Annotated in this window: 42 protein-coding genes and 1 tRNA gene (1 of these 43 running past the window's edge); 24 read left to right on the forward strand and 19 right to left on the reverse strand. The window is 64.5% G+C overall.

Going from position 1 to position 57,671, the window contains the following annotated elements:
* Positions 1-115: 115 nt before the first annotated feature.
* Positions 116-913, reverse strand: coding sequence for an RDD family protein (locus J7E82_RS10960; RefSeq protein WP_214862644.1), 798 nt, complete (start codon positions 911-913; stop codon positions 116-118).
* 126 nt (positions 914-1,039) lie between these two features.
* Between J7E82_RS10960 and J7E82_RS10965 the strand changes: the two genes are divergently transcribed.
* Both J7E82_RS10965 and J7E82_RS10970 read left to right on the forward strand, forming a co-directional pair.
* Positions 1,040-2,032: a stage II sporulation protein M gene (locus J7E82_RS10965; protein WP_214862645.1), complete on the forward strand. Its 993-nt coding sequence runs from the start codon at positions 1,040-1,042 to the stop codon at positions 2,030-2,032.
* A gap of 146 nt (positions 2,033-2,178) precedes the next feature.
* A complete protein-coding gene (locus tag J7E82_RS10970) occupies positions 2,179-3,294 on the forward strand; it encodes a TIGR01906 family membrane protein (RefSeq protein WP_308113761.1) in 1,116 nt (371 codons plus the stop codon).
* Here the strand turns inward: J7E82_RS10970 and J7E82_RS10975 are convergent.
* Both J7E82_RS10975 and J7E82_RS10980 read right to left on the reverse strand, forming a co-directional pair.
* Entirely contained in the window at positions 3,270-5,114 is a 1,845-nt protein-coding gene (locus J7E82_RS10975) for a long-chain fatty acid--CoA ligase (protein ID WP_214862646.1), read from the reverse strand. The genes J7E82_RS10970 and J7E82_RS10975 overlap by 25 nt on opposite strands.
* 19 nt (positions 5,115-5,133) lie before the next feature.
* On the reverse strand, positions 5,134-6,813 hold the full coding sequence (locus tag J7E82_RS10980; RefSeq protein WP_308113766.1) for a phospholipid carrier-dependent glycosyltransferase: 1,680 nt from the start codon (positions 6,811-6,813) through the stop codon (positions 5,134-5,136).
* 178 nt (positions 6,814-6,991) lie between these two features.
* Here J7E82_RS10980 and rsmI point away from each other — a divergent pair, with 178 nt between their 5' ends.
* Together rsmI and J7E82_RS10990 are read left to right on the forward strand one after the other, a co-directional pair.
* Entirely contained in the window at positions 6,992-7,879 is an 888-nt protein-coding gene (gene rsmI / locus J7E82_RS10985) for a 16S rRNA (cytidine(1402)-2'-O)-methyltransferase (RefSeq protein WP_308113767.1), read from the forward strand.
* A 151-nt stretch (positions 7,880-8,030) separates the two neighbouring features.
* Complete coding sequence (locus J7E82_RS10990; RefSeq protein WP_214862648.1) at positions 8,031-9,512, forward strand: NAD-dependent succinate-semialdehyde dehydrogenase; 1,482 nt, start codon at positions 8,031-8,033, stop codon at positions 9,510-9,512.
* 97 nt (positions 9,513-9,609) lie between these two features.
* Here J7E82_RS10990 and J7E82_RS10995 read toward each other — a convergent pair whose 3' ends face one another.
* Genes J7E82_RS10995 through J7E82_RS11005 form a run of 3 tightly spaced genes read right to left on the reverse strand, consistent with a single transcriptional unit; the run spans position 9,610 to position 14,660 of the window.
* Positions 9,610-12,099 carry a DUF3488 and transglutaminase-like domain-containing protein gene (locus J7E82_RS10995; protein ID WP_214862649.1) on the reverse strand — a complete coding sequence of 830 codons (2,490 nt, stop codon included), beginning with the start codon at positions 12,097-12,099 and terminating at the stop codon, positions 9,610-9,612.
* A complete protein-coding gene (locus tag J7E82_RS11000) occupies positions 12,096-13,550 on the reverse strand; it encodes a DUF58 domain-containing protein (protein ID WP_214862650.1) in 1,455 nt (484 codons plus the stop codon). Before J7E82_RS11000 ends, J7E82_RS10995 begins: the two co-directional genes overlap by 4 nt.
* A gap of 12 nt (positions 13,551-13,562) precedes the next feature.
* Positions 13,563-14,660: a MoxR family ATPase gene (locus J7E82_RS11005; RefSeq protein ID WP_214862651.1), complete on the reverse strand. Its 1,098-nt coding sequence runs from the start codon at positions 14,658-14,660 to the stop codon at positions 13,563-13,565.
* Between the two features lie 143 nt (positions 14,661-14,803).
* Here J7E82_RS11005 and J7E82_RS11010 point away from each other — a divergent pair, with 143 nt between their 5' ends.
* The 16 genes from J7E82_RS11010 (at position 14,804) to sufU (ending at position 34,579) form a co-directional block, all read left to right on the forward strand.
* Positions 14,804-15,688 carry a TatD family hydrolase gene (locus J7E82_RS11010; protein WP_214862652.1) on the forward strand — a complete coding sequence of 295 codons (885 nt, stop codon included), beginning with the start codon at positions 14,804-14,806 and terminating at the stop codon, positions 15,686-15,688.
* A gap of 260 nt (positions 15,689-15,948) precedes the next feature.
* Positions 15,949-17,091: a resuscitation-promoting factor gene (locus J7E82_RS11015; RefSeq protein ID WP_214862653.1), complete on the forward strand. Its 1,143-nt coding sequence runs from the start codon at positions 15,949-15,951 to the stop codon at positions 17,089-17,091.
* A 21-nt stretch (positions 17,092-17,112) separates the two neighbouring features.
* On the forward strand, positions 17,113-17,994 hold the full coding sequence (gene rsmA, locus J7E82_RS11020) for a 16S rRNA (adenine(1518)-N(6)/adenine(1519)-N(6))-dimethyltransferase RsmA (protein WP_214862654.1): 882 nt from the start codon (positions 17,113-17,115) through the stop codon (positions 17,992-17,994).
* Positions 17,994-18,956, forward strand: coding sequence for a 4-(cytidine 5'-diphospho)-2-C-methyl-D-erythritol kinase (locus tag J7E82_RS11025; protein ID WP_214862655.1), 963 nt, complete (start codon positions 17,994-17,996; stop codon positions 18,954-18,956). Before rsmA ends, J7E82_RS11025 begins: the two co-directional genes overlap by 1 nt.
* Before the next feature lie 37 nt (positions 18,957-18,993).
* Positions 18,994-20,826: an ABC-F family ATP-binding cassette domain-containing protein gene (locus J7E82_RS11030; protein ID WP_214862656.1), complete on the forward strand. Its 1,833-nt coding sequence runs from the start codon at positions 18,994-18,996 to the stop codon at positions 20,824-20,826.
* A gap of 146 nt (positions 20,827-20,972) precedes the next feature.
* On the forward strand, positions 20,973-21,572 hold the full coding sequence (locus J7E82_RS11035) for a TetR/AcrR family transcriptional regulator (RefSeq protein WP_214862657.1): 600 nt from the start codon (positions 20,973-20,975) through the stop codon (positions 21,570-21,572).
* A gap of 144 nt (positions 21,573-21,716) precedes the next feature.
* A tRNA-Gln gene (locus J7E82_RS11040) sits at positions 21,717-21,788 on the forward strand.
* A 136-nt stretch (positions 21,789-21,924) separates the two neighbouring features.
* Positions 21,925-23,433, forward strand: a complete 1,509-nt coding sequence (glmU, locus tag J7E82_RS11045) for a bifunctional UDP-N-acetylglucosamine diphosphorylase/glucosamine-1-phosphate N-acetyltransferase GlmU (protein ID WP_214862658.1) — start codon at positions 21,925-21,927, stop codon at positions 23,431-23,433.
* A 2-nt stretch (positions 23,434-23,435) separates the two neighbouring features.
* Complete coding sequence (locus J7E82_RS11050; RefSeq protein WP_214862659.1) at positions 23,436-24,416, forward strand: ribose-phosphate diphosphokinase; 981 nt, start codon at positions 23,436-23,438, stop codon at positions 24,414-24,416.
* A gap of 274 nt (positions 24,417-24,690) precedes the next feature.
* Positions 24,691-25,290 (forward strand): 50S ribosomal protein L25/general stress protein Ctc, encoded by a 600-nt coding sequence (locus J7E82_RS11055; protein WP_214862660.1) that lies wholly within the window; start codon positions 24,691-24,693, stop codon positions 25,288-25,290.
* Between the two features lie 108 nt (positions 25,291-25,398).
* Positions 25,399-25,983 (forward strand): aminoacyl-tRNA hydrolase, encoded by a 585-nt coding sequence (gene pth, locus J7E82_RS11060; protein ID WP_214862661.1) that lies wholly within the window; start codon positions 25,399-25,401, stop codon positions 25,981-25,983.
* Between the two features lie 169 nt (positions 25,984-26,152).
* On the forward strand, positions 26,153-28,888 hold the full coding sequence (locus J7E82_RS11065; RefSeq protein WP_214862662.1) for a LuxR family transcriptional regulator: 2,736 nt from the start codon (positions 26,153-26,155) through the stop codon (positions 28,886-28,888).
* A gap of 4 nt (positions 28,889-28,892) precedes the next feature.
* Positions 28,893-31,571 (forward strand): LuxR C-terminal-related transcriptional regulator, encoded by a 2,679-nt coding sequence (locus J7E82_RS11070; protein WP_214862663.1) that lies wholly within the window; start codon positions 28,893-28,895, stop codon positions 31,569-31,571.
* Between the two features lie 620 nt (positions 31,572-32,191).
* Positions 32,192-32,653: an adenylyltransferase/cytidyltransferase family protein gene (locus tag J7E82_RS11075; RefSeq protein ID WP_214862664.1), complete on the forward strand. Its 462-nt coding sequence runs from the start codon at positions 32,192-32,194 to the stop codon at positions 32,651-32,653.
* A 129-nt stretch (positions 32,654-32,782) separates the two neighbouring features.
* The gene (locus J7E82_RS11080) at positions 32,783-34,105 is read left to right on the forward strand and encodes a cysteine desulfurase (RefSeq protein WP_214862665.1); all 1,323 of its coding nucleotides are present in this window, start codon (positions 32,783-32,785) and stop codon (positions 34,103-34,105) included.
* A 9-nt stretch (positions 34,106-34,114) separates the two neighbouring features.
* On the forward strand, positions 34,115-34,579 hold the full coding sequence (gene sufU, locus J7E82_RS11085; protein WP_214862666.1) for a Fe-S cluster assembly sulfur transfer protein SufU: 465 nt from the start codon (positions 34,115-34,117) through the stop codon (positions 34,577-34,579).
* A 68-nt stretch (positions 34,580-34,647) separates the two neighbouring features.
* Here the strand turns inward: sufU and J7E82_RS11090 are convergent, their stop codons facing one another.
* Together J7E82_RS11090 and J7E82_RS11095 are read right to left on the reverse strand one after the other, a co-directional pair.
* Positions 34,648-34,869 carry an SCO4848 family membrane protein gene (locus J7E82_RS11090; RefSeq protein ID WP_214862667.1) on the reverse strand — a complete coding sequence of 74 codons (222 nt, stop codon included), beginning with the start codon at positions 34,867-34,869 and terminating at the stop codon, positions 34,648-34,650.
* A gap of 6 nt (positions 34,870-34,875) precedes the next feature.
* Positions 34,876-35,373, reverse strand: a complete 498-nt coding sequence (locus tag J7E82_RS11095; RefSeq protein ID WP_214862668.1) for a DUF2505 domain-containing protein — start codon at positions 35,371-35,373, stop codon at positions 34,876-34,878.
* 205 nt (positions 35,374-35,578) lie between these two features.
* Here J7E82_RS11095 and mfd point away from each other — a divergent pair, with 205 nt between their 5' ends.
* Both mfd and J7E82_RS11105 read left to right on the forward strand, forming a co-directional pair.
* On the forward strand, positions 35,579-39,235 hold the full coding sequence (gene mfd, locus J7E82_RS11100; protein ID WP_214862669.1) for a transcription-repair coupling factor: 3,657 nt from the start codon (positions 35,579-35,581) through the stop codon (positions 39,233-39,235).
* Between the two features lie 6 nt (positions 39,236-39,241).
* Positions 39,242-40,051, forward strand: coding sequence for a metal-dependent hydrolase (locus J7E82_RS11105; protein WP_214862711.1), 810 nt, complete (start codon positions 39,242-39,244; stop codon positions 40,049-40,051).
* A gap of 92 nt (positions 40,052-40,143) precedes the next feature.
* On the opposite strand, the gene J7E82_RS11110 is transcribed toward J7E82_RS11105, so the two are convergent.
* The 6 genes from J7E82_RS11110 to nirB all read right to left on the reverse strand — a co-directional run bounded on the left by J7E82_RS11110 (position 40,144) and on the right by nirB (position 47,239).
* Positions 40,144-40,407, reverse strand: a complete 264-nt coding sequence (locus tag J7E82_RS11110) for a hypothetical protein (protein WP_214862670.1) — start codon at positions 40,405-40,407, stop codon at positions 40,144-40,146.
* A gap of 52 nt (positions 40,408-40,459) precedes the next feature.
* Positions 40,460-41,155, reverse strand: a complete 696-nt coding sequence (gene deoC / locus J7E82_RS11115; RefSeq protein ID WP_214862671.1) for a deoxyribose-phosphate aldolase — start codon at positions 41,153-41,155, stop codon at positions 40,460-40,462.
* Positions 41,156-41,258: 103 nt separating this feature from the next.
* Positions 41,259-42,119, reverse strand: coding sequence for an FAD-dependent oxidoreductase (locus tag J7E82_RS11120; protein WP_214862672.1), 861 nt, complete (start codon positions 42,117-42,119; stop codon positions 41,259-41,261).
* Positions 42,120-42,378: 259 nt separating this feature from the next.
* Complete coding sequence (locus J7E82_RS11125) at positions 42,379-43,566, reverse strand: uroporphyrinogen-III synthase (RefSeq protein ID WP_251041763.1); 1,188 nt, start codon at positions 43,564-43,566, stop codon at positions 42,379-42,381.
* 11 nt (positions 43,567-43,577) lie between these two features.
* Complete coding sequence (gene cobA, locus J7E82_RS11130; protein WP_214862673.1) at positions 43,578-44,612, reverse strand: uroporphyrinogen-III C-methyltransferase; 1,035 nt, start codon at positions 44,610-44,612, stop codon at positions 43,578-43,580.
* Between the two features lie 8 nt (positions 44,613-44,620).
* Entirely contained in the window at positions 44,621-47,239 is a 2,619-nt protein-coding gene (gene nirB, locus J7E82_RS11135) for a nitrite reductase large subunit NirB (protein WP_214862674.1), read from the reverse strand.
* 280 nt (positions 47,240-47,519) lie between these two features.
* Here nirB and nirD point away from each other — a divergent pair, with 280 nt between their 5' ends.
* On the forward strand, positions 47,520-47,891 hold the full coding sequence (gene nirD, locus J7E82_RS11140; protein WP_214862675.1) for a nitrite reductase small subunit NirD: 372 nt from the start codon (positions 47,520-47,522) through the stop codon (positions 47,889-47,891).
* A 166-nt stretch (positions 47,892-48,057) separates the two neighbouring features.
* Here nirD and J7E82_RS11145 read toward each other — a convergent pair whose 3' ends face one another.
* The 3 genes from J7E82_RS11145 to J7E82_RS11155 form a co-directional block, all read right to left on the reverse strand.
* Positions 48,058-49,815, reverse strand: coding sequence for a phospho-sugar mutase (locus J7E82_RS11145; protein ID WP_214862676.1), 1,758 nt, complete (start codon positions 49,813-49,815; stop codon positions 48,058-48,060).
* Positions 49,816-49,998: 183 nt separating this feature from the next.
* Complete coding sequence (locus J7E82_RS11150; protein WP_214862677.1) at positions 49,999-51,603, reverse strand: glycoside hydrolase family 68 protein; 1,605 nt, start codon at positions 51,601-51,603, stop codon at positions 49,999-50,001.
* Positions 51,604-52,110: 507 nt separating this feature from the next.
* Positions 52,111-52,911 (reverse strand): purine-nucleoside phosphorylase, encoded by an 801-nt coding sequence (locus J7E82_RS11155; RefSeq protein ID WP_214862678.1) that lies wholly within the window; start codon positions 52,909-52,911, stop codon positions 52,111-52,113.
* A gap of 131 nt (positions 52,912-53,042) precedes the next feature.
* Here J7E82_RS11155 and J7E82_RS11160 point away from each other — a divergent pair, with 131 nt between their 5' ends.
* Positions 53,043-54,458, forward strand: coding sequence for an NAD(P)H-quinone dehydrogenase (locus tag J7E82_RS11160; protein ID WP_214862679.1), 1,416 nt, complete (start codon positions 53,043-53,045; stop codon positions 54,456-54,458).
* A 93-nt stretch (positions 54,459-54,551) separates the two neighbouring features.
* On the opposite strand, the gene J7E82_RS11165 is transcribed toward J7E82_RS11160, so the two are convergent.
* Positions 54,552-56,120: an FAD-dependent oxidoreductase gene (locus J7E82_RS11165; protein ID WP_214862680.1), complete on the reverse strand. Its 1,569-nt coding sequence runs from the start codon at positions 56,118-56,120 to the stop codon at positions 54,552-54,554.
* Positions 56,117-57,671, reverse strand: the 3' portion of a protein-coding gene (locus J7E82_RS11170) for a molybdopterin oxidoreductase family protein (RefSeq protein WP_214862681.1). 626 nt of this gene lie beyond the right edge of the window; the window shows 1,555 of its 2,181 coding nt (coding positions 627-2,181); its start codon lies off the right edge, out of view; the stop codon is at positions 56,117-56,119. The genes J7E82_RS11165 and J7E82_RS11170 overlap by 4 nt, the downstream gene beginning before the upstream one ends.

A 57,671-nucleotide genomic window follows, 5' to 3' on the forward strand; every position in this document is an offset into this window, starting at 1 on the left:
AACCCCAGCCAACCGGCTCAACGAACTGCTGCTGGCAGCCTAAACCCCAGCGTTGCCCCGACTACTTGACTCCGCCCGCCCATAGCGACAACTACTGCCAGCCAGTTGGGTGAGATTAGGAAAACGGCAGCCGGTTGAGTCTTTCGCCGAGGCGGGCATTGCGCGCCTCGGCCTGCTTGAGCCGCTCGAAATCACGACGCCGCCGCTCTCCCAGTACCGCCCACAGGTAATCCTCAGGCGTTGTCCCGGGCGGGGGCGGAGGAGCCACGTAGGCGGAAAGTTCGGAGGCAAGGGTCGCTGCCATGCCGGCACGGGACACCGGTGCCATTCGGCTGGACTGCTGGATGAACTGCGTCGCACGCCTTGCCACCCCGTCCGGAATACGGCCGAAATCTGCCAGTGAGACCCAGGGTTGCAGGTATGGCGGAACAACCGCCAGCACCAGGGGCCGGGACGGCACACGTTGCCGCAATGAGTAGGTTCCTGCGGCGATGTCCCCTAGTCGCTTGCACTTGTCATTGAAAAGCGCGACGGCGATGGCGAGGCCGCCAAACGTCAAATAGATCTCAACGAAGCCGATCAGGCCTCGGATCACGGCATGACGGAAGCGGATGGAACCGCCGTCGTCCCTCACAATGCGCAGGCCCGTAGCCAGCTTGCCCAAAGAACGGCCGCGGCTCAGGGTCTCTACCGCAACGGGCAGGACCACGAACGAGAACACGACGCTGACCAGTACCAGCGCCCTGAGCGCCGCCTCGTCGAGGCTGCCGGATGCCGAGTCAATCAGGATCAGCAAGCCGATCAGGACTGCCACACTCGTGAGGACATCCAGGATGAGGCCCAGTGCACGGGAGCCGAACGACGCTGGTCGAAGCTCGAGGACCACGGCCTCGCCGGTGATGATCGAACTCAAGCGACCTCCCTCTCCTGGGCTTCTTCCGGGCTGGTTCTGCGCGCTCCGCGTGTCGGTTGGCTGCTCCTGCCGCCGCCTGAAGTCTAACCCCGGGAGTTGGCGACCGGCAGGGGCTAGGGTAGTGCCGTGGATATCGATGCGTTCTCCGCGGTCAACGGGGACAAGTGGGCACGGCTGCACGAACTGGCGCACAAGGGCAGGCTCGACGGCGCAGAGACGGACGAGCTGCTGCGCCTGTACCAGGCGGCGTCCTCCCATCTGTCCTTGCTACGCTCCGTGGCCCCCGAGGGCTACCTCTCAGCCACCTTGTCCGCAACCCTCGCCCAGGCGCGGACGCGATTCACCGGCGCACGGTCCAACTTCATGGAGGACGTGGCGCGCTTCTTTGCCGCCTCGCTGCCGGCAGCGTTCTACCGCCTGCGTTGGATGACATTGTGGTGCGGACTCGCCTTCTGCCTTGTGGCGACGGCGTACGCGCTGTGGATCGGAACCTCACCCGACGCCCTCCGGGCGCTGGCCAGCGACGCCACGATCCGCCGCTACGTTGAGGAAGACTTCATCGATTACTACTCGGAAAATCCCGCAGCATCATTCGCCGGAGCGGTGTGGACCAACAACGCGTGGATTGCGGCGCAGGCGGTGGCCCTGGGGATCACCGGATTCTGGGTACCCATGGTGCTGTTGATGAACGCCCAGGGAGTGGGGATTGCTGCCGGCATTTTCACCGCGACGGACAAGCTGGATGTCTTCTTCAGCTACATCCTTCCCCACGGCCTCATGGAGCTGACAGCCGTATTTATCGCCTCGGCGGCAGGGCTGCGGATCTTCTGGGCCATGGTGTCCCCGGGCCCGCGTCGCCGCAGCCGCGCCGTCGCCGATGAGGGCCGGTCCCTCATTACAGTCGCGCTGGGCCTGGTGCTGGTCCTGTTTGTTTCCGGACTGGTGGAGGCCTTCGTCACTCCGTCTCCCTTGCCTGTCTGGGCAAAACTCGCCATCGGCGCAGCCGTGCTGGCGGCGTACTGGGTCTACACGCTGGCCTTGGGCGGCAAGGCCTACAGGTCCGGGGAGCGCGGCGACCTGGATGCCAACGATGCCGGCTACGGCGAAATCGCCGCGTAACGCAGCTTACGGATCGGTTGCAATGTGGCCACGGGCGGGGTGGCTCCTCGAATCCGCCGGACCCCGGACGGTAGGCTCGAAACAGAGACATTGCGCCGGTTGACCGATGACAGGCCGCGCACGACGCCGACGGAAGTGAAGCCGAAGTGAGTGAGAGAAACCCAAGACCGAAGGACCCGGAACAGGATCTCCACGCCGATGGAGATGAGCCGGCCTTCGAATGGATGACGCCCTCAAGAAAGGGAAGCCGCCCGACGGGCAGCGACCCAGAGCCGTCGAACACCTCTCCGGCGAACGCCTCTCCGGCGAACACCAAGGCAAAAGAAGCTTCTCCCGCCCCGCGGACCGCGCCGGCCACTGAGGCCTATCCTTCCCAGCCGGAAACCCGTGCAGACCGCAAGGCGGCCGAGGCCACGGGCGCTGCAAATGGCGGCTCCTACTTCGAGCCGCTGCCTACTTCCGCCCTCCACGTTCGTCCGCCGGACGCCGAAGTGCAACGCAGGCAGGCCGAACGCGACTCCGCCCTCAGGGCGAAACCCGTGCTTCCGAGGGTCTTCCAGGTCCTCCTGGCGGTGTTCTTTCCCGTCGTGCTCCTCGTGCTGGCCGTGCGCGCGGTAACCAGCCCACTGTTCCTGTGGGTGGAATACAACCGTCCGGGCTTCCCGGGCGACGGCTACGGCTTCAGCACCGATGACCGGATGACCTACGGCTCCTATGCAGTGGATTACCTGAGCAACTGGGCCGGTCCGCGTTACCTTGGCGACCTCATGAATCGCAACGGCGATCCGCTGTTCAAGGACGGGGAGGTCGCGCACATGGCTGACGTGAAGCTGGTCATCCTCTCGTCCTTTGGCGCCGGGGCCTTGCTGCTCCTGCTGGGACTTGTCGCGATCCTGTACCTGCGGAAGCGGAGCCGCGGAGGCGTCCGCCGCGGCCTGTTTGCCGGCTCGATCGTGACGCTAGTGATCATCGTCGCCCTGGCCACCCTCGCACTCCTTGGCTGGCAGCAGTTCTTCACTGAGTTTCACCGGATCTTCTTTGCCAGTGGCACCTGGACGTTCGCCCTGGAAGATACCCTGATCCGCCTGTTCCCGGGCCAATTCTGGGTCGACGCCGGCATCGCCATCGCGGCCCTTGTCCTGATCGCCGCCGTGGTGACTCTCGTCCTGACCTGGCCTACCCGCCGTCGTCGGGGAATCCTGCCTGACGAAGCTGCCGGCAAAGACGGTGCCACCCGTCAGGCAGCGGGGGAAACGGCGTAGAGCTTTTCGATTTCCTCCGCGAACGACTCGACGACCGCCGCGCGCTTGACCTTGAGCGACGGGGTAAGGTGTCCCGACTCGACGCTGAAGCCTGCGTCGAGCAGCGCGAAGCTCCGGATCGATTCCGCCGCGGAGACGTGCCGGTTGGCCTGATCCACGGCTGACTGCACAGCCTCCCTGACGGCGGGATGGTCCTTCGCGTCAGTGGGCGTGAGCATCGGAACTCCGCGCTCGGCGCACCACAGCTCGAGTCCTTCCGGGTCCAGGTCGACGAGGGCGGCCACGAAAGGCCTGTCTTCTCCGACTACGACGACGTTCGCCACCAGGGGGTGCTCCCGCACCGCCTCTTCGAGCGGGGCCGGCGCAACGTTCTTGCCCCCGGCCGTGACCAGGATGTCCTTCTTGCGGCCCGTGATGGTGAGGAAGCCATGCTCATCAAGTTCGCCGAGGTCGCCGGTGCGGAAGAATCCGTCGGTGAACGCTTCCGCCGTCGCCGCCTCATTCGCGTGATAGCCCTTGAAGACACCTATGCCCTTGACCAGGACTTCACCGTCGTCGGCCACGCGGATGGTGGTTCCGGGCAGGGGAATTCCCACGCTGCCCACCCGTGTCATGGCCGGCGTGTTGACCGTGCACGGAGCTGTCGTTTCCGTCAGGCCGTAGCCTTCCAGGACGGGTATGCCGGCCCCGGCGAAGAAGTGCGCTTCACGGGGGCCCAGGCGGCTTGCTCCGGAGACCGCGAAGCCCAGGACGCCGCCGAAGACGGCGTGGAGCCGGGGGTACACCAGCTTCCCGAAGACGGCGTGCCGGGCGGCGGCCAGCCATCCCGGGCCGTGTCCTTCCCCGCGCCGGGCACGGTCGCTGGCCTTGGAATATTCGATGGCGGCTCCGGCCGCGGCCGCGAACAGGCGGGTTTTTCCGGCCAACAAGGCCTTGTGGGCTGCCCCGGCATAGACCTTCTCGAAAATCCGGGGCACCGCCAGGAGGAAGGTTGGCTTGAAGGTGCGGAGGTCTGCCAGCAGGCCGTCGGCACCGGCAGTGTGCCCAACCGTGGCTCCAGCAGTCAGGCACACTACCTGTACGGCCCGGGCCAGCACATGGGCGAGCGGGAGGAACATCAGGGTCCGTGCCCCTGGCTGCAGCAGCAGCTCTGGCAGGAACGGAATGACGTTCCTGGCGATCAGGACGAAATTTCCGTGCGTGATTTCGCAGCCCTTGGGCTTGCCGGTTGTTCCGGACGTGTAGACGATCGAGGCGACCTCGGCCAGGCCTGCACTGGTGCGCTGGCGTTCAAGTTCGGCGTCGGAGATTCCGCGTCCTGCGGCGGCCAGGCTTGCCAGGTTCGGCGCGGCGCCGTGATTGTCCATGCGGACGACGGGCATGGGACCTTTCCCCAGCACTTGCGAGTGGGCAAGGACGTCCCGGACGAGCCGTTCCTTGTCGGAGCCCTCGACGAAGACCCTGCGCGCCCCGGAGTCGAGCAGGATCCATTCGATCTGGCTGGCGGACGACGTCTCATAGACAGGGACCGTGACCCCGCCGGCAAACCAGATGGCGAAGTCAACCAAAGTCCATTCGTAGCTCGTCGGCGACAAGACGGCCACGGCGTCCCCCGGGGAAAGTCCGCCCGCGATCAGTCCCTTTGCCAGGGCCGTCACTTCGGCAACAAAGCGGTACGTGCTGACATTGCTCCAGCCGTTGACGGTCCGGCGGGCGTAGAGCACATGATGGGGATCCTTGGCGCATCGTTCCATCAGTAGCTCTGTCACGTTGCTGTTGTTGTCGGCGTCGACCAGGAGCTCTGTGCTTGCTTCCCTCACGAAATTTACAGTCCTTTCATCAAATCCAGGAGGGCATCCACATCCTGATCCGCCAGTCCTGGTAGCTAATGACTTCGGCGGTCCAGATGGGGTAGAAGAAGGCGGATGCCAGAATCACTGCCATCGTGAACACCGCCACGACATAGAGGCCCGAGCGCCGCCTCCACGGCGGGTCCGTCCGTTTCCCAAGGACCAGGCCAAGGCCGTAGACCAGGGCCAGGATGAGGAACGGTTCGAAGGCGATGGCATAGAAATAGAACATGGTGCGATCCGGGAACAGGAACCACGGCAGGTAGCCTGCAGCGATGCCTGAGAGGATGGCGCCGGCCCGCCAGTCGCGGCGCCCGACCCACCAGAACAGCAGGACCGCGAGGGCCGCCGTCGCGCCCCACCAAATCAGCGGGTTGCCAACGGACAGGATGGCTGTGGTGCAGTTGCTCAGCTCGCAGCCGGGCGATCCCTGCTTGGGAGATTCATAGAAGAACGACGTCGGACGGCCCAGTACCAGCCAGCTCCAGGCACTGGCCTCGTAGGGGTGGTCCGAAGTGAGGCCCTGGTGGAACTTGTAGGCCTCAAGGTGATAGTGGGCGAGGGACCTGACGGAGTCCGGCAGCCAGTCCCACATGCCGGAGGGATTGCTCGCTGCCCACTGGCGATAGTAGGCATCCTTGGACAGGAACCACCCGGTCCAGCTTGCGCCATAGACCAGCACCGCGACTGGCACCACGCTCAGGAACGCGGGAATTCCATCCTTGATGATCCCGGCAGTGCGCCAGGAGCGGATTCCCGCTATCCGGCGCGCGCTGAGGTCCCACAATACGGTCATCAGGCCGAAGGCTGCGAGGAAGAACAAGCCGGACCACTTGGTGCCGATCGCGAGTCCCATGCATACCCCGGCTGCGATCCGCCACCACCGGACGCCCAGCCAGGGACCGGATACCAAGCTGCCGGCAGGGGGACGGCCGTCCGGTGAAGCACCGGCGATCGTTGCCAGCCGGAGCGCGAGGCGCCGCCGTCCGTCGTCGCGGTCCAGGAGTAGGGCGCCGAACGCTGCCAGCAGCCAAAACATGAGGAAGATGTCCAGCAGGGACGTCCGGGACATCACCAGGTGGTGCCCGTCCACTGCCAGCAAAAGCCCGGCGAGGGCGCCGAGGATATGGGACCGGAAGAGCTTCTGGGCAAAGAGGGCGAGCAGGAAGATGGAGAGCGTGCCAGCCAGCGCGGCACCGAACCTCCAGCCGAAGGGGTTGTCCGGGCCGAAAAGCCACATCCCGAAAGCAATCATCCATTTGCCCACCGGAGGATGGACGACGTATTCGGGGCTGTCCAGCAGGACCGTGGGATTGCCCGCGTTGAAGGATTCGTTAGCCTTCTCCGGCCAGCTCCGCTCGTAGCCGCTCACCAGGTACGAGTAGGCGTCCTTGACGTAATATGTTTCGTCGAACACGAGGCTGCGCGGAGTGTCCAGCCGCACGAAGCGAAGGACGCCGCCGATCGTTGCCGTGAGGACGGGAATCAGCCAGAACCAGATGCGGAGCGACGGCGAATAGTCGCGCCAGCTGTGGATTCCGCCGAGAAGCCGGCTGCGGAGGGACTCGGCGGTGAAGGCCGTGGAGGGCGCCTGGATCCAGTCGTGGCCTTCGAGGCTTCGAGCCTTTGTGGCGGTGACGGCGGCAACCTCGGGTTCCGCCGGAGCCACGGCGGTCGCGGTTTTGTCGGGACTGAGGAAAGACCGGGTCACCAGCCCATGCTACCGTTTGGCTCTGAAGCCGCTCTGCAGCATGGGTCTGGCAGCATTAGGCTTATTCACCCGGCATTAGGCTTAACGGGTGGATGATCAGCAGTCCGATAACGGGCACCCCTACGACGAGCACGCCATCGATACCGGGACGGGCGAGGCGGGCGGCCCTGAAATCGCTGGAACACCGACGGGGCAAGGGCGAATTATCCTTGCTGCTACGCCAATCGGAAACGTCGGCGACGCGTCCTCACGGCTGGTTGAGCTCCTGTCGACGGCGGACATCATCGCCGCGGAAGACACCCGCCGCCTGCACCGGCTGGTCCAGGCACTGGGCGTCACTGTCTCCGGCCGCGTCATCAGCTACCACGAGCACAACGAAGCTACCAAGACCGTTGAGCTCCTTGAGCTGGTCCGTTCCGGAAAAACCATTCTCATGGTTAGCGATGCCGGAATGCCTGCGGTGTCCGATCCGGGGTTCAGGCTGGTGGAGGGGGCGGTCGAGGCCGGGCTGACGGTGACTGCAGTGCCTGGCCCGTCGGCCGTCCTGACCGCGCTGGCGCTGTCCGGCCTTCCCACGGACCGGTTCACGTTTGAAGGGTTCCTGCCGCGTAAGGCCGGGGAACGTAGTGCCAGGCTCGCGGAGCTGCACGACGAACGCCGAACGATGGTCTTCTTTGAGGCACCGCACCGGCTCGAACCAATGCTGCGCGCCCTGCACGAGCGCTTCGGCCCGGCACGCCGGGCCGCCGTCTGCCGCGAGCTGACCAAGACGTACGAGGAAGTCCTGCGAGGCTCGTTGCAGGAGCTGCTGCAATGGGCGGAGGGCAACGAGGTCCGGGGCGAGATCGCCGTCGTCGTTGCGGGGGCTCCCGCGAAGGAGCCCGGTCGTCCGGAAGACAATGTGGCCGCGGTCAACGAGCTCGTGTCACAGGGAATCCGGCTCAAGGAAGCCGTTGCGGCGGTGGCCGAGGAGGCCCGGGTGAGCAAGCGCGAGCTGTATTCCGCAGTGCTTGCCGCGCGCTGAAATGCGTTGTGCAGGTGCACAGCTAATACCCCGGGCAGTAGTGCGTCGATGCGTAGACACTGGGAAGATCCGGGCAGTACGGTGGCAGTAAATCCAGCAAGCACTTGCCTGCTGTTTCCCTCCAAGGACACCTACTGACGAAGGAGTCACTGTGACTGTAACCGCCGAACGCGAAAGCGAATTGCTGGCCTCTGTCCCTACCGGTCTGCTGATCGACGGGCAGTGGCGGCCTTCCGCTTCGGGTAAGACTTTTGATGTTGAGGATCCGGCCACTGGCAAGGTCCTGTTGAGTATTGCCGATGCCTCGGCCGAGGACGGGGTTGCGGCCCTGGATGCGGCAGCTGCCGCACAGGATTCGTGGGCCAAAGTTCCGGCCCGGGAGCGCGGGGAGATCCTGCGTCGGGCCTTTGAACTGGTCACGGAGCGGGCAGAGGACTTCGCGCTGCTGATGACACTGGAGATGGGCAAGCCCCTGGCCGAAGCGCGCGGCGAGGTCACCTATGGCGCGGAGTTCCTGCGTTGGTTCTCGGAGGAGGCCGTACGTGCCTTCGGCCGGTACTCAGTCTCTCCAGACGGTAAGTCCCGGCTGCTGGTGCAGAAGAAGCCGGTGGGACCCAGCCTCCTGATCACGCCGTGGAACTTCCCGCTGGCAATGGCCACCCGCAAGATCGCCCCCGCAGTTGCTGCTGGCTGCACCATGATCCTCAAGCCGGCCAACCTCACCCCGCTAACGTCCCTGCTGTTCGCAGCCGTGATGCAGGAAGCGGGCCTGCCGGCCGGCGTCCTGAACGTTATTGCGACCACGAGCGCGGGGGCCACCACTGGGCCGCTGATCAAGGACTCCCGCCTGCGCAAGCTCTCCTTCACCGGGTCCACGGAGGTCGGCCGCCGTCTGCTGTCGGACGCCTCCGAAACGGTCCTGCGCACCTCGATGGAGCTTGGCGGGAACGCCCCGTTCGTTGTGTTCGAAGATGCCGACGTCGATGCCGCAGTGAACGGTGCCATGCTGGCGAAGCTGCGCAACATGGGCGAGGCCTGCACCGCAGCCAACCGGTTCATCGTGCACGAGTCCGTCGCTGATGAGTTCGCGGAGAAGTTCGCAGCGAAGATGGCGGAGATGACCACGGCCCGCGGTACCGAGGAGCAGTCCAAGGTGGGTCCGCTGATCGACGCCAAGAGCCGGGATAAGGTCCACGAACTCGTCGCCGACGCCGTATCCTCCGGCGCCACCGCCGTTGTGGGTGGGGCACCGGTGGACGGGCCTGGCTACTTCTACCAGCCCACCATCCTCAAGGGCGTCACCGAGGGCACGCGGATCCTGTCCGAGGAGATCTTCGGCCCCGTCGCGCCGATCATCACCTTCGACTCCGAGGACGAGGCCGTACGCCTGGCGAACAACACAGAGTACGGCCTGGTGGCGTACGTCTTCACCAAGGACCTGAACCGCGGCATCCGCATGGGAGAGAAGCTCGAGACAGGCATGCTCGGCCTGAACGCCGGCGTCGTCTCCAACGCGGCTGCGCCGTTCGGCGGCGTCAAGCAGTCCGGCCTCGGACGCGAAGGTGGCCTCGAAGGCATCGAGGAATACCTCTACACCCAGTACATCGGCATCGCCGATCCGTACGCGGGCTAGCTACATCGCAGCGAGGTGGCCTCGCGGCGATAACCGTAACCAGCAATGAAGGCGGGCGGCATGAGCCGCCCGCCTTCATTGCCGTAAGCGCCCGCCTTTATTGCTGCCAGGACCGCCAGTGAACACTCCTGATCACGCGACGCCAGGTCCGGGACAATGCCCGTCCTATGGAAACCGCTCCGCGCCCCACCATGCGGAAAGGCCAGGAGACCAGGCTTCCCCAGCGCGACATGACCGACGGCGGCAGCCAGTCCGCCCTGAGGCGCACCAACAGCCTCGCGTTGCCCTTCAAGGACGAGCGTACCGCCGCTATCCTCTCCGCTGTGGGAGCGGTGCCGGCATCGCCAGGGCGACCAAATTCCTGCCGCTCGAAGTCCCCGGTGAGGGCGATCACTGCCTCATGGCCGTCGTCGTCGAGCCCCCCGGGTTCACCAATCGCCTTGGAATGGCGGAGCCGAGTGGAGAAGAGCCGCGGAGTTTCACTGGGCGTCGTCCTGAACCCGTAGTCCTTGGCAAGGTCCTTCAACTCCGCCCACGCCAGGGCCGCCCCCTTGGCGGAACGTCCGGGGGTCCGGCTGGAAACGCCGGGTGCGAGGCGCCGGGCGCGGATGCCGGCGCGAACCAGCCTCGGCGATGCGAGCAGCAGAGCAACGAACAGGACGACGGCGGAACCGTACAGCACGCCAAGGATTCCGTTGCTGGCGCCCTGGGCGGCCTGCCCGCCGGCGGGAACAGGAACGGGCGGGGCAGCAGACGGCGCCGGGTCGGGAACAGCGAGCAGATCGTCCTCCTGGATGTTCGAGCTAATGCCACTTGGCGTTGAAGCCTCGGAAGCATAGTCCGGAACCACGCCCCGTGACGGCGTTGGCTCGAACGCCACCCAGCCAAGGCCTTCGAAATAGAGCTCGGGCCACGCGTGGGCATCGCGGGCGTCGACTTCGAATTCGGGGAACGAGCCCTGGCCGGCAAGCGCCATAGTGTCCCCGGTAAGCCTGCCCGGGGCGTAACCGATCGCAATCCGGCTGGGAATGCCCTGGAGCCGGGCCATGACTGCCATGGCGGACGAGAAGTGGACGCAGTAGCCGCTCTTCCGGTCAAGGAAATCGGCCAGGACAGATATCCCGTTGCCGTCGTAGCCATTCTGGATCGGGGCCTGCAGGGAGTACGTGAACTCGGCAGAGCGAAGGTAGCGCTGAATGGCGAGGGCCTTCGCAAAGGGGCTGCCGCTTCCGGCCACGTTGTTGGCCGTCTGCCGGATCGAGTCAGGCAGGTTGTTGGGGATCTGGCTGAATTCGGCGGGAATGTCCCTGGGCTGCTCCGTCGCCCGCGCCAGAGATTGAACCGTCAGGCGCGGTATGGAGGAGAAAACAATGTACTGCTGGTTCCTTGAGGTGGTGTTTTCCGCCTGGATGGTCAACGTGGAGGGGTCCCAGGTCCAGCGTCCGCTCAATCCCGTGACAGCTTCAGGAGCAAAGGGTGTAGGGAGATAGGGGCTCGTGAACTGGCCCGTGTCAATGGATGTGAGCTCCCGAATCACCTCTCCCTGCACCTCATAAGGAGTCGTGATGTTGTCAGGGCCGACCAGGCGGGCGAAGCTTCGGTCATCCGGCGCCCACGTTTCGCCCTCGAAACGGTCAATGGTGACGGAGCGCAGGTACACGGGACGGGAAGAACTGGTGGCGTAGGTGATCCGTCCTTCTCCGCTGGGGTTGCGGAGGCTGTTGCCCAGCGTGATCATCGGGTTCAAGCCGTTGGAGGATCCCCAGGGGTTGAGCCTGGATCCCTGCGGGAACGTTCCATGGTCGAAGCCCGGGATCGCGAGGGGGAGGACCAGGGCCGTCGCCAGCGCGATGATGCCCGTAACCGCCGTTCGCCTGAGATGTCCGGAGTTTCCCGTGGCCCCGGACTGCACGCGCGAATCGGGCGCATACCACTGGCTGAAGGCGAGGATCAGGAGGTAGCCTGCGGCGGTGGCGAGGAAACCAAGCAGTCCAACGCTCAGGGGCTTGATGGTCGCAGGTACCACCAGGATGGCGAGCAGGCCGATTCCGCTGGTTACAGGCATACCCAAAGGGACGGCCAGCGCGTCCATGAGCACCACCACGAGGCCAAGGCAGGCGCAGGTGACCAGGACGATGCCGATATTGGGCGCTACGGGGGCGCTTTCGGATACCACGGTGTCCCCGGCGCGGCGGATGAGCCGGCGCAACTGGCTCATCGTGTCAGCGGTCGGAAGGAAGCCGGCGAAACTTTGCTGCCGGAAGAACGTGAACACCAGGATTAGTACCAGCGAAACAAGGCCGCCGAGCGTCACCAGCAGCGGCTGGGCACGGAGGGCGCGCAGGAGCGCCAGCGTCAGGGCCACCGTCATGACGACCGTGATGACAGGAAGAAGCCATGCCCATCCCCGGAGGACGCCATTGAGGGACAGGGAGGCTCCGATGACTGCAAGGGCAATGGCTCCGGACATCGCCCAGGGATAGGCCCCCGCACCCCGTTCCCGTCGCCCTGGCGGAACCTGGCCGCGAACAGGCTGCAGCCGGGCGGTGTCGCCCGAAAGAGCCCGCTGATGGGACGTGGCGGTCATCGGGGCACCGCCGCTCCGCGTCGGACGTCCATGGCGGAGGCTGCCGCTATCAGGATCTGGCCCTGGTCAAAGGCGGACCATGCTGCGGCCAGCGGAGTCCGTGCTGTCACCGTCACCGCCCGCCATCCACCCAGGCGCAGCGCCTCGACGGCTTCCTCGCTGTTGTGCAGGTGATCTGTCACCGCTATGGCGAAAGCGTTCGCCCCGTAGGCGGCGGCCGGGGCCAGGGCCTTCGCCTCAGCCGGGCTGATGTTGCCAAGGAGCGCCAGGAGGGGTCCCCTGAGCCGGTGGGCAGCGAGTTTGTCCATCAGGTGGTCATCAAAGGGGATGGGGTCCGCGCCATGATGCCCGGCCGCCTCGGTACCATACTCGTTTTGGCGGGGCTCGTTTTGGCGGGGTTCGCTGTGGCGTGCGTGATGCGGGGCCGTGAGCTGGATGGCCGCGAGCCCTTCTGCGATGGATTGAAGGCCGGCCGCACCGCTGAATTCCTCGGCCTCCGGATCTGGAGCTGAGGGGGAGCGGCAAAAAGCCGGGTCGCCCGCGGAGTCAAGCAGGCGAAGGGAGTAGTTGTGCTCGGCCAGGTGGGCGCTGATCGAGATCGCCGCGGTGACTGCCCACTCGAAATTGTTCGACGTCGACAGCCGGAATCCGTCGTCATGGGAAGCCGAGGCTGACGCTGATGCCATTCCGGAAGCGAACGCGGAAAAGCGCTGGTCCAGGATGATCGTGGCCTCGGGCGTTGTCACAGATTCCTCCTGACGCACCATGAGCAGTCCGTGCCTCGCCGTCGCAGGCCAGTGCACCCGGCGCATGGGGTCACCGTGCCGGTATTCGCGCGTCATGACGTCGTCGTCGCTAGGATTGGCGCGAATCCTGGTGGCTGTCACCCCGTCGTTACCGCGCGCGCCTGCCAGCCCGGTGGCCGGAAGTTCGACGGCGGCCGGCGTCACGGTGAGGATATCGCCGTCGTCGATGGCATGGCGGTGCAGCGAGAGTCCGAAGGGATCACTGAACTCGGCTGTGACAGGCCCAATCCTGAATTGTCCCCGCTTGGTGGAACGCAAATGGTACTCATAGCGACTTGTGCCGCTTGAGGCCGAGCGGGCGGGAAAGCGGAAGGCCGGCGATTGCCCGAATCGTGGCGGCAGTTGCTCCTCCATGACCACCAGGCCGGAACCGACACCGGTTCGTGCCACGGCCAGCCGGACCATCGTCGTCGAAGAGGTCTCCACCGAGGCCGGATTGAACTCCCGATAGACCTGGAAGCGCGGTTTCAGGAGGCGTGTTCCCGCAAGGGAGACCAGGGGAAGGGCGAGGAGGAGGACAGCCAAGGTCAAGAGGTCGCGGCGGCCCATGATCTGCGCGGCCAGCAGCGACACCCCGCCGCTGGCCAGGAGGCCCCAGCCGCGGCTTGTGAACACATGCTTGGGAAGCAGGTCCAACAGTGCCATCTCGAAAGACTCCTAGCCGCTACGCCGCAACTGGTCGCGCTGCCTGCCACCCGCCACAACATCCTGGCTGACGGGGATGCCGGAGATGATTCCCCGGATCACGCTCTGCGGAGTGTCACCTGAACTGGCAGCTTTTCGGTCCAGGATGATCCGGTGGGCAAGGACAGGTTCGGCCACGGCGATGACATCATCGGGCAGGACGAAATCCCGCCCGTCCAGGGCCGCCGTCGCCTTGGCTGCCCTGAGCAGTTGGAGCAGCGAGCGGGGACTGGCACCGAGCCTAAGCCTCGCGCTGTCCCGGGAGGCTCGCCCGATGGCCACCGTATATTCCTTGATGGACGGTGACACGTACACCTGCTGGACGGTGGCGATCATCGCCGCGACATCGTCCGCCGTCACGACGGAAACCACTCTTGCCAGCGGTGAGACCGCCTGATGGGTCTCCAGCATTTCGATCTCGGATTCCTTGTCCGGGTAGCCCATCGAGATCCGGGCCATGAAACGGTCCCGTTGGGCCTCAGGGAGGGGATAGGTTCCCTCCATTTCGATGGGATTCTGCGTTGCGACCACCATGAAAGGCTCGTCCAGCCGGTAAGACTGCCCATCCACCGTGACCTGGTGCTCCTCCATGCACTCCAGCAGCGCCGACTGGGTCTTGGCCGATGCCCGGTTGATTTCGTCGCCGATCACGATGTTGGCGAACACGGCTCCCGGGCGGAATTCGAACAGCCGCGAAGACTGGTTATAGATCGAGACGCCTGTGACGTCGGAAGGCAGGAGGTCCGGAGTGAACTGGATACGGCTCACAGAACAATCGATCGTGCGGGCGAGCGTCTTCGCCAGGAGGGTCTTTCCAACGCCGGGAACGTCCTCGACCAGCAGGTGGCCTTGGGCCAGCAGGACGGTGAGGGCAAGCTTGGCCGCTTCGGACTTGCCGTCAATGACAGTGTTGATGGCCCTAAGGATGCGCTCGCTGGCATCCCGGAAATCTTCCGTCTCCATCATCCGTGGTTTATGGCCGTTGAGCTGGTTTCCGGCCGCGGGCACGGCGGGGAAGCCCTGACGCTGGACCAGGGGCTCGTCAACAGCGCTATGTCGCTTGGCATCCATCGGCAACCTTTCAGCCGTGGACGGGGTTCAACGATGGCCGCTTCCTCGCGTCCAGGGATCCCCATCTTTTCGTTACAGACTACTAACACAACTGCCCCCGCAGACAGAGAGTTCCGTTATTTAGTCAGCGCTAGGGTGGAGGGATGTGCAATTCCTCGACGCCCCATCCCTATCGGGGGCCGGACGACGCCGACTCCCGGAGGTCTTATCCTCCGGCGCCGGAGCCCCTGCCCGTCCCGGTGATTGACAACCACACCCACTTGGATTTCAGGGCCGGACTCCTGGAAGTTTCTATTGGCGATGCCATGGATGCGGCCGCGGCCGTCGGGGTAAGGGCAGCCGTGCAGGTGGGATGCGACCTTGAATCCTCAAGGTTCACAGTGGCCGCCGTGGAAGCAGATCACCGCCTCCTTGGCGCGGTGGCGATTCATCCGAACGACGCTCCGCGCTACGCGGAGCGAGGCGAATTGGAAGCGGCGCTCGCGGAGATCGAAGAACTTGCCGGCCACCCCCGCGTTCGGGCCATCGGCGAGACCGGATTGGATTTCTACCGCACCCATGGCGAAGGCCTCTCACATCAGCGGGAGTCCTTCCGACGCCACATTGACATCGCCAAGCGGTTGGGCCTCACGCTGCAGATCCATGATCGCGACGCCCATGACGATATCGTGCAGGTGCTGCATGAGGAGGGAGCGCCGGACCGTGTGGTCTTCCACTGTTTTTCAGGCGACGAACAACTCGCTCGGACCTGCAACGACAACGGGTGGTACATGTCCTTTGCCGGCACCCTGACCTTCAAGAACGCGGCGAACCTGCGCTCGGCACTGGCCATCGCTGAACCGCGGCGGATCCTCGTCGAAACGGACTCGCCGTTCCTCACGCCGCATCCACACCGGGGTCGTCCCAACGCCAGTTACATGGTGCCGTACACCGTTCGCGCCATGGCGGAAGTGACGGATTCCGAATTGTCCGAATTCTGCTCGCGGCTCACGGAAAACACTGTGGACGCCTATGGAGGCTGGGACTGAGCATCTCCACGTGACAATACCGGGTATGTAACATTTCTTGGTTGCTTTATAACGCTTCGGTTACAGTGGGGGACTATTAGCCGGGGTCGGGGAAGGCCTTCGGATAACAGTTCCGATGTTTCTTATTCGGGGCCTGGCGGCGCACATGCCCGCTGCAGCCGTTCCGGCATTGGCCGGAATGCACCATTGACGGTTCTGCAGACGGGATACCCCTGTGCGTTTTTCCCCGTGCCCGGACGGTCCAACAGTTACGGGCAGACGTGGTCAAGTTCTTCACAACGGACGGAAAGCTCAGCTACCTCAAGGTCGGCGCGCAGCTTCTGGTGCTTTCTGCACTGGTGCTGGGCCTTGTTGCCTTCGTTGGCAACAACAAGACCATCACCTTGAACGTGGATGGCGAAGTGAGCTCCGTCCAGACCTTCGGCGGAACTGTTGGCGAGGTAGTCAAGGCCGCCAAGGTGGAGTTGAAGGACGCGGACCGCGTATCTCCTGCCCTGGACGCGCGGGTTGATAACGGAACCGTTATCAATGTGAACCTGGCCAAGGCCGTGACCGTCAAGCTTGACGGTGCACAAAAGACCGTGAACACCACGGCATCCGATGTCGGAGCGCTCATAACGGAGCTTGGCGTCGCCAGCAGCTCCGCCGTCTCGGCACCCAAGGACTCGCAGCTTGAGGTAAGCGGCTCCTTCGTGGAGATTTCGACGCCGAAGACCGTAAGCCTCGTGGCCGACGGCAAGAGCACGGCCAGGACCACTACCTCAGCCGATGTGGCCGAAGTGCTGCGCGAGGCAGGCGTCGCATTGGGAGAGAACGACCGCGTCTCCCAGCCCGGCACCGCACCCGTTGTGAACAACATGGTTATCAAGGTGTCCCGCGTTGACACCGGCAAGACAGCCGCCGTGACCGAAGTCATTCCTTTCGAAACCGTGACCAGCGAAAGCGCCGAGCTGTACAAGGGCGAGCAGAAGGTCACACAGGCCGGCGTCCTGGGCAAGGTGGACAAGACCTTCAAGCTAGTGCTGGTGGACGGCCGTGAGGCCTCCCGAACCCTTGCTTCCGAAACGGTAGTTGCCCAACCTGTGACGGAAAAGGTCACCGTCGGCACCAAGGCGAAGGCAGCTGCCACCAACACCGGCGCCGCAGCGCCCGCCATGATGAACGAGGCCATGTGGGACAAGATCGCCCAGTGCGAGTCCAGCGGTAACTGGTCGGCCAACACCGGGAACGGCTATTACGGCGGCCTGCAGTTCGATATCCGAACCTGGCTGGGATCCGGCGGTGGAAGCTACGCGCCTAACGCCTCACTGGCCACCAAGGCTCAGCAAATCGACATCGCCAACCGGGTTTATGCGCAGCGTGGGCTGCAGCCGTGGGGCTGCGGCTGGGCAGCGTCCGCCTAAGCCAGGGGCTACGATACCTAGGTGACTGAACCGAACTCCGACCCTGCCGCCGTCGCACCCCTCCTGGGAGCGGCAGACATCAGGCGGCTCGCCGAAGAAATCGGTGTACGTCCCACCAAGACGCTTGGCCAGAACTTCGTCATCGACGGAAACACGATCCGCAGGATTGTGGCCGCTGCGGGAATCGATCCCTCCGAGACCGTCCTGGAAGTCGGTCCGGGCCTCGGCTCCCTCACCCTGGGCCTCCTGGATGCCGCCAAGTCGGTCGTAGCCGTCGAGATCGATCCCGTGCTTGCGGCGAAGCTGCCGGAGACCGTCCGCCGGTGGCGTCCGGACGCGGAGGACCGCTTCCATCTGGTCCTGTCCGATGCGATGAAGGTCATGGAGCTCCCCGTGGAGCCGACTGCCCTTGTGGCCAACCTGCCCTACAACGTGGCAGTTCCGGTGGTTCTGCACCTTCTCCAGCATTTTCCCGGCCTGCAGCACGGACTGGTCATGGTGCAGGACGAGGTTGCGGACAGGCTTGCGGCCAAACCCGGCTCGAAGATCTACGGCGTTCCTTCTGTGAAGGCAGCCTGGTACGGGACCATGCGCAAGGCAGGTGTCATCGGCATGAATGTGTTCTGGCCGGCGCCGAAGATCCATTCCGGACTGGTGGCCTTTACCAGGCAGGATCCTCCCGCAACCCACGCCACACGGGAACAGGTCTTTGCCGTTATTGACGCCGCGTTCGCCCAGCGTCGCAAGACTCTTCGCGCAGCACTGGCCTCCTGGGCCGGCAGCGCGGCTGAAGCGGAGCGATGTCTCGTGGCCGCCGGAATAGATCCCACCGCCCGCGGTGAAGTGCTGGACATTTCCGGCTATGTCCGCATCGCCGAAGCCCGTCATCCGGAAACCTCCTGATGAATGCAGTGAGAGGGCGGTTCGCCGCGAGGACCGTGAGGGTCAAGGCCCCGGGAAAGGTCAACGTCTCACTGAACGTAGGGCCACTCCGCCCTGACGGGTATCACTCCGTTGCCAGCGTGTACCTGGCTGTGTCGCTTTACGAGGAAGTCGCAGCAACCAGCACAGAGAACGGCGGCATCAGCGTCAGCATCAGCCCGGACAGCGCGCTTGACCTCGACGGCGTCGACATTCCCCTTGACGAGCGGAACCTGGCCTATCGTGCCGCGGCCATCATGGCCGACGTCTCCGAGAAACCAACCGGGGTCCACCTGGAAATCACCAAGCGCGTTCCCGTGGCCGGAGGCATGGGCGGGGGCTCGGCTGACGCCGCCGCCACCCTCCTGGCCTGCGACGCCCTGTGGAACAGTGGCCTTTCGCGGGAAGAACTTGCCCACCTCGCCGCCGAACTCGGCGCCGACGTTCCCTTCTCCCTTCTTGGCGGAACAGCAGTAGGACTCGGAGTGGGAGACGAATTGTCGCCGGCACTGGCCAAGGCGCAGATGGACTGGGTGCTCGTGTGCGCGGACTACGGACTGTCCACCCCCGAAGTGTTCCGGACCCTCGATCGTCTCCGTGAGGCCGAGGGCGTGACTGCCCAGGAGCCGAGCGCAGTGGATCCCAAGATCCTGCAAGCCCTTCGCAGCGGCGACCCCGATGCGCTGAGCCGGGTCCTCGTCAACGATCTTCAGCGCGCCTCCATCGACCTCGCGCCGCAGCTTCGCGACGTCATCGGCATGGGGGAATCCTGCGGCGCCCTGGCAGGGCTCGTCTCCGGCTCCGGCCCCACCATCGCGCTGCTTGCCCATAGCCCGGAATCGGCGGACGGCCTTGCCGAGGAGTTGCGCCACCTGGGCCATAACGCCCTCGCCGTGCACGGTCCGGTTCCCGGGGCACGGATCATCTCCGATACCCTCCTTTAATAGCTCCACGCACTCCTGCAGTAGAAAGTAGTACCCCTTGGCCCACCTGCTCGGCGGTGAGAACCTCACGGTCTCCTTCGCAACCCGTACCATCCTCGACGGCGTGACCCTCGGACTGGAGGACGGCGACAGGATTGGCATGGTCGGCCGAAACGGCGACGGCAAGTCCACCTTGATGCGCCTCCTGGCCCTCCACTCCACCCCCGACTCCGGTCGGGTAACCAAGCGAGGGGACGTCAACGTCGGGTACCTGGACCAGTCCGACGTGCTCGACGGTGATCTGACCGTTGGCTCGGCGATAGTGGGCGACCGGGCGGACCACGAATGGGCAGCCAATCCCAAGATCCGCGAGATCATGGGCGGGCTCGTCGGCGACGTCGACTGGCACGCCAATGTCCATGCCCTGTCCGGCGGACAGAAGCGCCGCGTCGCGCTGGCAAAGCTCCTGATCGAAGACCACGACGTCATCATGCTCGACGAACCAACCAACCACCTCGACGTCGAGGGTGTGGCCTGGCTCGCGCGGCACCTGAAGACCCGCTGGCGTGCCAACCAGGGCGCGTTCCTCGTTGTCACCCACGACCGCTGGTTCCTGGACGAAGTCTGCAACCGGACCTGGGAAGTCCACGACGCGATGGTTGACCCGTTCGACGGCGGCTACGCGGCCTACGTCCTGGCCCGCGCCGAACGCGACCGCATGGCCGCCGTCGTTGAGGGCAAGCGGCAGCAGCTCGTGAAGAAGGAACTTGCCTGGCTTCGCCGCGGAGCGCCTGCCCGAACGGCCAAACCGAAATTCCGGATCGAGGCCGCAAACGAGCTGATCGCCGACGTCCCCGAGCCGCGGGACGCCGTGGCCCTTAGCAAGATGGCAACGGCCCGCCTCGGCAAGGACGTCCTTGACCTTGAGAACGTCACGCTGGACTTCGAAGGCGGCGAGGCAGGACAGAAGCTGTTCAACAACATCACCCTCAGGCTCGCGCCCGGCGAACGGCTGGGACTCGTGGGCGTGAACGGGGCCGGCAAATCCACGCTCCTGAGGCTCCTGAACGGAGAGATCACTCCCTCCGCCGGCAAGGTCAAGCGCGGAAAGACAGTGGTCACAGCCGTCCTGAGCCAGGACGTCAAGGAACTGGACGAGGTGTCCGACCTTCGCGTCATCGAAGTCATCGAACGCGAAAAGCGCTCCTTCAGCGTGGGCGGCAAGGAGTTCACCGCCGGCCAGCTCGTGGAGCAGCTCGGCTTCAGCAAGGAAAAGCAGTGGACGCCGGTCAGCGACCTGTCAGGCGGAGAGCGCCGCCGGCTCCAGCTGCTGCGACTCCTCGTGGGGGAGCCCAACGTCCTGATGCTCGACGAACCCACCAACGACCTCGACACCGACACGCTTGCCGCCGTCGAAGACGTGTTGGACGGCTGGCCGGGCACGCTGGTAGTGGTCAGCCACGACCGCTACCTCCTGGAGCGGGTGACCGACCACCAGATGGCACTGCTGGGCGACGGAAAGCTGCGCGGCCTGCCCGGCGGAGTGGACCAGTACCTCGAACTGCGCGAGGCCGCTTTGGCCGCGGGCGCGATCGGCGGCCAGGACTCCTCTGGAGCAGGGTCGACGACGGCGGGCGGCGCGGCTGCAGAGGCGACTGGCCCCAGCGAGGCCGAGAAGCGCGAAGCCCGCAAGGACCTGAACAGGATCGAACGGCAATTGGGCAAGCTCTCCCAGCAGGAAGAAAAGATTCACAAGGACATGGCGGCCAAGTCCGAGTCCGGAGACTTCGACGCCCTGGGGGAGCTGAACAGCAAGCTGCAGGCGGTGCTGGACGAAAAAGAGGGCCTGGAGCTTGAATGGCTTGAGGCTGCCGAAATTCTGGGCGAGTAGGCGGCTTCGAGCCTTTGTCCGGCCCGGGCGCGGATTGATATATAGGGCATGATAGTCAAGTGAGCGACAGCGCAGGCCTTTCTCGGCACTCAGGTGAACCTTCGTCCGGGGAGACTGCGCCGGCTGCAAAGGTGGTTCGCTCGCGGATGACCGGGAGCCAGCGGCGTTCCCAGTTGATGGGAATCGGCCGTGGGCTGTTTGCCGCACGGGGCCTGGACGGAACCACCATCGACGAGATTGCCGCCGCCGCGGGCGTCTCCAAGCCCGTCATTTACGAGCACTTTGGCTCCAAAGAGGGCCTCTACACGCGAGTAGTGGAGTCTGAGTTCCGAATCCTCCTCGATGCCATCAATGAGTCCCTGGCAGCAGAGGCCAAGCCCCGGGTCCTCGTGGAACGAGCCGCGCTTGCCCTCCTTGGCTACATCGAGGACCGGACAGACGGCTTCCGGATCCTCATACGCGACGCCCCGCCGTCACAGCCTGAGGGCGCCTTCTCCGCCCTGCTGTCGCACGTCACGGACCGTGTGGAGCACCTTCTCGCAGACGAGTTTTCCCGCCGCGGCTTTAGCACGGCAGACGGCGCCATGTATGCACAGATGCTCGTGGGCATGGTAGCCATGACAGGCCAATGGTGGCTGGAAAGCCGCCAGCCCGACAAGCGTGCAGTAGCGGCCCACTTGGTAAACCTGGCATGGAACGGCCTGACGGGCCTGCAGAAGGAACCGGAACTGCGGTCCGAAGCATAAGGGTCAGGCAGCCCCCTTGCCTCCGCGGTGCTCCCGCCGAGTCGCGAACAGTTCTGGCTCATGGCAAACTAGATACTTGTGTGCGCGTCCCGGGCTTGACCGGACGGCCGCCGCCCCTTGGGCTGCGGTACCGTGCGTGCGCGGTCCGCTCTGGTGTAATGGCAGCACCCCGGCCTTTGGAGCCGTGGAGTATAGGTTCGAATCCTATGGGCGGAACGGTCTGAAGACTGCAGACGGTCCCGCGAATAGTGCTAGCCGAACAGTGTTAGTGCTGAGTCGACAGGATTGACCGTGCTGTTGCCACAGCCGGGTCCCCCCGCCCGGAGACTACCGACGCAAGGAGAGCCCGTACGTGAGCCCCGCCAATACCGGCCCAGCCGCCGTCATCGTCCTCGCGGCAGGCGCCGGTACGCGAATGAAATCCCGGACTCCCAAAATCCTTCACGAAATCGGCGGCCGCTCGATGGTGGCCCACGCGCTGTTGGCCGCCCGGGCCATCGAGCCGCGGCAGCTCGCCCTCGTGGTCCGCCACGAACGTGACCTCGTTGCCACCCATGTGGCCGCGATCGATCCGAAAGCAGTGATCGTTGACCAGGACGACGTCCCCGGCACAGGGCGTGCAGTGGAAGTTGCCCTTGAGGAACTGGACTCCCAGGGCGAACTCTCCGGAACAGTGGTGGTGACCTACGGTGATGTTCCGCTCCTCACCGGCGCGCTGCTTGCAGAACTGGTTGCCGCGCACGAAACCGAGGGCAACGCCGTCACCGTCCTTACGGCGGTCCTGGAAGACGCCACCGGCTACGGCAGGATCCTTCGCGCCGAGGACGGAACCGTCACAGGCATTCGCGAACACAAAGACGCCTCCGAGGCGGAACGCGAAATTCGCGAGATCAACTCCGGTATCTACGCCTTCGACGCCGCCGTGCTGCGCACCGCCTTGAAGCAGGTCACCACGGATAACGTCCAGGGAGAGAAGTACCTCACCGACGTGCTGAGCCTTGCGCGCGACGCCGGAGGCCGGGTATCCGCCGTCGTCACCACTGACCGCTGGCAGGTGGAAGGGGCCAACGACCGCGTCCAGCTGTCCGCTCTCGGCGCCGAACACAACCGCCGCATAGTTGAAGCATGGATGCGCGCAGGCGTAACCGTCGTCGATCCCGCGACCACCTGGATCGATTCCACCGTGACCTTGGACGAGGATGTCCGCATCCTGCCGAATACCCAGCTCCACGGCGCCACAACGGTGGCGCGTGACGCCGTCGTCGGACCCGACACCACCCTGACCGACGTCAGCGTAGGCGAGGGTGCAACGGTGATCCGCACCCACGGTTCCGGAGCCGTTATCGGGGAGCGATCCAGCGTGGGTCCGTTCACCTACCTTCGTCCGGGTACGGTGCTGGGGGAGACGGGGAAGATCGGCGCCTTCTACGAAACCAAGAACGTCACGATCGGCCGCGGCTCCAAGCTGTCCCACCTCGGCTACGCCGGCGACGCCGAAATCGGCGAAGACACCAACATCGGCTGCGGCAACATCACTGCCAATTACGACGGCGAGAAGAAGCACCGGACGGTGATCGGCTCGGGTGTCCGGACGGGCTCCAACACGGTCTTCGTAGCGCCGGTCGAGGTAGGCGACGGCGCCTACAGTGGCGCCGGAGCAGTGATCCGCAAGGACGTTCCCCCCGGAGCCCTCGCCGTGTCGCTCGCCTCCCAGCGGAACCTGGAGGGCTGGGTCCTGGACAAGCGCCAGGGCACCGGGTCCGCGAGGTACGCCCAGGCCGCACTGGATGCGCGCTCTGCGCAGGATGACCAGTTCCCCGAATCCTCAAGCACCACGGCAACCATAGAAGAGGGCAAATAGGAATGAGCGAAATTACCGCACACGGCGAGAAGAAACTGGTTCTCGCCTCCGGACGGGCACATCCGGAGCTGGCGCAGGAAATCGCCAAGGAGCTGGAAACCGAGCTCCTGCCCATCGACGCCTACGACTTTGCTAACGGGGAAATCTACGTCCGCTCGGCGGAAAGTGTCCGCGGCACCGACGCCTTTGTCATTCAGGCGCACCCGGCGCCGCTGAACAACTGGCTCATGGAACAGCTGATCATGATCGACTCGCTCAAGCGTGCGTCAGCCAAGCGGATCACCGTGGTTTCCCCGTTCTACCCGTACTCCCGCCAGGACAAGAAGGGCCGTGGACGCGAGCCGATTTCCGCCCGCCTCGTCGCCGACCTGTACAAGACTGCCGGCGCGGACCGCATCATGTCCGTGGACCTGCACACCGCGCAGATCCAGGGCTTCTTCGACGGCCCCGTTGACCACCTCATGGCCATCCCCCTCCTGGCCGACTACATCCGTACCAAGGTGGACGTTGACAACATCACTGTCGTGTCCCCGGACACCGGCCGCGTGCGGGTTGCCGAGCAGTGGGCTGAACGGCTTGGCGGTGCCCCGCTGGCCTTCGTGCACAAGATGCGCGACCTCACTGTCCCCAACCAGGCTGTTTCCAAGACCGTAGTGGGCCAGATCGATGGCCGTACCTGCGTTCTGATCGATGACATGATCGACACCGGCGGAACCATCTCCGGTGCCGTCCAGGTCCTGAAGAACGCAGGGGCCAAGGACGTCATCATCGCCTGCACCCACGCCGTGCTTTCGGACCCCGCAGCCCAGCGCCTGGCCGAATCCGGCGCCCGTGAAGTGGTGGTCACCAACACCCTGCCGATCCCGCCGGAGAAGCGCTTCCGGCAGCTGACCGTGCTGTCGATCGCGCCGCTTATTGCGCGCGCCATCCGTGAGGTGTTCGACGACGGCTCCGTCACCAGCCTGTTCGACGGCAAGGCCTGACGGTTTTCGAGGCCCTTCCCTCGTTTTCTTCCTAAAGGGAGCGTGCTGGTAGACTCTTCGGGATACCTTGGCGAGGGAGAGCACATCCGCGGTTACAGCGGTTTGCGGGTCTCCGTTATCGACTGGGTCTGAAAACTCCTTCAACGAAGGCGGAACGGCTGCCCTGGCGGCCGCGCTCCGCCGGGCGTAGAAGGTCATTCCAGACCTCCGCCCTTGCTGAATTAACACGCCTGTGCCTTCGAGCGCGGCGCCACAGTAAATCAAGGAGTACAACATGTCTGAGCAGAAGCTCTCAGCAGAACTGCGCACCGAATTCGGCAAGGGCTTCGCCCGCCGCGCCCGCGCCGCAGGCCAGATCCCTGCCGTCATCTACGGTCACGGTGCAGAGCCCCTTCACGTGAACCTGCCCGGCCGCGCCACCACACTGGCCGTCCGTACCGCCAACGCCCTGCTGTCCCTGGACATCAACGGCGAAGGCCACCTGGCCCTGGTCAAGGACATCCAGCGCGACCCGATCAAGCAGATCATCGAGCACATCGACCTCCTGACCGTCCGCCAGGGCGAAAAGGTCACCGTGGACGTCCCCGTGCACCTGACCGGTGAAGTTGCTCCGGGCGCCGTCGTCAACCAGGAAGCCACCACGATTTCCCTCGAGGCAGAGGCAACCCACCTGCCTACCGCCGTCGAGTTCGACATCGAAGGCCGCGAAGCCGGCGCACACGTCCACGCTTCCGACCTCGTGCTGCCGAAGGGTTCCACCCTGCTGACCGACGCCGACACGCTGATCGTGAACATCTCCGAGGCAGTTGCCGCCGAAGGTGCCGAAGAGGCAGAAGCCGAAGCCGCCGCTCCTGCCGAAGCAGCAGCAGAGTAGTCAACGGCTTCCTGCACCGCAGAAGCCCACGAGTGGCCGGGTCCCGAAAGGGTCCGGCCACTTGCTTTTGCCGGGTGCCCCGTCCGTCAACAACCTAGGATTGCTTTCATGACTGATACCTGGCTGATCGTAGGCCTTGGCAACCCCGGCCCCGACTACCGGAATAACAGGCACAATGTGGGACAGATGGTGCTTGACGAGCTCGCTTCCCGCGTGGGAGGAAGCTTCAAGCTGCACAAGGCGAGGGCACAGGTCCTGGAGGGACGGCTGGGAATAGGCGGGCCGAGGGTAGTCCTGGCGAAGCCGGCAACCTACATGAATGTCTCCGGCGGACCGGTTGCCGGGCTGGCCAACTTCTACGGGATCACCCCTGACCACGTGGTAGCAGTCCACGACGAGATCGACATCCCCTTTAACACAGTCAAGCTGAAGATCGGCGGTGGCGAGGGCGGCCACAACGGCCTGCGCGATATTTCGAAGGCGTTGTCGACGAAGGACTACTTGCGAGTACGCGTGGGCGTCGGCCGGCCGCCGGGCAGGATGGATACCGCGGACTTCGTTCTGAGGGACTTCGCTACGGCCGAGAAGAAGGAATTACCCTTCCTCCTCGACGAGGCTGCGGACGCCGTGGAGCTGCTCCTGAACCACGGACTCGTTGCCGCTCAGCAGAAGTTCCATCCCGCAAGGGCTTGATTTTCCGGCCCTTTTTCAGGGTCACCTCAAGTTAAGCTCAGCTTTGGCTCAGTATTGCTTGGCTGCCGCATCTTACTCTACTTACTCCAAAAAGCAGGTAGTACTCTACTCGTACAGCGGCGGCAGGACGGGGGTTTTGCCTACGTCGCAAGGTATCAAAGGAAGCCAAATGTCTAGGAAGACGCAAAGCTGGGGTCACGCTTCTGTTGCATTGGAACCGGCGGAGTACAGGGGCTCAAGGCCCCCAAGTCATTTGAAATGGTCCGAGGTGGCGCGAAGCGTCGAGCTGGAGCGAATCCGGACCGCGCTGACTACGCCGGATTGCCTTGGAGTAGTCATCACAGGTGCGCACGGCGTCGGTAAGACTTCCTTGGGGCGGTTGGTTGTTTCGTCCCTGGGCAGCGAGCCCTTCATCCTTCAACTACGGACATTGCCCGGGTCAGCCTCCACCCCCTACAGCTGCTTCAGCTTTATGCTTGCCCGATTGCCGCAGAAGTACCTGGGCTCACCCACCGGGATCCTGCAGGGCATCACCTCCATGATTCAGCAGGATGCCGGGGGCCGCGACGTGATTATCGTTGTAGACAACCCGGTGGGCATCGACGACATGAGCACGGGCGTCCTGATGAATATCCTCGTCACAGGGGCCGCACGCATCATCGCCATAGCACCGCACGCCAGTGAACTGCCGGCCGACTTCAACTGGCTGCTGCAGGACGGCAGGCTGACCGAGGTCCGCCTTGAGACCTTGACTCGGCGTCAGACCGGCGAGGTGCTGACGGCAATGCTGGGCAATCGCCTCACCACCGCACTGGTCAGTACCCTGCACGCCATCACGGGCGGTAACCCGATGCTCCTGGAGTCCCTGGTAACAGAACAGAGGATGTGCGGGAATCTGGTCCTGGAGGGTTCCGTCTGGACACTCCTGGACGAAATCGTCCTGCAGGGAGGGCATGGACTGGAAGAGATTGTCAGGTCCCGGTGGGCCCGCGAAGAGCCGGAAACGCGTGATGTCATCGAAATGCTGGCCTGCGCACGCCGGGTACCCCTCCAGAGCCTGGCCACTGTCTTCAGCGCCAAGACTCTCGCTGACATGGAAGATTCCGGCCTCCTCGCCGTAGACGACAGTGAGCGGCGCTGGGCCTCGCTGCGGCTGCAGTACATTGCCGACGTCGTTCGTGGATGGCTGACGGTGCCGCGCCGGCGGAAGCTGCGGTCCCTCCTGCTCGGTGACTCGGAGCCGGAGCTCTGGGAGATGACAGCCGAGGATATTCTCGCCTACGCCGCATGGACACACGAGTGCCAGGAGGTACTCGGTCCGGCACACGCACGGGCAGCCGCGGCTGTGGGGATCCAGCACTTTGACCCGAATTTTGCCCTCAGGTGCGTGGCTGATGTTCCCAGGGACAGCGTGCAATGGGTAGGCGCACAACAGCAGAAGGCCGAGGCCTACCGGCTGCTGGCCAAGTATGACCAGGCGCTTGCCGCACTTGATGATGTTGCCCCGGAGCAGCTCGAGGCACTGTCCGCCCTGGAGCTGGCCGGCTATTTTTCGGCCCGCTGCGAAGTCCTCAGATGGGTTCCCGGACGGTCCGAAGAAATACCCCAGGTCCTGGCCGACGCCCGCGACCGGCTGGAAGCCATGCAGGAGTCAGGCGGCGAGCAGGCAGCCGGCCTCGAAGATGCGATGAAGCAGCTGGAACTGGATGAGTACATCCAGCTGGCCCATATGGGACAGTACAGCGAAATCGTGCATTCGCTCGAAGAAGCCGAGCGCGAAAACCCGTGGGAAAACTCCCGGCACAGGCTCAACTGTTCGATTCTCCTGATCGAAGCCTACGCAATCACAGGCCGTGAGCTGGATGCCCTTCGGTTGTGCGAAGTGACCAGCCACCGGATCGGCTCGACCCCTGATGTTCCCGGACTCTGGGACCACTTCCGGCTCCGCGCCTTCTGCGCGATGCTCCAAGCAGGGCAGTGGCGCAGTTGCCTGCGCCTGCTGGCTTCCGGACCCGTCGCGACCCCCAACAAACTTCAGTACCGTGGCGCTGCCTTGGATCTCGCCCGGGGGATGGCCAATCTCTTCTCCGGTTGCGGGCCCAAGGCCCTGGATTCGCTGCTGGCGGCCGTTGCCCAGCTTGAGCATCGGCCGGTGATGAACCTCCTTCCGCTGGCCTATGCGGCAACAGCATTCGCCTACAGCCAGATGGGTGATTCCTCCAACTCGTACAAGTACCTTGCCTTGGGGGACAAGACGGGCGGGCCCTCCAGCTACATCGAATCCTGGGCCACGGGCTTCTGTGCGGATATGGCGCGCCGTTGGCTGGGCGAGCCGGAAGCCCGGGAGCGGCTCATCCAATCGGCGCGCGACGACATAGCACACGAGCGCTATACAACGGCCGGCATCAGCCTCGTAGGCGCCACAGTCAACGGCCGCGAGGAAGACTTCATCCTCATGGCTGAGGTCGCGGCTCATCGGCAGGGTCCGCTGGCCCGCCTGTCCGGGCTCATGGCGAAGGGATGCCGGGAGCGCAATGCGCGGACCATGATGGAGGCCGCCGAGCTCGCTGCCAGCCTGGAGCTGGATGCCATGGAAGCACGATGCGTTGCACACGCCCTGGACTTCTCAAGGCTGACCTCGGAATACACCATCTCGCGTCAGGCCCAGGCCCGATTGGAGCAGTTGTCCCTGGTGGTCGCGGAGCTGCCGCTGGTGCCGCAGGGAAACGCTCCACTCCTCACGGAGCGGGAGAGGCAGATTGCCCGCCTTGCCGGCCATGGTGTTTCCAATCGGGACATCGCCAGGGACATCGGAGTGTCGGTACGGACAGTCGAGGGGCACCTTTATCAGGTGTTCGCCAAATTGAGCGTGTCGTCACGGCGTGATCTTCTTGGCCTCGTCTAAAAGCATGGATGCCGGATCCCGCGGCCTGGCGGATGTAAATCCTGTCCGTTCCCATCCCTTGGTGGGCCGCAAAGAGTACATTGACGCCGCCGTCGGGGCCCTTCGCGGTGGTTCCACCGGCGCCGTCCTCCTCGTGGCGGAGGCCGGTTTGGGTAAGTCGGTCCTCGCGGAGAGCATAGCGTCAACGCTTGCCGACGAAATGATCGTGATGCGGGTGCACGGCAGCCCATCCCTGTCGAATGTCCCCTACGGGGTGCTGGCTCCCTACCTCGTTGACCTGCCCGATGATCCCACCAATTCCCAGATCGCCATTCTTCGAGCATTCTGGGCCCAGTTTGAACGGCTACGGGCAGGAAGGGACCTGCCGCTGCTCCTGGTCGTGGATGATGCCCACGAACTGGACGAGGCTACGGCCAACGTGATCGTCGATCTCATCACAGCGAACTGGGCGAAAGTGGTTGCTTCCTGTCGGCCCCGCCCAGGACTGCCGCCAGCCATGATGCAGCTGTGGTACGACAGCATGGCGGAGCGCTTTGAGCTGGAGCCGTTAACCCGGCAGAGTATCGGCGAGATCATCGAACACACGCTTGGAGCCCAAGTCCTGGCAAGCACCGTCCACATGTTCTGGACTGCATCGGAGGGCAATCCGCTCATCCTGAATTGCCTCATCCGGGATGCCCTCGAGGAAGGGGTGCTTGTCAGGAAAGACGGCGTGTGGCTCCTCACGGGGCGGCTCACCGCTGACGGCCCGGCACTGAAAGACCTGGTGCGCAACCAGCTCCTGCGCAGGACGTCCGTGGAGCGGGAGGCGCTGAAGATGATCGCCCTCGCCGAGCCCGTTGGCCTGAATGCCCTCGAAGCAACAGCCGGGGCGGACATGGTCCAGGCACTTGTCGAGAGCCAACTAGTGGCGGTGGAAGACGACGGCGAAACGAATCTCTGCCTGCGGTATCCGGTCTTTGGCGAGGCGATCAGGAGTATGGTCTCCGCTTCCAGGAGCCTCCAGCTGCGCCAGCAGCTCAGCAGCTACGTCGACCGCCAGCCGGCATCCGAGGCGTCCAGGCTGAGGATGGTTCGCTGGTCGCTTGATGCAGGCATGACCGTGCCCGAGCGGCAGCTGCTCAGCGCGGCCCGGCAGGCGGCGCAGAGTTTTCAGAACATTGCCGCCGTTAACCTGGCAGCCCGGATCCACGACGGCGCCCTCCGCCCGGCGGCACGGTCCGTCGCCGCGAGAGCCCAATTCAATGCCGGCCGCTACACTGAGGCGCTCCGCTCAATCGAGGCCGGGAGTCACTTCAGTGGTGTGGTTACTGCCACTGCAGGAGAAGTCCTCCTGCAACTGAACATCCAGCATTGCCTTGGACCGGGGCACCACCCGCCCTTGTCCGATATTGCCGTGCTTCGCGACGCCGCCCTGCAGAGGGAGAGCACCGACGAGGCCGTGCGGGGCTTGTATGCCCTTGACCTGGCCGGGGAGTTTGGCCTTCTTGGGGCAGCCCTCGACGAGCTGGAAGAAGTGCTGCTGAGGGGAGCCGAGGGATCGGAAGCAGATTCGCTTGCGATGTTCCTGCTGGCCATGCGGTCCGATGTCCAGTGTGCGCAGGGCGATCCTGTAGCAGCGCAGGCCACGTTGGAGAAGGCAGGCGCGCACTTGGGAAACCATCCCGGGGAGCTGTTCTTCTTTCCGGAATTCCTGATGTTCCGGCGTGCCTCCGCCCTGTTGGACGCCGGTGAATGGCGGGAGGCCGAGAGGCTCCTCTCCGACTATGAAGAGACAGCTGGTGCCGCGTTGCTGACCTTCGGCGGCAGCATCGAGTACTTGAGGGGAATTTCCTTGTTCCGGCAAGGCCGCCTTGATCAGTCCTTCAGCGTCCTCCGGCCGGCCGTAGAAGCGTTGCGAACGAATGATCCCCTGCAGCTCCTCGCCCCTGCCCTGGCAGTCGCGAGCTATTCAGCGGCAAGGTCCGGAGAGGTTCAGCAGGCACAAAGACTGCTGGATCAGTCGGCGGAGCTCGGCAGCCAGGGGACTGAAACGACGTCGGCCTTCGCGGACATGTTTACTGCGGCGGCCCGGGACGCACTGGTCAGAGGCGGCTCTGGCCTGGCTGAGCTCCGTGACATCCTCTCCCGGAGCGGGACTGCTCTTCCGGCGTCGACCGAACTTCAAGGATTGTCCCTCTGGCTTGAGCTTGACGGCGGGGAGGCAACTCAAGCAATTGAGGACCTGACTGCCGGCATGGCGGGGCGCTGGGCCAAGGCCTGGAACCTCTATGCGTCTGCACGCACAATCGTCGATCCCGTTGACTGCCTTGACGCTGCGGAGACCATCCACGGCCTTGGCACACTGCGGCTTGCCAGGGATTGTTTTGCCCGTGCGGCCGGACTTTACGAAGCCGCCGGGGACAGGCTTGGTGCCAGGCAGGCAATGGCACGGCGTGACCACTGCGAGCGAGCGCTCGGGGAGCGGCCCGGCTCCGAATCCCAGTCGGCACCCCTACCCGCCGTCATGCTGACGCGCAGGGAAAGGGACATTGTTACGCTGGCCGTCGAGGGGCTCACTGACCGCCAAATCGCAGAACGGCTGATGGTGTCGGTGCGGACGGTTGAAGGACATCTTTACCGCAGTTACGCCAAGCTGGGCATCCGGAGTCGCGAGGAGCTGCGTGGAGCTGCCGGGCTCTGAGCCCCGGACAAGAATTTCCCAACAAGAATTTCCCAACAAGAATTCCCGACAAGAATTTCCCGGGAACGGTGTACGCACCCCTGCCTGAACGGTTAACTGAGTAGCTCCAGCTACGCCCCATGGTCAATGCGGCGACTGAATCAAACAAGCTGAGTACAGCCAAGTGTCCTTCCCGGGTGGACCGAAACATGTGAGTACCGTTACGTAGCTAGCCCCCTCGAAGGCCCTTTTGAAGACGAGTAGGCGCTACGGATGCGCGCCGGACCGCCACGCGGTTGACTGAATATGTCAACTTGAAACGGGCAAGAAGGTCTCAGGATGCGTATTACCCCAGCTGGATTTGGCAACGGCCCCAGGCCGATGTGCTCCAGCTTTGCGCATCACTTCCTATGGCCCACTTTTCACAGGACACCTCGACTTGAATTAGTTCTTGAATCACTCCGGGTTCCACGTACTGGTCTCGACCGGTGCCCTGCCATGACAGGCAGCGGCACCCCCAGGACGGAGCCGGCGGCGTTAGAGTCTTCTGAGACCAAGGCTCTACCCCCAGCCGCCGCCGGCTCCCCAAACCTCCTTCCAGGCAGTGGCTGCGTCCTGAATCACCGAAAGGACGCCTCGGCATGGACCTCAAAGTAGCGTACGTGCCAGGCGCTTTCGACTTGTTCCATGTGGGCCACCTGAACGTCCTGAACTATGCCAAGAGCCGTTGCCACTATCTGATCGCCGGCGTAGTGTCCGACGAGATCCTGGAACAGGTTAAGGGCCGCCCGTCGGTGGTTCCGCTCGCGGAACGCATGGAGATCGTGCGAAACGTCGGCTACGTGGACATGGTGTTTGCCGAAACAGTCCGGGACGAAATGCAGGTGTGGGAAGAGCTCAGGTTCAACATGTTCTTCAAGGGTGATGACTGGAGGGGCACCCCGGAAGGCCGGCGACTTGAGGAGTCTTTCACGGCTGTGGGCGTCGAGGTCGTGTACCTTCCTCCTGCTGTCCACACCTCCAGTACGGCACTCCGAACTGAGCTGGGACTCATAGTGGAGCCGATCAAAACGGGATCATGGACCCAGGGAAGCTGGTTGTGATTCACAGAAGATTCACAAACGGCCTTTCGGGTTATGGGATAATTAGGTTCAGTTATTGTGACCTAATTAGCCAGGCTCCGGCAGTCGGCAAATTGGGCCGCTGTCCGTGCCGACACAGGAGCCCCTGCCGTGGTCGCTACACCTGCCCATCTCCTCCCCTCTGTTGGCCTCCCCTCGGCGGCACAGTTGGGAAACGAAGAGGTCCTTCGCATCCGCAATGACTTCCCGATCCTCCAGCAGCCGGTTAACGGGATGCCGCTTGTGTACCTGGATTCCGGCGCGACGTCGCAGAACCCGCTCAGCGTGATCGAGTCGGAGCAGGAGTTCTACGAGCAGCGGAACTCGGCCGTGCATCGTGGCGCCCATTTCCTGGCCGTGGAAGCGACCGAAGGCTTCGAGGACGCACGTGCCACTGTGGCATCCTTCATCGTAGCCGATTGGGACGAGGTGGTGTGGACGTCCAACGCCACAGAGGGGCTGAACCTTCTTAGCTATTCGTTCCTCAACGCTTCCTTGCCGGGAGCAGCTCCGGAAGCCGCGCAGTTCGCCTTGGGTTCGGGGGACGAAATCGTGGTGACGGAAATGGAGCATCACGCCAACCTGATTCCCTGGCAGCAGTTGGCGCAGCGCACTGGTGCCATCGTCCGGTACATTCCCGTCGACGATCACGGCGTGCTGGACCTGGAAGCTGCCGAAAGCATCGTGGGACCCCGCACGCGCATCCTGGCCTTCACGCACGCCTCCAACGTCCTGGGGACCATCAACCCGGTCGAGCGCCTGGTCCGCCTGGCCCATGGCGTGGGCGCGCTCGTAGTGCTCGACGCGTGCCAGTCGGCGCCGCACATGCCCCTGGACGTGAAGGACCTTGACGTCGACTTCGCCGTGCTGTCCGGCCACAAGATGCTGGCCCCTACCGGCGTCGGCGTGCTTTACGGCAAGTCGGAGCTGCTCAATGCAATGCCCCCGTTCCTCACGGGCGGTTCCATGATCACCACCGTCACAATGGAGAAAGCGGAATTCCTCCCGTCGCCGCAGCGCTTCGAGGCGGGCACGCAGAAGATATCGCAGGCAATTGCCCTGGCGTCGGCCGCCAACTACCTGACGGAGACCGGCATGGGCCGGATCCACGAATGGGAGTCAGTGCTGGGCATGCGCCTCGTGGAGGGCCTCGCCAGTATTCCGGGCGTCCGGGTCCTCGGCCCGGAGGCCGGCGTAGAACGGCTGGGGCTGGCGTCTTTCGACGTCGAGGGTGTCCACGCGCACGACGTCGGACAGTTCCTGGACAGCAGGGGTATCGCCGTTCGGGTGGGCCACCACTGCGCACAGCCGCTGCATCGCCGCTACGGGCTGACGGCCACCACCCGTGCCAGCACGTATCTTTACAACACCACCGACGACGTCGACGCCCTCCTTGAGGGTGTTGCCGCGGTCCGTGGATACTTCGGAGCGTAAGGAAGCGGCATGGGCCTCGAACAGCTGTACCAGCAGGTTATCCTCGACCATTCAAAGAGCAGGCACGGCAGCGGACTGGCCTCGACTGCAGCTCCGGAAGGAGCGGCGTCAGGGCAGTCGCATCAGCTGAACCCTGTGTGCGGAGACGAGATCACCGTCCGGGTTGCGGTGAGTGACGGGCATGTCAGCCAGATTCGCTGGGACGGGGCGGGCTGTTCCATCTCCATGGCTTCGGCCTCGGTGCTGTCCGATCTTGCGGAGGGTATGGAGATCGGTGAGTTCACCGGCGTCATCGCCACGTTCAGGGATATGCTGCGGTCCCGCGGGAAGGTGACCGCGGACCCCGAGGTCCTAGGGGACGCGGCAGCGTTCGAAGGTGTCTCACGCTACGCTGCGCGGGTCAAGTGCGCCATGATTTCCTGGGTGGCCGCGGAGGATGCGCTGGGCCAGGCAGTCTCAAAGTCCGGTAAATAGCCGGCCCCTGTTCCGCGAGTTCCTTGAGGAGCTCATCAAGTAACTCGCGGAACGGGGCGTTGCATAACCTAGGGCAGCAGGGCCGCTATCCCGATCCCCGCCGTTGCGACCCCCAGGACCATTGAAATGGTCACGAGCACAACATGGACGGTCAGGAATTTCGTGGCCTTGCCTGAGGCGTCATGGGCGCGCGGATCCTTCAAGACGCGCCGAAGGAACTGCGGCCACACCACGAGGGACCAGACGCCGGCAATGACCAGGATCCAGGACAGGGCTGCAGGCAGCTCCACCGGGCTTTAGTGGCTTTCCAGCCAGGCCTGGGCCTGCTGGGACTGGATGTTCAGCGCCTTGCCCACCATCGGCTCTGCGGCTTCGGCAATCTTTCCGCCGAGGAACGGCACGGACGAGGTTACGTTGCCTTCCAGCTCCACGCGGGTGCTGCCGCCCTCAGCCACCAAACGCTGGATGGCCGAGACGTCCAAGGGAGCGCCGGAAATCTTCAGGGCGATGTCAGTGACGCGGGAACCGTCGGCTGCCGGAGCCTCCCACTTCTCCGTCTGGGTCACCGTGAGTTTCTCGCCGACGAACTTGCGGGCGATCTCCGGCAGGCGGGTGGTGGGAAGGGTGCGCACCGTGATGGTGGTGAACGCACCAGCGACGTCGCCCTCGATCGCGAAGGATTCCAGGGTGCCGCCAACGTATTCGCTGGTGTGGCGAAGGAAATCTTCATCGACGAATGTTGCTGTGACGCGGTCAACGCTGTGCGGCAGGGTTGTGGATGCACTCAGGGCCATGGGTCCTCCGTGTAAGTCAGGCTTGGGGCTTTATTAGCAACCAACATCCTACGGGTTATGGCCGGTGATGCCCGCCACGGGACTCTTCGAGGGGTAGGGGCGGGGTAATCTGGAACGACCCGGGGTTTGTTCGAAAAATTCCGGGCATTTGTGTTGCCCGCCCAGCACCCACCCTAGGAGTTTGAGCCATGAGGGAGTCTCAGCCATGAGCCTCAACGGTCTGCGCCGCGCTTTGGCGGAGGACGCGACGTTCGCGCGTGTCCGGACGGAAGCGGCCCGAAGCTTCGACGGGCGCAGCAACGACTACCAGATCAGCGCCCCTCCCGGCCTGCGGGCTGCCCTTTTGGCGGAGATGGCTGACGGGCTGGAAGCGGAGGGGCGGGCCGAAGGCGCCGCACCGGTGGTGTTGGCAGTGACGGCCACGGGACGGGAAGCCGAAGACCTCACAGCGGCCTTGGGTGCCTATCTCCCGGCCGACGCCGTGGCGGCCTTCCCGAGCTGGGAGACCCTTCCGCACGAACGGCTCTCGCCGCGCTCCGACACAGTGGGCCGCAGACTATCCGTGCTGCGCCGCCTGGCGCACCCCGAATCCTCGACGGCGTCCGGCTTCCCGCAGCCGCTCCGCGTGGTGGTCGCTCCCGTTCGCGCCGTGGTCCAGCCGATCGTGGCCGGGCTGGGGGATCTGGTCCCCGTCACTTTGAAGGTGCGGCAGGAGAGGCCCTTTTCCGAGGTGGTCCGGAGCCTCGCCGATGCGGCCTATGCACGCGTGGACATGGTGACCCACCGCGGTGAGTTCGCGGTCCGCGGCGGAATCCTGGACGTCTTCCCTCCCACCGAGGACCATCCTGTCCGGGTGGAGTTCTTCGGCGATGAAGTAGACCAGATGCGGTGGTTCGCCGTGGCCGACCAGCGCTCGCTGTCCGGCCCGGCCGTGCACCACCCCACCGAGCTCCATGCACCTCCCTGCCGGGAAATCCTGATCACACCGTCGGTGATGTCCCGTGCCGCCAAACTCAAGGCGGAAATGCCAGCAGCGGCCGACATGCTGGAGAAAATCGCCGGCGGCATCGCCGTTGAGGGCATGGAGTCACTGGCTCCCGTGCTGGTGGACGCCATGGTGCCCTTCGTCGAACAACTGCCGGCCGGCTCCATTTCCGTGATCATCGAACCGGAAAAGGTCCGCACCCGTGCCCACGACCTCGCAGCCACTAACGAGGAGTTCCTCGAGGCAGCGTGGTCCACTGCCTCCGACGGCGGCTCCGCTCCGCTTGATCTCCTCTCCGGACATTCGACCGACCTCCATGCAGCCAGCTTCCGCTCCCTCAGGGACACACGCAGCGCCGCACTCGGCCACGAAGTGTCCTGGTGGTCCATTACGTCCCTCGCCACGGATGAGGACCTCGTCCTGGACATCGACGTCTTGAACCTGCATGCGCGGGAACCCAGGGGCTATCAGGGCGATGTGGCCGAAATGCTAGACTTCATCGGCTCGCACGTCAGGGACCAGTGGCGGATTGTGGTGGCCACCGACGGTCCCGGTCCAGCTCAGCGCCTCGCCGAGCTGTTCCACGACGCCGACATCCCCTGCAGTCGGGTGGAATCCCTGGAGAAGGAGCCGCAGGCAGGCCTCATCGAGGTGACCACTGCCGCCGTCGGACGCGGTTTTGTCCTGGACGGGCTCAAACTGGCGCTGCTCACTGAAGCAGACCTGCTGGGCCGCACCTCGGCCAGTTCCACGAAGGACATGCGGCGCATGCCGTCCAAGCGCCGGAACGCCGTGGATCCGCTGCAGCTGCACGCCGGCGACTTCGTGGTGCACGAACAGCACGGTATCGGTAAGTTCGTGGAGTTGATCCAGCGGAAGGTCGCGGGCGGCTCAAAGGATTCTGAAGGCGTCCGCGAATACCTCGTCCTGGAGTATGCGGCATCGAAGCGGGGCGCGCCCGGGGACCGTTTGTTCGTTCCCACGGACCAGCTGGACCAGGTGACCCGCTATGTAGGCGGTGACACGCCGTCGCTGAGCAAGATGGGCGGCGCGGACTGGGCGAGCACCAAGTCCAAGGCGCGCAAGGCCGTCAAGGAAATCGCCGGCGAGCTCATCCGTCTGTACTCGGCACGCATGGCCTCCCGCGGCTTCGCCTTCAGTACGGATACTCCCTGGCAGCGTGAGCTGGAGGATGCGTTCCCCTACGTCGAGACGCCGGACCAGCTGACCACGATCAACGAGGTCAAGGCCGACATGGAGCGGGAGATTCCCATGGACCGGCTGGTCTCGGGCGACGTCGGCTACGGCAAGACGGAGATTGCCGTGCGGGCTGCGTTCAAGGCGGTCCAGGACGGCAAGCAGGTGGCCGTGCTGGTTCCCACCACGCTCCTCGCGCAGCAGCATTATGAGACCTTCACGGAGCGGTTCTCCGGATTTCCGCTTCGGGTCAAGCCGTTGTCCCGTTTCCAGGGCACCAAGGAGGCCAAGGAAACCTCCGAGGGCGTGAAGAACGGCTCAGTCGACGTCGTCATCGGAACGCATCGTCTGCTGTCCAAGGAGTTCGAATTCAAGGACCTTGGCCTGGTGATCGTGGATGAGGAACAGCGTTTCGGCGTGGAGCACAAGGAAGCGCTGAAGAAGATGCGCACCAACGTGGACGTCCTGGCGATGAGTGCTACCCCGATCCCGCGTACCCTCGAGATGTCCCTGACCGGCATCCGCGAAACATCCACGCTGGCCACGCCGCCGGAGGAACGCCACCCGGTGCTGACATATGTCGGCCCGTACACGGACAAGCAGACCTCCGCCGCGATCCGGCGTGAACTCATGCGTGAGGGTCAGGTGTTTTTCGTCCACAACCGCGTCTCCTCCATTGAGCGCGTAGCAGCCCAGCTCCGGGAACTCGTGCCCGAGGCCCGGATTGAGGTTGCCCACGGACAAATGTCCGAGAGCCGCCTTGAAAAGATCATCGTGGACTTCTGGGAGAAGCGCTTTGATGTCCTGGTGTGCACTACCATCATCGAAACCGGCCTGGACATCTCCAACGCCAACACCCTGATTGTGGACGGTGCGGACAAGTACGGACTCTCGCAGCTGCACCAGCTCCGAGGCCGTGTGGGTCGCGGACGCGAACGGGCCTACGCCTATTTCCTGTACCCGTCGGAGAAGCCGCTCGGCGAGGTCGCTTTGGAACGGCTCAAGGCCGTGGCGTCGCACAATGAGCTTGGCGCCGGGATGCAGCTGGCCATGAAGGACCTGGAAATCCGTGGCGCCGGAAACCTGTTGGGCGGCGAGCAGTCAGGCCACATCCAGGGTGTCGGCTTCGACCTCTATATCCGCCTGGTGGGCGAGGCCGTGGCTGATTACCGCGGTGAGGCTGAGGAGAAGGCCGCCGACATGAAGATCGAGCTGCCCGTCAACGCGCACCTGCCGCATGACTACGTTCCGGGGGAGCGGCTCCGGCTCGAGGCCTACCGCAAGCTCGCCGCCGCTACCACCAATGAGGGCATCGACGAGGTGCTGGCCGAGCTCGTGGACCGCTACGGCGAGCCGCCGCAGCCTGTACAGAACCTGATCGCCGTCGCCCGCTTCCGGGTGGGTGCCCGCGAGGCCGGACTGACCGACGTCGCACTCCAAGGCAACTTCATTCGGTTCTCTCCGGCGCAGCTGCCCGAATCCAAGGTCATGCGCCTGAACCGCATGTACCCGGGGTCCCAGGCCAAGCCGGCGCTGGACGCCGTCCTGGTTCCCAAGCCCAAGACTGCCAGGATTGGCGGACGGGACCTTCAGGATGCCGAGATCCTCGAGTGGGCCAACAATGTGATCGCTGCCGTCTTCTCGGACGCGACTGTTTCCGCCGTACCGGCTGGCGGCTAAGCCGTGATGGGGGGACACCACGCCGCGTCTGGAGCCGCGGCGTGGGTAGCCATTGCCTCGACCGGCCCCTACACCCTGGGCTGGTATCCGCTGGACGCCACCGGGATCCTGATCGGCGGTATGACGACGGCGGGCACCGCCCTGGTCTGCGACTGGGACCACCGCCACAGCACTGTGGCGCACTCGCTGCCCCCGGTGTCCAATGTGGTGGCGGCCGGAATCGAGAAGCTTAGCGGCGGGCACCGCCAGGGCACGCACTCGCTCCTGGGCGCCTCTGTGTTTGTGGTCCTCGCGGCGGTTGCCTCTCAGTTCCAGGTTTCGACGGCGGTCGGGACGCTTTCGGTCGGCGCCGGCGTGCTGTGCATGCTCATGATCAACCTGGCGGCGAAGGCGCTCAAGCTCTTCCCGAAATCCGGCTGGATCAGCAACTGGATCTTCGCCCTTGTGATGGCGGGACTGGTGACGTGGTTCGCCCCGGAACAGTGGAGTTGGCTGCCGTTGTCCATGCTCGCGGGCGTGGTGGTGCACATCGTGGGAGACCTCGTGACAACCGGGGGAGTACCCCTGCTCTGGCCGATCGTCATCAAGCCACCGAAGTTCTGGCGGAAGATTCCCGTGCTGAACGATATCTGGAGGTCCAACGGGGCATTGTCCGTGCCGCTGCTGGGCAGGGCAGGCTCCAAACGGGAGTGGCTGGTCCTGATTCCGGTCAGCGGCTACGCGATGGTTGGCCTGTGCGTGGCTGCCTGGTCACTGGCAGAGTCCCACGTTCCAGCGGCGACCGCGCTGCTCAAGAGCCTTGTGGGGATGCTTTAGCGCGCCTCGTTAAGCAACTGACTCGCAGTTGTGGTCGTTAAAACTCGTCTTAACGACCACAACTGCGAGCCAGTTGGGTAAATGCGTGAGTCTTAGCTTTCGCCAGCGGAGTCTGAGCGGCCAAGGATGGTCTGCGGGATCCAGAAGGCCAGGGCGAACAGGACGAGGCAGACTGCCATAGGCCACGGGTTGTCCAGCGTCAGGAAGGACAGGGAGTAGATGGCGCCGAGGAACAGCGCGATCATGATCGCGAAGATGGCCAGGCTCGAGGCGAGGCTGTTCTCGTTCTCGACGGGCGTGCTGACTGAGTTCCTGGACGTTGATTCGTTCCTGGACGCTGCTTCGTTCCTGGACATTGATTCCTCCTCGGCCCCGCGGGGCTCAAACTGTGGCGGCTGCGGGCGCTCGTCAGTAGGCGGATGAACCTTGTTCACCCTTTGCTTCACCGCCGACGATGGCAATTCCGGAGCTGGCGCCAATACGTGTTGCACCTGCAGCAATCATAGCCTGAGCGTCGGCGAGGGATCGCACTCCGCCCGATGCCTTGACGCCCATGTCCGGGCCGACAGTGCTTCGCATCAGCGCAATGTCCTCGACGGTGGCACCTCCGCCGTTGAAGCCCGTGGAGGTCTTGACGAAGTCCGCGCCTGCCTCGACCGCCGCTTCACATGCGAGAACCTTCTGTTCATCGCTCAACAGGGCGGTCTCGATGATCACCTTGAGGATGGCCTCACCTGCATGGACAGCCTCGGCGACAGCCGTAATGTCGTCTACCAAGGTTCCCTTGTCGTTGGCGCGTGCGGCGGCGATGTTGATCACCATGTCGATCTCGTCGGCTCCGTCCAGCGCGGCGCCTCGCGCTTCAAAGGCCTTGACGTCGCTGGGGGTGGCTCCGAACGGAAAACCCACCACTGAACACGTCAGGACCCCCGTGCCTTTGAGGGCTTTGACCACGGTCTTCACCCACACGGGATTCACGCACACCGACTTGAAGCGGTACTCGGCCGCCTCGGCACAGAGCTTGAGGATTTCGGCTTCGCTGGCCTCGGGCTTGAGCAGGGTGTGGTCGATGTAGGAGGCGATCGTGGCGGCGTCGATGCTCATGGCGGTCCTTCCGTGGCGGGCCTTGTGGGCTAGGGATGCCGCGTTGATCACGGCTCGTCAGGTGACCATCTTGCCACAGGGAAAATGGGCCACATCGAATACCCTAGGCAGCCACCTGCGGCCGGTCGGCCAACTGGCCGCTCTCTTCGAGCAGGCGCGCCGAGCAAATCCCGGCTGCCGCCTCGGCGGACACCATGAGGCCAAGCCGGACGCCGTCGAACGACGCCGCGTCCCCGATGGCCCAGATTCCCGAAACCGTGGTGCTGAAGTCCTTGGCCACGGCGATTCCGCCGCCAGGTGCGGTGCGCAGTCCGGCGCTGAGCGCCAGCTCGTCCTTCGGCGACCGTTCCTCTGCCAAAACTACGAGGTCGGCGTTCATCCTGCTGCCGTCCTCAAACAGGATTCCCGCGGCCGGCAGCACGGAGCCTGCCACGGTGGGGACGACGGCGGCAGGCCGCTCAGTTGTCCGGATGGGGCGGACACCGCGGGCCCGAAGAACGGCCTCGGCCTGACCTGCGCTCGGGCCTGTACCCACCAGGATTCCCAAGGGGCGTCGGCCCAAAACCCGCGTGACCTCCTTGACGGCCTTGCCGATCCCGGCGGCATCGTCAACGGTGGAGTAGCTGAGGCAGCGGGTGGCACCCTCGACAGGGGGAAGGGCCGGGGCCGCACCGGTAGCGATCACGAGCAGGTCATAGCGGAACTCCATGCCGTCGGCGGTGGTGACGCTGTGCCCTTCCGGGTCGATGAACGCCGCTGGCTGCCCGAAGCGGACGGACACCTGCGGGAGGGCGGCCAGCTGGAGCAGCTCTTCGGTGCAGTCGTCCCTGTTGCTCAGGACGGTGATGCTGCCGGTGAAGCCTTTGCGGTCCAACTGCCGCACCAGGGCCTGGGCGGATTGCCCCGCACCGGCGATGACGATACGTGTTGGATTGGGTGCCGTGGTGGATGCGGTGGCGGACATGGGAGTGGCCCTTTCGCTGGATTGACCTGGTGGGTACGTGCTTGGCTCCAGCGTAGGGGCGCGGTTTTTCGGCGGTGTTTCCCCGTTGTTGCCCTCCGGGGACTGGCCGTTCGCTGATGTTTACCGGCCGGTAATAACGTGCATCACACTTAGTGGTCGGGGCGTCCTGTCCACTCATGAAAATGCCCCGCACCAGCACAGTGCTGGCACGAGGCATTCGCACTGACTCTTGGCTGGCAGGCGGACATGCCAGGCGGACTCAGACGCGGATCCGGTACCCCCGCTTGACGACTGTCTCGACGAGTTTTCCGTCAGGCAACGAGGACCGCAGTCGGCTTACCGTCATGTCCAGCGCATGGACGGAGCCGCGCAGTTCCAGGAGTTCGGACAAGGACTCCCGGGACAGCACCGCGCCGCCGGCGCCCAGGAGGGCCCGGAGCAACAGCAGGGGCGCGGGAGCCAGGTCCACCGCCTCGCCATTGATCCGCAGTGAGCGGCCTCGCAGCTCGATGTTTCCGCTGCGGGTGTCAAGCCTGCGGACGTGGTTCAGGGCCAGGTGCTCGCAGACGAGGCGGATCAGGGCGCCCATCCGGTAGCGCTCCGGAATCAGGGGAGTGAGTCCGGCGTCGACCAGTGGCTGCGCGGTGACCGGGCCGACGGCGGCAACAGTAACGGTGCCCTTGAGGCTCTCAATCAGCTGGCGGTACATGCCCATCTCGTGGGCTGTGCTCCACATGGCGTCCACGGCGGGCGCGCTGGTGAAGGTTAGGACATCCAGGTTTCCGCTGCATACGGCTTCGATCAGGCGGGGCAGCCTGTCCTCGCCGTCGGGCTTGACCCAGCGGTACGGCGTCACGGTCAGCACATTGGCTCCCGACATCCGGAGCCGCTCAAGCTGCCGCACATCGGTGTAGCCGTGAAGCTGCACCGCCACGGTCTTTCCCCGGACGCCCTCGGCCAGGAGCATGTCCACCAGCGTGGCGGTGGTCTCGTCACTGCTGATTCCGACGTCGGCAAGCCCGGCTGCGCGCACGGCGCCCCGTGCCTTGGGGCCACGGACGAACATCCGGCAGGCGGACAGCGTCTCGAGGAGCTGCTCGCCGATTCCGAAGGAGTCCGCAGCCTCACACCAGCGGCGCATCCCGTAGGCCGTCGTCGCGATGCAGATGTCCGGCTGGGCGGTGATGATGGCACGCGTGTCTTCGATCAGCCGTACGTCCTCCTGGACCGGCGCGATTTTCAGCGCCGGTGCATGCAGGACTTCAGCGCCACGGCGCTCCAGGGCTTCAATGAGGTCCCGGGAGCGTCGATGGGAAGTAACGCCGATGCGGAAACCATCCAGGGGGGCTTCCACCGGATCGAGTGCGGCGGTCTCCTGTGGGGCAGATGCCTGCAGGGCCGCGGCGGGCGCCGCGACCTCTGCAGGAAGTGTCTTAACAAGGCTCATGGAATTTCCTTTCACGCCTCCAACAGGGAAGCCGCCAGGCGGTCGAGATCGGCCGCCGCTTCGGCATGATTGCGGTTGGCTTCAGCCACCCGAACCACCTCGCCAATCACCAGGACAGCGGGGTTGCTGCAGTCCGTCGCCGCAGTAACGATGCTTCCAAGGTCGGCAATGGTGGTGCGCTGCCCGGGACGGTAACCGCGTTCGACCACAGCCATAGGCATGTCAGCTTGCATGCCTGCTCGGCGAAGACCTGCTGCGAGCTGGGGAAGCGTGCCGATACCCATCAGGATAACGATGGTTCCGCCGAGGCCCGCGAGGTGCTTGTGTTCCTTTTCCGTCAGCGGGGCATGACCGGAGACCACGGTGAACATGTGGCTGACTTCGCGATGGGTTACGGGGATTCCTGCCGCGGCAGGCACTGAGATGGCGCTCGTAACACCGGAAACCACGCGAACCGGGACGTTGGCGGCAACGCAGGCAGCTACTTCTTCGCCGCCCCGGCCGAAGACATAAGGGTCTCCGCCCTTGAGCCTGACCACGTTCTTGCCGGTCAGGGCTGCCTCGACCATGAGCTTTTCGATGTCGCGCTGGCCGACCTTGTGGTGGCCCGGCGTCTTGCCGACATCCACGAGCTCTCCGCTGGTCAGCCTTGTCAGCTCGCTGCAGGGGGCCAGCCGGTCATAGAAGACGACGTCGGCATCCCGGAGCGCGTTCACTGCTCCCACCGTGAGCAGATCCACCGTGCCGGGGCCGCCGCCCACCAGGGTGACGTGTCCCTCCGGTCCCGCCGGCGGTTCAACTGATACCGGGATGCCAGCCTCGCGGCAGCGCTGAAGCAGCGCGTCCCAGCCGGGTTCGCCGTCGTCCACTGCCGCCACCAGGAACGGACGCTCGGGCAAGGGACCGTCATTCGGGCCGCCGTCGGGAACGCTCAGGCGATAGACGATGGCGCCGGCTGCCTGGTAACGGCGTACTGCCTGCCGGGCGGACTTTTCCGAACCTGTGACCAGTACTTCACGGCCGTTGAGGTCGATGTTGAGCTGCATGGCTACCCCTATTCGCTGCTGGACCGTACCGGAATGCTGGAGGCGATGAGCACGCCGCCCTTTTCCTCGTTCGTGGCGGGACGGATCTGTCCGCGCTCCGGAACGAAGGAGATCGATTCGTCTTTCTGGTTCGGGGCGTTCACGAAGGAGCGGAAGCGGCGCAGGCGCTCCGGATCCTTCAGGGTCTCGGCCCACTCGTCCTGGTAGTTGTCGACGTGCTTCGCCATGGCTGCCTCAAGGTCTTCGGCGATGCCCAGGGAATCGGTGACCACTACGTCTTCCACGTGCTTCAGGCCGCCGTCGAGCTCTTCCTGCCAGCGGGCCGTGCGCTGCAGGCGGTCGGCAGTGCGGATGTAGTACATCAGGTAACGGTCGATGTACTTGATCAGGGTTTCGTCGTCCAGGTCCTTGGCCAGGAGCTGGGCGTGGGCGGGGGTAGCTCCACCGTTGCCGCCGACGTACAGGTTCCAGCCATCGGCCGTGGCGATGACGCCGACGTCCTTGCCGCGGGCCTCAGCGCATTCACGGGCACAGCCGGACACGCCCATCTTGAGCTTGTGGGGGCTGCGGAGGCCGCGGTATCGCAGCTCCAGGTTGATGGCCATGGCCACAGAGTCCTGGACGCCGAACCGGCACCAGGTGGAACCGACGCAGGACTTCACCGTGCGCAGGCTCTTGCCGTAGGCCTGGCCGGATTCGAAGCCGGCTTCCACCAGTTCCTTCCAGATTTCCGGAAGCTGCTCGAGGCGGGCACCGAACATGTCGATCCGCTGGCCGCCGGTGATCTTGGTGTAGAGGCCGTACTTTTCAGCGACGGCGGCAATGACGCCAAGGCCCTTCGGGGTGATCTCGCCGCCGGCGATGCGCGGGACCACCGAGTAGGTGCCGTCCTTCTGCATGTTGGCCAGTGCGCGGTCGTTGGTGTCCTGCAGGGTGCCGCGGCCGGCATCCAGGACGTAGGCGGAGTGCTGGCTTGCGAGGATGGAGGCGATGGTGGGCTTGCAGATATCGCAGCCGGCGCCGGTGCCGTACTTGGCCATGATCTCTTCGAAAGAGGTCAGTTCCAGGACCCGGATGGCATCGAACAGTTCCTGGCGGGAGAGTTCGATGTGCTCGCAGAGGGCCTTGGAGACCTCGACGCCGGACTTGGTCAGCTCGCTTTCCAGCAGCTTCTTCAGCATCGGGACACAGGAACCACAGCTGGTTCCGGCGCGCGTGCAGCCCTTCAGTTCGCCGAGTTCCTGGACGGGAGCGCTGCCCTCGCAGGCGCCGCAACCGTTGATGTTGTCGCGGATGGTTCCGGCGGTGACGTTGTTGCAGGAGCAGAGGATCGCGTCGTCCGGAAGTTCGGTTTCCGGAGCGTCGCCGCCGCCGGCAGCCGTGAGGTAGGCGCCCGGCTCGCCGGGAAGCTCGCGGCCCAGAAGCGGACGGAGGCTGGTGTAGGGGGTGGCGTCGCCGACGAAGATGCCGCCCAGGAGGGTCTTGGCGTCGTCGGTCGTGACAACCTTCTGGTAGACGCCGCGGGCAGGGTCGGCGTAGACGATCTCAAGGGAGTGCTCGGTCTTCGCAAAAGCGTCACCGAAGCTGGCGACGTCCACACCGGAGAGCTTGAGCTTGGTGGCGGTGTCGAAACCGGGGAACGTCGCTTGGCCGCCGTGGAGGCGGTCTGCGACGATTTCGGCCATGGTGTTGGCCGGTGCGACCAGGCCCAGGCACATGCCGCCGTAGTTGGCCACTTCGCCGATTGCCCAGATTCCGGGAACTTCGGTGGCGCAGTAGTCATTGATCACGACGCCGCCGCGCTGGCCCAGGCTGAAGAGCGGCTCCTCGCCCTCCGCCGGCCGGAAGAGTTCATCGCGCGGCCGGACGCCAATTGCGACGATCACGATGTCAGCGTCGATGATGCGCTCGTCAGCCATCAGGACACCGGTAACCTGGCCCTCTTCGTCAGTCAATACTTCCGAAGGGAAGACGCCGCCGTGGATTTCGAAGCCCTTGGCTTTGATGAGGCGGCTCATTGCCTGACCCGCGCCCTCATCCAGCTGTGTGGCCATCAGCCACTGCGCACCGTCGATGACGATCGGGGTAGCGCCCAGCTGCTCGGTACCAGCTGCGGACTCGAGTCCGAGCAGCCCGCCACCGATGGTGACGGCCTTAACCTTGCGGCCCAATTTCTCGCCCAGCTCGGCGATGGCCTTGTTAATGGCCCACACGTCTTCGAGCGTGCGGTAAACGTGGGTGTGCTCGGCGCCGGGGATGGGGAGTCGGGCGGCATTAGAACCCGTTGCGACTACCAGGTCGTCGTATTCGTACTTGTTGCCAGCGGCCGTGAGGACGGTCTTGGCAACGGGGTCGATCTTGACGGCACGCTCGCCAGTTTGCAGCGTCAAGGCTTCGTGCTCCCACATGGAGGCCTTGCCCAGGGTAAGGTCAACGTCGGTTTGGGTCAGGGCCTTGCTCAGCGCTACACGGTCGTAGGGAAGGTGGGCTTCTTCGGTGAGCACCGTAACCTGCCAGCCTTCAAGACCGCGGTTGTACATGGCGTCGGCGAAACGGTGGGCCGCAGGGCCGCCTCCGACGACAACGATGCGGCGCGGGTTCTCTGTACTTGAAGTGTGTCCGGTCACTGGTGGGCCTTTCGCATATGTTGCAGAAGGAGCTCCGCAACTTTGTCTATCCAGACTATGGATCAGCAGTTTCGCTTCAGTTTCCCGATTGTTTCGTGATCTTAACTTCTGCATCACGAACAGATTTCGGGGCGAGTGAGGTCTCTTTTACGAGCCGGACACATTCTTTGCATTCCAACGAAACACCGGACGCCTACCTTGATGTTGTGGCCGCAATGGCCCGGGCCTGGTTGGCGGTAGAGGTTCCGCCGGCTCAACAGGCTTAGCGAGAGGGGCTGAAATGACCGTAATTCTTGAACGCGTTGAGGGACAGGCTGCCGAAGCAGGCGCTGCCAGCTGGCACCCGGTATGCCCGGTAGACGAGCTGGAACTGGCCTGGGGAGAGGCAGCATTGATCGAGGGACGCCAGATTGCGCTGTTCCGTATCGCTCCCGGGGAGGTCTTTGCCGTGACCCAGCAGGATCCCGCCACCCTGGCCAATGTCATGGCCCGCGGCATCATCGGATCCCGGGGCAGCCGTCCCACGATTGCCTCGCCGCTGCACAAGGAGGTCTACGACCTCGAGACAGGCGAATGCTTTACCAACCCTGAACTGAGCCTCGCGACTTACCAGACCCGCGTGGTTGACGGTTACCTTGAGGTAGCTGTCTAGGCAGTAGTTTCCGCCGCTTCCCGGCTTTCCGGTGCTTCCTGACTTTAGGGGGCGGCAAATTCAACCTCCAACGCTCATGCTGGCCGGCTCCGAATTCGGAGCCGGCCAGAGGCGTTTCCGGCCCAGCTTGTTTCCGGCTTTGTTTCCGGCCGGTTTTGGCCGAGCGCTAGAGGCCGAGCGCCTCGCGGACGTCCGCAAGGACGCGGTCCAGTGCTGAGCGGGCCGCCAGGCGCGCCTCCGGAACTTCCGCCGCCGACTCGAGCGGAATGATGACTTCCAGATAGCACTTGAGTTTCGGCTCGGTGCCGCTGGGCCTGATGATAACGCGGCTCTGGTCGCGCGTGAGATAGAGCAGCCCGTCCGTTGGCGGGAGCTTCTCGCTTCCCTCGGCCAGGTCGGTGAAGCTGTCGACGGCGGAGCCGCCAAACGATTCGGGCGGATTGACCCTGAGCCTGTTCATCATGGCATCCAGCAGCCCAAGGTCCGCTACACGGATGCTGAGCTGGTCGCTCGCATGCAGCCCATGGATCAGATACAACTCATCCAGTGTGTCAAAAATGGTCTTGCCGGCCTCCTTGGCGGTGGCGGCGAGCTCCGCGATGAGGACTGCCGCGGAGATTCCGTCCTTGTCCCGCACCAACTCCGGGGCTACGCAGTAGCCAAGGGCCTCTTCGTAGCCGTACACGAGCCCCGGAACCCTGGAGATCCACTTGAAACCGGTCAGCGTTTCCTCGTGGGCGTAACCGGCGGCGGCCGCAATCCGGGACAGTAGGCGGGACGAAACAATGGAGTTGGCGAAGACTCCGCCGGCAGGATCTGTTCCGCGCGCAGCCAGCCGCGCCGCAATGTGCGCGCCGAGCAGTGCTCCCACTTCATCGCCCCGGAGCATGCGCCAGGCACCCGTTCCTGGATCTCCGCTTCCGGGATCCAAAGCGGCAACCGCCACCCGATCGGCGTCGGGATCATTGGCCAAAACCAGGTCTGCTCCGGTCCTTGCAGCAGTCTCGAGCGCGAGGTCGAGGGCACCTGGCTCCTCCGGATTCGGGAAGCTCACCGTGGGGAATTCGGGATCCGGCGCGGCCTGTTCGGCAACCACGGTGACATCTTTGAAACCTGCGGCGTTAAGTACTGACACCGCGGTCTCCCCGCCGACGCCATGCATGGGGGTCAGGACGATCTTCAGCTCGCGTGCCTTGAAGTTCTTTGCGTCCGCCAGGGCAGCTACTGCCGCCTCATAATCCGTGGCAATGGATTCGGGGAGCACAGTCCAACCGCCTGTGGCGAGCTCGATCGAATCGACGCTGCCCACTGCGGAAATCCGGGCCGCGATCCTGGCATCGAGGGGCGCGACAATCTGGGCGCCCCTGCCGCTTTCCTCGACGGCACGACCGCCCAGATAGACCTTATAACCGTTGTCTTGCGGGGGATTGTGGCTGGCAGTCACCATGACGCCGCCGTCGCAGTCCAGGGCCTTCACCGCGTAGGCAAGCAAGGGCGTGGGCAGCGCGGAGGGCATGAGGAAGGTTTCGATCCCGGCGGCGGTGAAGATCGCAGCGCTCTCTTCAGCGAAAATGTCCGAGTTGTGGCGGGCGTCGTAACCGACGACGGCTCGGGGCCGGGTACCGGGGGCAGCAGTGGCCAGGGTGTCAAGCAGGAAGTCGGCGAAACCTGCGGCCGCCCGGCGCACCACCACGCGGTTCATACGGTTTGGGCCGGGGCCGAGGGCTGCCCGCAGACCGGCGGTGCCAAATTGAAGAGTACCGCTGAAGCTGTCGGCGAGCTGCTGCCGGGCGGCAGGAATACCGCTGACGGCAAGTTCGGTGAGTTCGGCAAGAGCGGCGGCGGTGCTTGGATCCGGGTCCAGGGAAGCCCATTCCCTGGCTTCGCTGATCAGCTGGGTAAATTCGGGATCCGTGGAAGTCATAACGATAAAACTATCGTCAAACGGCGTCGAACTCCCGCCTGGGCGGACATCGATACGGTCACAGAACGGTATTACGGGGGCCGGAACGGGAGGTGAACCGCGCTGGGCTAGGAGGTAAACGGCGCCGGGCCGGCAGCATTGTGTGCTGCCGGCCCGGCGGTAATGAAATGAGGAATTTTGTTCCTACTTGTAGAGGCCCTCGCCACCGACGCGGACGTTCGTGGGAAGGTAGCCGAACGGGCCAAGCCCGTCCTGGCCGAAGCTGCGGTCAACCTGGGTCACGCCATCCTTGAAGTTGATCTTCACAGTGGGAGACAGGGAGCCGCCGCGGACACCGTTGACGTTGTCGATGAATGACTGCACCAAGCCGTTAGGCTGCACATAGTGCGAGTATGCCTGGAACTGGCGGCCGTTCTGCTGGCCAGAGATGGTCCCGCTCGGGTTGTTGGCCGGCAGGTTCAGGTCCGTTGGCGAGCCGAGCGCGAGGCCGGAGTTGTTCACCGGCTGGAAGTCGGAACGAACGCCGTCGCCGACGAAGCCGTAAACGCCGTCCGGGCCACGCATGCCGTCTGCATAGGTGAACTGGTGGCTGATCGTGTACAGGTAGTACTTGTTCTTGCCGTTTTCGTTCTGGATGAAGATCTGGGGACGCTCAGTCTGGTCGTTGACGCAGTTGGCGGACAGGATCGGCGGCAGGAACTTCCACTTGGTCAGGTCCTTGTTCTCGGCTACGGCCAGGCCAACGTTGCCGGTCTGGTAGAAGGCGCCGGTCTTCGTGTTGACGTCCGCGACCGTCTCGGCATGCTGGTCGCCCGGGCGGTAACCCAGGTCGTCTTCGGTGCAGCGGTACTCGCCGCGGTTGCCGGCGGTGTTGCCCTCGAAGACCATGAAGGTCTTGCCCGGGTGGGCCGGATCCTCGAACGTGAACGGGTCGCGGAAGGCAAAGCCCGGGTTCTGGTCCTTGGTCTGGTACATCTTTCCATCCGGCTCGAGGAGCTTGGTGTGCTCGAAGCCGTCGAAGGTGACGCCGTTCTGGTCGGCGTGGATGTTGCCGAGGGCCTTTGCGATGGCGGCGTCCGGGGCGATGCCGCCGCCGCCCGCGTTGCGCTCGGCAACGTCGTAGAACGTGGTCGCGGTGTAGAACACGTTCACGTGGTTGCCCTGCATCAGGCGGGTGGAGCCCGACCATTCGGTGTTGCCGACGGAGGTGTTGTCCAGGAACAGGTGTCCGCCGTAGTTCCACTTGTCCTTAGTCGGGTCGGCGTTGGTCTTGCGGAAGAAGTAGCCGATACGGGCGTTCCAGTGGCGCTGGTCGAAGCCATAGCCCGCGTGGCGGTCGGCGACGAGGGAGAAGATGACGTCCCAGCCCTTGTAGCTGATCTGGTTCGCGTTCTCGTCAGTCAGGGACCAGGTGTCCCAGACCCAGACGTCATCGTTCATAGCGGGGAAATCCTCGGGGATTTCCGGCATGGTGATGTCGGGGCTCATGGAGTTCTCGCCAGGCGCAACGTTGGGGTTGCTCTGGGCCATGATCTGGCGGGCGTCCGCACGGGTCCACTTGGCCGTGAAATCAGCCGCAGGGTCGAACGCCTGCTGGGAGTGCTCGGTCGGCAGGGCGAATCCGGGGGTGGGCGCCGGCATGTCGTTCGACGGCGGATCGGCCGGGATGTTTGCCTGTGCTGCCGGGGAGGCCAGCAGCGCGGCGGCGGCCACGCTGGCAGCAGCTGCCACGGAGACAGCCTGCCTCAGACGGCGGCGGGGCCGTGTTGGGGTTGAGTGAGATTTCATGCTTGCTCTTCTCGCGGAGTTTTGGATATTTCGTGGAAGATCGGGCGCAAGCCCTTATCCGAACTCAGGCGGCCCCGACATACGCTGTTGGCGCCATCGGAGACGCCGTTGTGTCGGGTGCTGACGGCCCCTTCTGGGGCGCCGTCAAAGGTGGCACCGGCACGTCGACTTGCCGGGGCAATTTCAAAGCTAGGCACTCAGCGGAAGCAAAGCAAAGTGCGTTTCATGCCCATAAAACGGATGTCAGACATATTTGTGCAAGCGCTTACATTTTCATTGCGCGCGCGTGCCACGTTCTGCTCGAATCGTCAATTATTTCTCGAGCGGTATTCGATTTTGTGAAATTTAACCTTGCGTTAATCCACGCCATTGTTGACTTGACATCGGTGTCGTCAGATGCAGGACATTACGGGAAAAGTTGTTAGCGATCCCATTAAACGGCTGCCGCCGCCAGTGCCTGTTCGGCAGGAAGGTTCGAGGGTCGCGACCGCCAACCTGCGAGCGTCCCTACAGTTTGGCGATGATATTGGCCAGAAGGCCTGAAATCCGTTTGGCCGCGGCCTGTCCCGCTTCGAGGACCTCGTGGTGGCTCAGGGGAACAGGGCTGATGCCCGCGGCAAGATTGGTGACCAGCGAGATGCCGAACACCTCCATGCCGGCATGCCGGGCGGCGATAGCTTCCAGTGCAGTTGACATGCCAACCAGATCGGCACCAATCCTCTTGGCGTACTGGACCTCGGCAGGGGTCTCGTACTGCGGGCCCGCGAACTGTGCATAGACGCCCTCTTCAAGTGAGGGGTCCACTTCACGGGCGAGACTGCGAATCCTTGCCGAGTACAAGTCTGTTAAGTCGACAAAGGTTGCGCCCTCAAGGGGAGAGGCGGCCGTGAGGTTGATGTGGTCACTGATCAGCACTGGAGTTCCGGGGCTCCAGTTGTCATTAAGGCCGCCACAGCCATTGGTAAGCACCATGGTTCTGCAGCCGGCGGCAGCAGCGGTCCTGACGCCATGAACTACGGACCTCACGCCCTTGCCCTCGTAATAGTGGGTCCGTGCTCCTAGTACGAGGGCCCGCTTGCCGTCCCGGGTCAGGACTGAGCGAATAGTGCCTACGTGGCCTTCAACCGCCGGAGCCGAGAAGCCAGGGACTTCCGAGGCACTCAGGGTGGCGGTGGTGTCGCCGATGAGGTTAGCGGCCTCCCCCCAGCCCGAGCCGAGAACGAGCGCTATGTCATGGGAATCAACGCCCGTCTCGTTGGCGATATAGTCCGCCGCAGTGCGCGCTGCCTCGAAGGGATCCGTGTTCATAAGCTGTGTGTTACCCACTGGTACAAGCTACAGGGACTTCCCAGCCATTGGATAGTGACGGGAACCACCGTGGGTACTCTCACCTCGTGCTTAGTGGCAGCTAATGGGCCAATAGGCAAGAATTGTCTTTTGTGACTACGCATCCAGACTTCAACTCACCCCGAATCGCGATCCTGGGCGGAGGACCCGGAGGATATGAAGCCGCAATAGTGGCCGCTTCGCTGGGCGCGAAGGTCACCATCATCGAACGGGCCGGCCTCGGCGGCTCTGCCGTTCTGACCGACGTCGTTCCCTCCAAAACGCTCATTGCGACGGCGGACCTCATGACCCGAGTGGGTTCCGCCGGTGAATTGGGCGTCAAATTCGACGTCGAGGGCGGGGACTTCCGGCCGGGCATGCGGGCGGACCTCAAGCACATTAACAGCCGACTCCTGGGATTGACACGGGAACAGTCCGGCGACATTCGTGCCGGGCTCGAAAGCCACGGCGTCAAGGTGCTGATCGGCTCAGGCAAGCTCCTGAACGACCACACCATCGAGGTCCTCACATTGGAGGGCATGCAGACCGTGGAAGCGGACGCCATCCTGCTGACCATGGGCGCCCACCCTCGTGAGCTTCCAACAGCCCGCCCCGACGGCGAGCGGATCTTGAACTGGCAGCAGATCTATAACCTTGACGAGTTGCCCGAGGAACTGATCGTGGTGGGATCCGGCGTCACCGGCGCCGAGTTCGCTTCCGCCTACAACGGGCTGGGGTCAAAGGTCACCCTGATTTCCAGCCGGGACCAGGTGCTCCCGGGCTCCGATACCGACGCGGCCAAGGTGCTGGAGGAAGTCTTTGAGCGCCGAGGTGTGACTGTCTTGTCCCGTTCGCGTGCCGAGGCCGTTGACCGCACTGAAGACGGCGTTGTGGTGACCCTGAGTGACGGCTCAAAAGTCGAAGGAAGCCATTGCCTGATGTGCGTGGGCTCCATCCCGAACACCGCGGGAATCGGGCTCGAGGAAGCCGGGGTGGCACTGACCGAGTCGGGCCACATCAAGGTCGACGGCGTCTCCCGGACTACGGCGTCGAGTATTTACGCCGCCGGCGACTGCACGGGAATCCTGCCACTGGCCTCCGTGGCCGCCATGCAGGGACGCATCGCGATCGCGCATTTCCTCGGTGACACCGTAAAGCCGCTCAAGCTGAACCAGGTGGCCTCGAACATCTTCACATCGCCGGAGATCGCCTCTGTGGGCGTTTCAGAGGCCGACGTGGAGTCAGGCAAGTACCAGGGCGACGTGGTGAAGCTTTCGCTGCGCAGCAATGCCCGAGCCAAGATGCGCGGTACCACGGACGGTTTCGTCAAGATTATTGCCCGCAAGGGATCGGGGACCGTAATCGGCGGTGTTGTGGTTGGTTCCAATGCCTCTGAACTGATCTTCCCGATTGCCATCGCCGTGACGCACAAGCTGCACGTTGACGACGTCGCCAGCACCTTCACCGTCTACCCGTCGCTCACGGGATCCATTTCGGAAGCAGCTCGCCGCCTGCACGTGCATATGTAAGCGCAAGCGGATCTCCGCTACGAAAACGGACAGCCGCCCCGGGATCCACGGGGCGGCTGTCCAAAATCGGTGCGAAAATCCAGAAGCTACTTGTCAGGCGGCAGGAGCCGCCTGGAAGTGTTTTTCGATGATGTCCTTAATGTCTGAGTGGCAGCCGCCGCAGCCGGTTCCGGCCCGGGTGGCCTTGGAGACGTCGGGGACGGTGGAGCAGCCGTCAAGGACGGCGTCTTCAATAACGGTGCCGCTCACCCCGGCGCAGCGGCAAACAGTGCGGTTGGGGTCGCTGTTGGCTCCGCCGGCCCCCTCAAGCTGGTCCGGACCGTCCAGGCGCAGCAACAGGGAGCGGTCCGCTGGAAGCTCGGCGCCGCGCTCAAAGAGGAGGACGAGTTCTGCCGCCGTGCGTGGCATCCCCACGGTGACCAGGCCCTCCAGGACGCCGCCCCGGGTGGTCATCTTGACGTAGCGGCCGTGCTCGGGATCGGCCCATTGCGAAACATGCCGACGCGGCCGGCCGTTGGCCGAGCCTGAATTCAGGAGCTCCTCGTCCCAAGGCTCGGCCGAATTGTCCCCGGCGACGGCCAGATTGATGCCGCGGGCCTTCAATACGACGATGCCCGGTTTTTCGGCGGGGAGCGGGGCCAGGGAATCGGCTGCCTCCTGGCCGCCGTCGGCAAGCAGCGTGAGGTATTCGGCGAGCCATTCGGCCTGCCGCCAACCAGGACCAACCAGGCCGGAAGGACCCGTGGCATTGCGGCATTCCAGGCAGTCGGTATCGGCACATCGAACCTCGGCACAGTCACCAATGGCAAACATATGGGGCTCATGGTAGGTCCGCAGATGGTGGTCAACCAGGATGCCTGTGGCCGTGGGGAGGCCGCAGCCTTCGGCGAGTTCTATCCGGGGACGGACACCGCACGAGAGGACGAGGAGGTCGCCGTCGATTGCCGAACCATCATCCAGCAGCAGTGCCGAGAAACTTCCGTCTGGTCCGGCCGTCTCGATTCCGATGGAGCGGGCGTTGCCTGCAACCCGGACCCCACCCGCCCGGAGGCTGGAGGAAAGCACTGCACCGCCGCCGCGATCGATGTTGCGGCCCAGTGGGAACGGTCCGTTGTGCACGACAGTGGTTTGGGCGCCTTCTTCGGCTGCGGCAAGGGCAGTTTCGAGGCCCAGGACCCCGCCGCCCAGTACCACTACCTTCTTGCGGCCAGCCACGGCCTCCTTCAGTACCGAAGCGTCGCGGAGGTCGCGCAGGGCGGTGACGCCGACTGGCAGCACCGGACGGGAAGGATCGGGGTTGAGGCCTCGCAAGTTGGGAATAACCGGCCTGGATCCTGTGGCGAAGACCAGGCGGTCGTAGCCGGGGGAGGTGCCATCAGACAGCACCACCTGCTGACGTGCGCGGTCAATCCGCTTGACCTTTACGCCCAGCCGGACTTCGACGCCGTTAGCCGTCAGCTCGGCGGCGTCGGCAATTGCCAGTGCCTCGGCTGTAGTGCGGCCGACGCCGAACTCGGCGACCATGACGCGGTTGTAGGCGGCCTCGGCTTCCTGTCCGATGACCAGGAGTTGGACGAGGCCGCTACGGACAGCCGGTACCAGTTCGTCAACCAGCCTCGCCGCCACGGGACCGAATCCCACAACAACAATGCGCTCGCTCATGATGCCTCCTCAATTTGCAGCAAGGTTTCCGCGTCTGCGGGTACCGAGGCCGCGTCCAACGGGGACGCAGGGCGCCGGACCCAGACCCGGCTGGTCTTGAACTCCGGCATTCCGGAAATGGGGTCGGTGGCCGCCTCGGTAAGGCGGTTGGCATTTTCCAGGCCGGGGAAATGGAACGGCAGGAAGACGGTGTCGGGACGGACAGCATTGCTCAGCTCTGCGCGGCACACCACCCGGCCCCGTTCATTGCTGACCTCCACGAAGTCCCCGTCCGCGATGCCCCTGGAAGCAGCGGCCGCAGGGTGCAGCTGGAGTCGGGCCTCCGGCTGGGACGAGAGAAGCTCGGCTACGCGGCGGGTCTGTGCGCCGGACTGGTAGTGCTCCAGCAGCCGACCTGTGGCAAGGGCGAGGGAATCGTCCGTAAAGTTCCGGCTGGCGCGCTTCGACGGCGACACCGGCACCAGGACTGCGCGGCCGTCGGGGTGGGCGAAGCCGTCCGCGAAGAGCCTGGGCGTTCCCCGGCTGCCCCGTGGGTATGGCCAGTAGGCTTCTTCGCCCCGATCCAGCATGGCGTAGTCGATGCCGGAGTAGTCGGCCAGACCTCCCTCGGAGGCAAGGCGCAGCTCCTCGAAGACGGTCTCCGGATCGTCACTGAAGGTACCCGGCGCCTCCAGCGCCTCGGCAAGGCGGGCCATCAGCCACAGCTCGGAGCGCACTCCCGGAGGCGGGCTCAGGGCCCGGCGGCGGCGCAGGACGCGTCCCTCAAGGTTGGTCAGGGTGCCTTCTTCCTCGGCCCACTGCATGACCGGAAGGATCAGATCGGCTTCCAGTGCGGTTTCTGACATAAAGAAGTCGCAGACCACCAGGAAATCCAGGCTCCGAAGCCCCTCCAGGACCGCCCCGGAGTCCGGCGCGGACACCACCACGTTGGCGCCGTGCACGAAAAGGCACCGGACGCCGTCGGGCTGTCCGAGGGATTTCAGGAACTGCACCGCGGGCAGGCCCGGTCCTGGAATCAGGGATTCCTCCACGCCCCAGACCTTCGCCACGTGCTGTCGTGCTGCGGGGTCGGTGATTTTGCGATAGCCCGGGAGCTGGTCGGACTTCTGGCCGTGTTCCCGGCCGCCCTGGCCGTTGCCTTGTCCCGTGAGGGTGCCATAGCCGCTGCGGGCCGAGCCGGGAAGCCCCAGGAGGAGGCTGAGGTTGATGGCGGCCGTGGCCGTATCCGTGCCATCCACATGCTGCTCTACGCCGCGGCCGCTGAGGATGTAGCTTCCTCCCTTTCGGGCGCCTTGGGCGAGACGGCGGGCGGTCTCCCGGATGAGGCCGGCGGGTACGCCGGTGATGGACTGGACGCGCTCCGGCCAGAAGCTTGCGAGGCTGCGGACCAGCGCCGGATACCCGGACGTGCGGTTTTCCAGGTACTCCTTGTCCGCCAGTCCCTCATGGACAACCACATGGGAGAGGCCCAGGAGGAGCACCAGGTCAGTTCCCGGCATCGGCTGGAGGTGGATGCCCCCGCCGTCGCCAGTGAAAGCTGCGGTGGCCGAA

It is taken from the genome of Arthrobacter sp. ISL-30 (assembly GCF_018613855.1).
Lineage (GTDB): Bacteria > Actinomycetota > Actinomycetes > Actinomycetales > Micrococcaceae > Arthrobacter.

What these genes read in the sequence shown, in the direction of transcription:
- J7E82_RS11035 (WP_214862657.1), top strand. Translation starts at nt 20,973, where the DNA reads ATGACCGGGAGCCAGCGGCGTTCCCAGTTGATGGGAATCGGCCGTGGG.
- sufU (WP_214862666.1), top strand. Translation starts at nt 34,115, where the DNA reads ATGGGCCTCGAACAGCTGTACCAGCAGGTTATCCTCGACCATTCAAAG.
- J7E82_RS11025 (WP_214862655.1), top strand. Translation starts at nt 17,994, where the DNA reads ATGAATGCAGTGAGAGGGCGGTTCGCCGCGAGGACCGTGAGGGTCAAG.
- J7E82_RS11155 (WP_214862678.1), bottom strand. Translation starts at nt 52,911, where the DNA reads ATGAACACGGATCCCTTCGAGGCAGCGCGCACTGCGGCGGACTATATC.
- nirD (WP_214862675.1), top strand. Translation starts at nt 47,520, where the DNA reads ATGACCGTAATTCTTGAACGCGTTGAGGGACAGGCTGCCGAAGCAGGC.
- mfd (WP_214862669.1), top strand. Translation starts at nt 35,579, where the DNA reads ATGAGCCTCAACGGTCTGCGCCGCGCTTTGGCGGAGGACGCGACGTTC.
- J7E82_RS11065 (WP_214862662.1), top strand. Translation starts at nt 26,153, where the DNA reads ATGTCTAGGAAGACGCAAAGCTGGGGTCACGCTTCTGTTGCATTGGAA.
- J7E82_RS11075 (WP_214862664.1), top strand. Translation starts at nt 32,192, where the DNA reads ATGGACCTCAAAGTAGCGTACGTGCCAGGCGCTTTCGACTTGTTCCAT.
- J7E82_RS11050 (WP_214862659.1), top strand. Translation starts at nt 23,436, where the DNA reads ATGAGCGAAATTACCGCACACGGCGAGAAGAAACTGGTTCTCGCCTCC.
- pth (WP_214862661.1), top strand. Translation starts at nt 25,399, where the DNA reads ATGACTGATACCTGGCTGATCGTAGGCCTTGGCAACCCCGGCCCCGAC.
- J7E82_RS11010 (WP_214862652.1), top strand. Translation starts at nt 14,804, where the DNA reads ATGTGCAATTCCTCGACGCCCCATCCCTATCGGGGGCCGGACGACGCC.
- J7E82_RS11095 (WP_214862668.1), bottom strand. Translation starts at nt 35,373, where the DNA reads ATGGCCCTGAGTGCATCCACAACCCTGCCGCACAGCGTTGACCGCGTC.
- cobA (WP_214862673.1), bottom strand. Translation starts at nt 44,612, where the DNA reads ATGCAGCTCAACATCGACCTCAACGGCCGTGAAGTACTGGTCACAGGT.
- J7E82_RS11000 (WP_214862650.1), bottom strand. Translation starts at nt 13,550, where the DNA reads ATGGCACTGTTGGACCTGCTTCCCAAGCATGTGTTCACAAGCCGCGGC.
- J7E82_RS11110 (WP_214862670.1), bottom strand. Translation starts at nt 40,407, where the DNA reads ATGTCCAGGAACGAAGCAGCGTCCAGGAACGAATCAACGTCCAGGAAC.
- J7E82_RS11165 (WP_214862680.1), bottom strand. Translation starts at nt 56,120, where the DNA reads ATGAGCGAGCGCATTGTTGTTGTGGGATTCGGTCCCGTGGCGGCGAGG.
- J7E82_RS10995 (WP_214862649.1), bottom strand. Translation starts at nt 12,099, where the DNA reads ATGACCGCCACGTCCCATCAGCGGGCTCTTTCGGGCGACACCGCCCGG.
- J7E82_RS11105 (WP_214862711.1), top strand. Translation starts at nt 39,242, where the DNA reads ATGGGGGGACACCACGCCGCGTCTGGAGCCGCGGCGTGGGTAGCCATT.
- J7E82_RS11125 (WP_251041763.1), bottom strand. Translation starts at nt 43,566, where the DNA reads ATGAGCCTTGTTAAGACACTTCCTGCAGAGGTCGCGGCGCCCGCCGCG.
- deoC (WP_214862671.1), bottom strand. Translation starts at nt 41,155, where the DNA reads ATGAGCATCGACGCCGCCACGATCGCCTCCTACATCGACCACACCCTG.
- J7E82_RS11120 (WP_214862672.1), bottom strand. Translation starts at nt 42,119, where the DNA reads ATGTCCGCCACCGCATCCACCACGGCACCCAATCCAACACGTATCGTC.
- J7E82_RS11150 (WP_214862677.1), bottom strand. Translation starts at nt 51,603, where the DNA reads ATGAAATCTCACTCAACCCCAACACGGCCCCGCCGCCGTCTGAGGCAG.
- J7E82_RS11070 (WP_214862663.1), top strand. Translation starts at nt 28,893, where the DNA reads ATGGATGCCGGATCCCGCGGCCTGGCGGATGTAAATCCTGTCCGTTCC.
- J7E82_RS11055 (WP_214862660.1), top strand. Translation starts at nt 24,691, where the DNA reads ATGTCTGAGCAGAAGCTCTCAGCAGAACTGCGCACCGAATTCGGCAAG.
- J7E82_RS11005 (WP_214862651.1), bottom strand. Translation starts at nt 14,660, where the DNA reads ATGGATGCCAAGCGACATAGCGCTGTTGACGAGCCCCTGGTCCAGCGT.
- J7E82_RS11145 (WP_214862676.1), bottom strand. Translation starts at nt 49,815, where the DNA reads ATGACTTCCACGGATCCCGAATTTACCCAGCTGATCAGCGAAGCCAGG.